This is a genomic window from Polyangium jinanense (genome assembly GCF_028435365.1).
Genome location: NZ_JAGTJJ010000002.1, coordinates 115,344 through 172,045, shown reverse-complemented (window position 1 = coordinate 172,045; position 56,702 = coordinate 115,344). Strand labels below are relative to the sequence as shown.

At 68.5% G+C, this 56,702-nt stretch carries 50 protein-coding genes (2 of these 50 cut by a window edge); 20 read left to right on the top strand and 30 right to left on the bottom strand.

What is annotated here, in order from left to right:
* The 3 genes from KEG57_RS55460 to KEG57_RS05705 all read left to right on the top strand — a co-directional run.
* Positions 1 to 163, top strand: the 3' end of a protein-coding gene (locus KEG57_RS55460) for a 2OG-Fe(II) oxygenase (protein ID WP_308215617.1). 854 nt of this gene lie to the left of the window's left edge; 163 of the gene's 1,017 nt are visible here — the last part of the coding sequence; the start codon falls outside the window, past its left edge; it ends in the stop codon at positions 161 to 163.
* A 127-nt stretch (positions 164 to 290) separates the two neighbouring features.
* On the top strand, positions 291 to 1,355 hold the full coding sequence (locus KEG57_RS05710; protein WP_272458248.1) for a hypothetical protein: 1,065 nt from the start codon (positions 291 to 293) through the stop codon (positions 1,353 to 1,355).
* 8 nt (positions 1,356 to 1,363) lie between these two features.
* Positions 1,364 to 2,482 (top strand): hypothetical protein, encoded by a 1,119-nt coding sequence (locus KEG57_RS05705; protein ID WP_272458247.1) that lies wholly within the window; start codon positions 1,364 to 1,366, stop codon positions 2,480 to 2,482.
* A 31-nt stretch (positions 2,483 to 2,513) separates the two neighbouring features.
* On the opposite strand, the gene KEG57_RS05700 is transcribed toward KEG57_RS05705, so the two are convergent.
* Positions 2,514 to 2,993 carry a hypothetical protein gene (locus KEG57_RS05700; protein ID WP_272417016.1) on the bottom strand — a complete coding sequence of 160 codons (480 nt, stop codon included), beginning with the start codon at positions 2,991 to 2,993 and terminating at the stop codon, positions 2,514 to 2,516.
* 166 nt (positions 2,994 to 3,159) lie between these two features.
* Here KEG57_RS05700 and KEG57_RS05695 point away from each other — a divergent pair, with 166 nt between their 5' ends.
* Positions 3,160 to 3,654 carry a hypothetical protein gene (locus tag KEG57_RS05695; RefSeq protein ID WP_272458246.1) on the top strand — a complete coding sequence of 165 codons (495 nt, stop codon included), beginning with the start codon at positions 3,160 to 3,162 and terminating at the stop codon, positions 3,652 to 3,654.
* Positions 3,655 to 3,672: 18 nt separating this feature from the next.
* Here the strand turns inward: KEG57_RS05695 and KEG57_RS05690 are convergent, their stop codons facing one another.
* Positions 3,673 to 4,149 carry a hypothetical protein gene (locus KEG57_RS05690; RefSeq protein ID WP_272417014.1) on the bottom strand — a complete coding sequence of 159 codons (477 nt, stop codon included), beginning with the start codon at positions 4,147 to 4,149 and terminating at the stop codon, positions 3,673 to 3,675.
* Positions 4,150 to 4,279: 130 nt separating this feature from the next.
* On the opposite strand from KEG57_RS05690, the gene KEG57_RS05685 reads away from it, so the two are divergent.
* On the top strand, positions 4,280 to 5,017 hold the full coding sequence (locus KEG57_RS05685; protein WP_272417013.1) for a hypothetical protein: 738 nt from the start codon (positions 4,280 to 4,282) through the stop codon (positions 5,015 to 5,017).
* Positions 5,018 to 5,253: 236 nt separating this feature from the next.
* Here KEG57_RS05685 and KEG57_RS05680 read toward each other — a convergent pair whose 3' ends face one another.
* Together KEG57_RS05680 and KEG57_RS05675 are read right to left on the bottom strand one after the other, a co-directional pair.
* Positions 5,254 to 5,931: an NYN domain-containing protein gene (locus KEG57_RS05680; RefSeq protein ID WP_272417012.1), complete on the bottom strand. Its 678-nt coding sequence runs from the start codon at positions 5,929 to 5,931 to the stop codon at positions 5,254 to 5,256.
* Between the two features lie 155 nt (positions 5,932 to 6,086).
* Positions 6,087 to 7,898, bottom strand: coding sequence for a hypothetical protein (locus tag KEG57_RS05675; RefSeq protein WP_272458245.1), 1,812 nt, complete (start codon positions 7,896 to 7,898; stop codon positions 6,087 to 6,089).
* Positions 7,899 to 8,038: 140 nt separating this feature from the next.
* On the opposite strand from KEG57_RS05675, the gene KEG57_RS05670 reads away from it, so the two are divergent.
* Positions 8,039 to 10,891 carry a penicillin acylase family protein gene (locus KEG57_RS05670; protein ID WP_272458244.1) on the top strand — a complete coding sequence of 951 codons (2,853 nt, stop codon included), beginning with the start codon at positions 8,039 to 8,041 and terminating at the stop codon, positions 10,889 to 10,891.
* Between the two features lie 45 nt (positions 10,892 to 10,936).
* Positions 10,937 to 12,016 carry an alpha/beta fold hydrolase gene (locus KEG57_RS05665; protein ID WP_272417009.1) on the top strand — a complete coding sequence of 360 codons (1,080 nt, stop codon included), beginning with the start codon at positions 10,937 to 10,939 and terminating at the stop codon, positions 12,014 to 12,016.
* 21 nt (positions 12,017 to 12,037) lie between these two features.
* Here the strand turns inward: KEG57_RS05665 and KEG57_RS05660 are convergent, their stop codons facing one another.
* Both KEG57_RS05660 and KEG57_RS05655 read right to left on the bottom strand, forming a co-directional pair.
* Positions 12,038 to 12,655 (bottom strand): hypothetical protein, encoded by a 618-nt coding sequence (locus tag KEG57_RS05660; RefSeq protein ID WP_272417008.1) that lies wholly within the window; start codon positions 12,653 to 12,655, stop codon positions 12,038 to 12,040.
* 126 nt (positions 12,656 to 12,781) lie between these two features.
* Positions 12,782 to 14,323 (bottom strand): AMP-binding protein, encoded by a 1,542-nt coding sequence (locus tag KEG57_RS05655; protein ID WP_272458243.1) that lies wholly within the window; start codon positions 14,321 to 14,323, stop codon positions 12,782 to 12,784.
* A gap of 122 nt (positions 14,324 to 14,445) precedes the next feature.
* Between KEG57_RS05655 and KEG57_RS05650 the strand changes: the two genes are divergently transcribed.
* Positions 14,446 to 15,222 carry a biopolymer transporter ExbD gene (locus KEG57_RS05650; protein WP_272417006.1) on the top strand — a complete coding sequence of 259 codons (777 nt, stop codon included), beginning with the start codon at positions 14,446 to 14,448 and terminating at the stop codon, positions 15,220 to 15,222.
* Here the strand turns inward: KEG57_RS05650 and KEG57_RS05645 are convergent.
* The 15 genes from KEG57_RS05645 to KEG57_RS05575 form a co-directional block, all read right to left on the bottom strand.
* Entirely contained in the window at positions 15,206 to 15,637 is a 432-nt protein-coding gene (locus KEG57_RS05645; RefSeq protein ID WP_272458242.1) for a DUF2085 domain-containing protein, read from the bottom strand. The genes KEG57_RS05650 and KEG57_RS05645 overlap by 17 nt on opposite strands.
* Before the next feature lie 20 nt (positions 15,638 to 15,657).
* Positions 15,658 to 16,590 carry a uracil-DNA glycosylase gene (locus KEG57_RS05640; protein ID WP_272417004.1) on the bottom strand — a complete coding sequence of 311 codons (933 nt, stop codon included), beginning with the start codon at positions 16,588 to 16,590 and terminating at the stop codon, positions 15,658 to 15,660.
* Positions 16,591 to 16,602: 12 nt separating this feature from the next.
* Complete coding sequence (trxB, locus tag KEG57_RS05635) at positions 16,603 to 17,565, bottom strand: thioredoxin-disulfide reductase (protein WP_272417003.1); 963 nt, start codon at positions 17,563 to 17,565, stop codon at positions 16,603 to 16,605.
* Between the two features lie 98 nt (positions 17,566 to 17,663).
* The gene (locus KEG57_RS05630; RefSeq protein WP_272417002.1) at positions 17,664 to 18,464 is read right to left on the bottom strand and encodes a hypothetical protein; all 801 of its coding nucleotides are present in this window, start codon (positions 18,462 to 18,464) and stop codon (positions 17,664 to 17,666) included.
* A 152-nt stretch (positions 18,465 to 18,616) separates the two neighbouring features.
* Positions 18,617 to 20,164 (bottom strand): OmpP1/FadL family transporter, encoded by a 1,548-nt coding sequence (locus KEG57_RS05625; protein WP_272417001.1) that lies wholly within the window; start codon positions 20,162 to 20,164, stop codon positions 18,617 to 18,619.
* Between the two features lie 35 nt (positions 20,165 to 20,199).
* Complete coding sequence (locus tag KEG57_RS05620) at positions 20,200 to 21,876, bottom strand: MXAN_5187 family protein (RefSeq protein WP_272417000.1); 1,677 nt, start codon at positions 21,874 to 21,876, stop codon at positions 20,200 to 20,202.
* 16 nt (positions 21,877 to 21,892) lie between these two features.
* On the bottom strand, positions 21,893 to 22,660 hold the full coding sequence (locus KEG57_RS05615) for a cupredoxin domain-containing protein (RefSeq protein ID WP_272416999.1): 768 nt from the start codon (positions 22,658 to 22,660) through the stop codon (positions 21,893 to 21,895).
* A 176-nt stretch (positions 22,661 to 22,836) separates the two neighbouring features.
* Complete coding sequence (locus KEG57_RS05610; RefSeq protein WP_272416998.1) at positions 22,837 to 23,289, bottom strand: hypothetical protein; 453 nt, start codon at positions 23,287 to 23,289, stop codon at positions 22,837 to 22,839.
* Between the two features lie 201 nt (positions 23,290 to 23,490).
* Complete coding sequence (locus KEG57_RS05605) at positions 23,491 to 23,943, bottom strand: hypothetical protein (protein ID WP_272416997.1); 453 nt, start codon at positions 23,941 to 23,943, stop codon at positions 23,491 to 23,493.
* A gap of 138 nt (positions 23,944 to 24,081) precedes the next feature.
* Entirely contained in the window at positions 24,082 to 24,705 is a 624-nt protein-coding gene (locus KEG57_RS05600) for a DUF4304 domain-containing protein (protein ID WP_272416996.1), read from the bottom strand.
* 19 nt (positions 24,706 to 24,724) lie between these two features.
* Complete coding sequence (locus tag KEG57_RS05595) at positions 24,725 to 25,996, bottom strand: hypothetical protein (protein WP_272458241.1); 1,272 nt, start codon at positions 25,994 to 25,996, stop codon at positions 24,725 to 24,727.
* A 260-nt stretch (positions 25,997 to 26,256) separates the two neighbouring features.
* Positions 26,257 to 26,850 (bottom strand): DUF4276 family protein, encoded by a 594-nt coding sequence (locus KEG57_RS05590; RefSeq protein WP_272416994.1) that lies wholly within the window; start codon positions 26,848 to 26,850, stop codon positions 26,257 to 26,259.
* Positions 26,843 to 28,075, bottom strand: coding sequence for an AAA family ATPase (locus KEG57_RS05585; protein ID WP_272416993.1), 1,233 nt, complete (start codon positions 28,073 to 28,075; stop codon positions 26,843 to 26,845). Before KEG57_RS05585 ends, KEG57_RS05590 begins: the two co-directional genes overlap by 8 nt.
* A 76-nt stretch (positions 28,076 to 28,151) precedes the next feature.
* Positions 28,152 to 29,174 (bottom strand): hypothetical protein, encoded by a 1,023-nt coding sequence (locus tag KEG57_RS05580; protein WP_272416992.1) that lies wholly within the window; start codon positions 29,172 to 29,174, stop codon positions 28,152 to 28,154.
* A gap of 87 nt (positions 29,175 to 29,261) precedes the next feature.
* Complete coding sequence (locus KEG57_RS05575; protein ID WP_272416991.1) at positions 29,262 to 29,681, bottom strand: hypothetical protein; 420 nt, start codon at positions 29,679 to 29,681, stop codon at positions 29,262 to 29,264.
* Positions 29,682 to 30,506: 825 nt separating this feature from the next.
* Between KEG57_RS05575 and KEG57_RS05570 the strand changes: the two genes are divergently transcribed.
* Positions 30,507 to 31,217, top strand: a complete 711-nt coding sequence (locus KEG57_RS05570) for a hypothetical protein (RefSeq protein ID WP_272416990.1) — start codon at positions 30,507 to 30,509, stop codon at positions 31,215 to 31,217.
* Between the two features lie 450 nt (positions 31,218 to 31,667).
* Positions 31,668 to 34,556: a Kelch repeat-containing protein gene (locus KEG57_RS05565; protein ID WP_272416989.1), complete on the top strand. Its 2,889-nt coding sequence runs from the start codon at positions 31,668 to 31,670 to the stop codon at positions 34,554 to 34,556.
* Positions 34,557 to 34,566: 10 nt separating this feature from the next.
* Here the strand turns inward: KEG57_RS05565 and KEG57_RS05560 are convergent, their stop codons facing one another.
* Positions 34,567 to 35,409 (bottom strand): inositol monophosphatase family protein, encoded by an 843-nt coding sequence (locus KEG57_RS05560; protein ID WP_272416988.1) that lies wholly within the window; start codon positions 35,407 to 35,409, stop codon positions 34,567 to 34,569.
* Entirely contained in the window at positions 35,406 to 36,875 is a 1,470-nt protein-coding gene (locus KEG57_RS05555; protein ID WP_272416987.1) for a UDP-N-acetylmuramate--L-alanine ligase, read from the bottom strand. The genes KEG57_RS05560 and KEG57_RS05555 overlap by 4 nt, the downstream gene beginning before the upstream one ends.
* A 94-nt stretch (positions 36,876 to 36,969) precedes the next feature.
* On the opposite strand from KEG57_RS05555, the gene KEG57_RS05550 reads away from it, so the two are divergent.
* Together KEG57_RS05550 and KEG57_RS05545 are read left to right on the top strand one after the other, a co-directional pair.
* Entirely contained in the window at positions 36,970 to 37,323 is a 354-nt protein-coding gene (locus KEG57_RS05550) for a hypothetical protein (RefSeq protein ID WP_272416986.1), read from the top strand.
* Between the two features lie 206 nt (positions 37,324 to 37,529).
* A complete protein-coding gene (locus KEG57_RS05545; protein WP_272416985.1) occupies positions 37,530 to 38,147 on the top strand; it encodes a hypothetical protein in 618 nt (205 codons plus the stop codon).
* A gap of 2 nt (positions 38,148 to 38,149) precedes the next feature.
* Here KEG57_RS05545 and KEG57_RS05540 read toward each other — a convergent pair whose 3' ends face one another.
* Positions 38,150 to 39,355: a M20 family metallopeptidase gene (locus KEG57_RS05540; RefSeq protein ID WP_272416984.1), complete on the bottom strand. Its 1,206-nt coding sequence runs from the start codon at positions 39,353 to 39,355 to the stop codon at positions 38,150 to 38,152.
* 82 nt (positions 39,356 to 39,437) lie between these two features.
* Between KEG57_RS05540 and KEG57_RS05535 the strand changes: the two genes are divergently transcribed.
* Both KEG57_RS05535 and KEG57_RS05530 read left to right on the top strand, forming a co-directional pair.
* Positions 39,438 to 40,484, top strand: coding sequence for a class I SAM-dependent methyltransferase (locus KEG57_RS05535; protein WP_272416983.1), 1,047 nt, complete (start codon positions 39,438 to 39,440; stop codon positions 40,482 to 40,484).
* Positions 40,481 to 41,581, top strand: coding sequence for an FAD:protein FMN transferase (locus KEG57_RS05530; protein ID WP_272458240.1), 1,101 nt, complete (start codon positions 40,481 to 40,483; stop codon positions 41,579 to 41,581). The genes KEG57_RS05535 and KEG57_RS05530 overlap by 4 nt, the downstream gene beginning before the upstream one ends.
* A gap of 3 nt (positions 41,582 to 41,584) precedes the next feature.
* On the opposite strand, the gene KEG57_RS05525 is transcribed toward KEG57_RS05530, so the two are convergent.
* On the bottom strand, positions 41,585 to 42,376 hold the full coding sequence (locus KEG57_RS05525) for an enoyl-CoA hydratase-related protein (protein WP_272416981.1): 792 nt from the start codon (positions 42,374 to 42,376) through the stop codon (positions 41,585 to 41,587).
* 105 nt (positions 42,377 to 42,481) lie between these two features.
* On the opposite strand from KEG57_RS05525, the gene KEG57_RS05520 reads away from it, so the two are divergent.
* The 3 genes from KEG57_RS05520 to KEG57_RS05510 all read left to right on the top strand — a co-directional run bounded on the left by KEG57_RS05520 (position 42,482) and on the right by KEG57_RS05510 (position 47,413).
* Positions 42,482 to 43,984 (top strand): NHL repeat-containing protein, encoded by a 1,503-nt coding sequence (locus KEG57_RS05520; RefSeq protein ID WP_272458239.1) that lies wholly within the window; start codon positions 42,482 to 42,484, stop codon positions 43,982 to 43,984.
* Between the two features lie 80 nt (positions 43,985 to 44,064).
* Positions 44,065 to 45,708 (top strand): hypothetical protein, encoded by a 1,644-nt coding sequence (locus KEG57_RS05515; RefSeq protein WP_272416979.1) that lies wholly within the window; start codon positions 44,065 to 44,067, stop codon positions 45,706 to 45,708.
* A gap of 25 nt (positions 45,709 to 45,733) precedes the next feature.
* On the top strand, positions 45,734 to 47,413 hold the full coding sequence (locus tag KEG57_RS05510; protein WP_272458238.1) for an NHL repeat-containing protein: 1,680 nt from the start codon (positions 45,734 to 45,736) through the stop codon (positions 47,411 to 47,413).
* Between the two features lie 9 nt (positions 47,414 to 47,422).
* Here the strand turns inward: KEG57_RS05510 and KEG57_RS05505 are convergent, their stop codons facing one another.
* Complete coding sequence (locus tag KEG57_RS05505) at positions 47,423 to 48,229, bottom strand: SDR family NAD(P)-dependent oxidoreductase (protein ID WP_272416977.1); 807 nt, start codon at positions 48,227 to 48,229, stop codon at positions 47,423 to 47,425.
* On the bottom strand, positions 48,210 to 50,918 hold the full coding sequence (locus tag KEG57_RS05500) for a M1 family aminopeptidase (RefSeq protein WP_272458237.1): 2,709 nt from the start codon (positions 50,916 to 50,918) through the stop codon (positions 48,210 to 48,212). Before KEG57_RS05500 ends, KEG57_RS05505 begins: the two co-directional genes overlap by 20 nt.
* Before the next feature lie 81 nt (positions 50,919 to 50,999).
* Between KEG57_RS05500 and recD2 the strand changes: the two genes are divergently transcribed.
* From recD2 to KEG57_RS05485, 3 genes are all read left to right on the top strand, one after another.
* Positions 51,000 to 53,324: an SF1B family DNA helicase RecD2 gene (gene recD2, locus KEG57_RS05495; RefSeq protein ID WP_272458236.1), complete on the top strand. Its 2,325-nt coding sequence runs from the start codon at positions 51,000 to 51,002 to the stop codon at positions 53,322 to 53,324.
* A gap of 188 nt (positions 53,325 to 53,512) precedes the next feature.
* On the top strand, positions 53,513 to 54,643 hold the full coding sequence (locus KEG57_RS05490) for a tetratricopeptide repeat protein (RefSeq protein WP_272458235.1): 1,131 nt from the start codon (positions 53,513 to 53,515) through the stop codon (positions 54,641 to 54,643).
* A gap of 176 nt (positions 54,644 to 54,819) precedes the next feature.
* Positions 54,820 to 55,263: a response regulator gene (locus KEG57_RS05485; RefSeq protein ID WP_272416973.1), complete on the top strand. Its 444-nt coding sequence runs from the start codon at positions 54,820 to 54,822 to the stop codon at positions 55,261 to 55,263.
* Here KEG57_RS05485 and KEG57_RS05480 read toward each other — a convergent pair.
* From KEG57_RS05480 to rplU, 3 genes are all read right to left on the bottom strand, one after another.
* On the bottom strand, positions 55,258 to 56,094 hold the full coding sequence (locus tag KEG57_RS05480; RefSeq protein ID WP_272458234.1) for an HAD hydrolase family protein: 837 nt from the start codon (positions 56,092 to 56,094) through the stop codon (positions 55,258 to 55,260). The genes KEG57_RS05485 and KEG57_RS05480 overlap by 6 nt on opposite strands.
* 122 nt (positions 56,095 to 56,216) lie before the next feature.
* Positions 56,217 to 56,471, bottom strand: coding sequence for a 50S ribosomal protein L27 (gene rpmA / locus KEG57_RS05475; RefSeq protein WP_272416971.1), 255 nt, complete (start codon positions 56,469 to 56,471; stop codon positions 56,217 to 56,219).
* Positions 56,472 to 56,482: 11 nt separating this feature from the next.
* Positions 56,483 to 56,702: the 3' portion of a 50S ribosomal protein L21 gene (rplU, locus tag KEG57_RS05470; protein WP_272416970.1), read on the bottom strand. It continues 89 nt past the right edge of the window; 220 of the gene's 309 nt are visible here — the last part of the coding sequence; its start codon lies beyond the right edge, outside the window — the gene reads right to left on this strand; the stop codon is at positions 56,483 to 56,485.

Genomic DNA, 56,702 nt, shown 5'->3' with positions numbered 1-56,702 from the left:
GGGTCGAGGGCGCAAATTCAACAATCGCGTGCGATTCGCGGTGCGTCCGGCCCCGGGGAGCGTCGTCGTGTTCGACCACCTGCTCCTGCACGAGGGCGCCGAGGTCACGGCCGGCGTGAAGTACGCGGTGCGCTCCGATCTCATCTATGCGCCGTCCCGGTGACGGGAGGTAGGCGAGCGGGCTGCTCCTGAATCTCGTTTTCCTCGGACGAACTCCAGCGTGGACAGCGCATACCGCGGGTGACGGTGCTTGCGCCGCACGCCCGCTCTCCCCTACCCTCGGGTTCGTCATGGCTCACCGCGCTGCTGCCCTCGCCTCTGCTCTCGTCGCGCTCGCGCTCCCGCGGGCGGCGGCCGCCGAGCCTGCGCCAAAGATCGCGTTCCGGCTGGACTTGCAAGCGCTCCCCGGGCGCGGGTGCCCCACGGCGGAGGAGTTTGGCCTCATCCTCGCGGCAGAGTTCGGGTATCTGCTCGTGCGGGACGACGCCCGGGCGACGTTGCGGATCGAGACGCATCCGAACGGGAACAAGCTCGATGCCGTGATCACGGTGCCGGATCCCGAGAGCAACGGGGAGTGGCGGCGCGTGCTCACCCAGGGGGACTGCCGCGAGCTCCTCTATGACGTCGCGGTGCTCGTGTCCATCGCCTTCGGCCCGCGCGCTTGGCGAGGGTCGGAGCCGCCCCCGTGGCTCGTCGCGCCGGTCGATTTCGAGGTCGGGCGCCCGGTGCTGGATTTCGAGCCGTCGTCCGCCATCGTGAAGCTGCTCCACCCGGTCGAGGAGGAGGCGTACGAGCCCGTGGTCGTGGTCTCGAAGGAGCCGTTGCCGCGTCCGATCGAGGACAAGCCACCGTTCAAGGTCGAGGCCGCCCTGGGCCCGGCCGTGATGCTTCACGGGTTGCCCGGGGTCGCTGTGGGCGGAAACGGCTTACTCGGGCTTCGCTGGCGCCGGTTCGCGGTCGCCGCAGAGCTGCGTGGGTTGATCACGCCCGCCTCGGGGATCGGTGATCATGAACTCCCCGGCCGAGCATCCGTGTGGGCTGCATCGGCACTCCCATGTTATGCGTTCGAGCACATCGACGCTTGCGGGGCAGCGACCTTCAGCCATCTGAGTATCGATGTGGAATCTCCGCTTGCGCTCACCCAGGCGGATGGCTTCTCGGTCGGGTTCGGCGCGCGCATCAACGGAAGGGTGCGCCTGTCAGAGCGCCTTGGCTTGCTTGGTTTCTTCGACCTCAACGTACAGTCGCGGACGTTCGTCCTGAAGCTCGACGCTTCGCGGACCGTGGCTGACTGGCGCTCGCCGCTCTTGCGCTTGGCGGTCGGCGCAGCGGTGGTCATTCATCTGAGTGAATAGGTAATGTCATGAAGAATTTCAAACGTTACATCGGTCTCATTTTCGTCTTCCTGCCGATTGCGCTCCTCTCCGTGGCCTCATGCGGGGAGGGCGTGTTTACCTATATCGAACTCGACGGGGGCGCCGGCGGTGCCTCCCCCGACGCGGGGACGGACGGCGACGAGGAGGAGGGCGGCCCAACCAGCAGCGGGGGGCCCATCGATTGCGATTTCACGTGTCGCGACGACTGCGTCCCCCTCCACCCGGGCGACATGTCTTTCCCCGTCCTCGTGTGGATCGGGCCCAACGACGGCGCCGCGCCCCCCTGCCCCGACAACGCGCCCGTCGAGCAATTCGTGTGGCACGCCGATCTCGTGATCCCCCCGAAGAAATGCGGCCCCTGCACGTGTACCCCCTCGACGGGCACGTGCGCGCTCCCCTCCAGCATCACGGCGCACGCCGCGCCATGCACGCTCGCCGAGGAGGCGACCGCGACGCCGGCCGACCCGCCCGCCGGGTGGGACGGCGCCTGCGCCGCAGGAGACGCCCTCCCCGCGGACCTCTCTTGCGGGCCCGAAGGGCCGTGCGTCCAGTCGATCACGGTGGGTCCGCTCGGCATCGCGGCGGAGTCCTGCGAGGCGCTCGACGGGTCCGGCGCGGTGACGGCCCCTGCGCCCGCCCCCTCGTGGGGCCTCGTCGCGCGGGTCTGCGAGGGCAGCGCGTTCGGCGCATGCGCGTCCGACGAGCATTGCGTCCCCACGGCGCCGACCGGGTTTCGCCAGTGCGTCCAGCGGGAGGGGCTCCACGACTGCGCGGCCGAGGGGTACAGCGAACAATTTACATTTTATGAAGGCTTCAGCGACGAACGCGTTTGCACGGCGTGCTCCTGCGGCGCGCCGGAGGGGAGTTATTGTCATTCCGATATCGCATTTTATTCCGACGCCGCTTGTACCCTGACGCCCCTCATCGCGAGCGCCTGGTCGAAGGGCCCCACGTGCCATGACGTCGTGCCTGCCGGGCGCGCGATCGGGTCGAAGACGGCGCTCTCGCCCGTGTATCAGCCGGGGAGCTGCCAGGCTGCGGGAGGGGAGGTCGTCGGGGAGGTCGCGAAGATCGGACCGCGGACGGTTTGTTGTTACGTGGCTTGATGAGCCGGCGCGGAGCGCGGGCCGGGTCGGGTCATTGCCTGCGATCGGGCGGGAGGTACCACTGGGGCTTATCTTTGAGCGCCGGGCACCTGCGCTCCGTCTCCGCGACAAAGCAATCGCTGTAAGCCTTCCACCCGGCAAGATTCCATGTAGACAGATCAGGCGAAGGTTTGCAGCGGTCGCTTACCTCGAGCGTGATGCTCCAATGGAGCGCGCCCTCTTCATCCTCGCACGGCTTGCACCAGATGGGATCCAGCTCCGTACACGCCACGTGATTCGGGCACCGGGCCATCACGCAGCCGGCCTGGCAGGCTTCCTCTTGTCCCTCGGGCGGCTTCTCGCAGATCTCGCCCCCCGCCTCGCACAGCTCGAACACCGCCGCGAGGTCCTTGTCGCAGGCGTCGGCGCCAAGGGGGTCAGACACAGCCCGGCGCACCTTGAGACCCACGCCCACGGCGACGGCGATCGGCAAGGCGATGGCAACGGCGAAGAGCTTCTTCCGGCGGGTCACGAATCCTTCCTCCGTGCTTGTCGCGGCCAGTCTACACGATCAGCGCCGATGACGCGAGTCCTTCGATCGCGGGCCGGGGTCGCACGCGGCCATTCTCGGGGCACCGATCGAAATTTGTGCCTCCCGGACCCGGTCTTGTACGCTGCCTCCGGCGCGGAGGCTGGGCATGAGAATGCTCGTCGTTGGCTTGTTTTTCGTGTGGTTCGTCGTGCTCGCGCCAGCCTGTTGGGAGCCCGCGTGCAAGAACCCGAAAAAAGGAGCCCCGAACGCCGAGGCGGGCGCCAGGGAGGGGGTTCTCGTCCAGTGCAACGTGGTCCTCACTTGCGCTTTGCAAGGCGCGGGTAACCGTCGACAACCCTTGGTGGGAGCGGAGGACGCGCAGATCATCGACCGCAGAAGCGCCTGGGAGAACGAAGACGCATGCATCCAAAGGGCAAAAGAGCGCGGAATCGGCGTGAAATGCAGCGTCCTCGAGGTTGACCCCAAAGTCATCTGCCTCGACCCCCCTGGGTCGAACGGCTGCGGCTCGAATCCCGGGGACGGCCCCGTCATCATCGTCGGGAGCGCGGCCAGCGGCGATTTCAAGAGCGACCCGCAGGGCACGGGCGGAACGAACGACTACGGCGGCGGCAATGACGCGGGCGGCCAGGGCGGGATCTGAACGGCCACGAACGAAACGTCAATCTCTGCGGTCGGGCGGCAAGTGCCACTTCGTACCGATGAGCGCCGGGCACCTCCGCTCCACTTCTCTCGTATGGCAAACGTCGTACTCCTTCCACATGGCAAGATTCCACGTGGCCGGATCAGGTGTCGGAAAGCAGAGTTCGTTCGCCTCGATGACGAGGCGATGAAAGAGCGCCCCCTCTTCATCCTCGCACGGCTTGCACCAGATGGGGTCGAGCTCCGTGCACGCCACCTGATTCGGGCACTTCGCCATCACGCACCCGGCCTGGCAGGCTCCCTCTTGTCCCTCGGGCGGCTTCTCGCAGATCTCCCCGCCTGGCTCGCATAACTCGAACACCGCCGCGAGGTCCTTGTCGCAAGCATCCGCCCCCAGCGTGTCCGACGAGGCACGGCGGACCTTCAGGCCCACGCCCACGGCGACGGCGATCGGCAAGGCGATGGCTGCGGCAAAGAGCTTCTTCCGGCGGGTCATCGGCGGCTCTCTCGTGCTCGTCCCGGCCACTCTACACGATCTGCCCCGCGGACGCGAGCCCACCTTCGTGGCATGGACGGCCCCTTCGCATCCGCTAGCGTCGGCCATCCCCTTTCGAAGGAAGTCCGGAATGGCAGACAGGTCCATCGATCAGGACGAGGTCACAATTTACGGTCCTTATGCCTCGAACAAGATCCGCAAGAAACTCCTCGGTCTGATCCCCGAATACGATCCTGCATTGAACTACGCCGCCGACCAGATCGACGCCCAGACCGCCGCCGTGAAATCGGCCGTGGAGGCCGCGCGCGGCACGGACGCCTCGCGCAGGCAGGGCGTCCGGAGCAAGGCGCCGCTCCTCAAGCAGGCTCGCGCCCTCCTCGGCAAATTCAGCACCCACCTCGGCGCGCACGACAACGGCGTCATCGACCGGAAGGTGTTTTTCACGAAAGACGGCACCGCCGGAAGCGTCGGAAAGGCCGCCGCCGACGTCGTCCTCGCGGTCACCCACATCACGACGAAGCTCGCCGCGCCCGGCTGCCCCGTGCGCGAGGCAGCGCATTGGCACGGTCGATTCGATGCCATGACGAAGTCGCTCGCGCCCGTCGTCGCATTCGCCGACGACGCCCGTATCGACAGGCAATCCCTGACGCCGGAGGTCGAGGCGACGAGGCAGGTCTGGCTCAATGGCTACGTCGCCGCGAAGGCGCTCTGCGAGAGCCTCCTGCGCCACCTCGGCCGCGTCGACCAGCTCCGCCTTTACTTCTACGACCTCCAGGTCCCCGCCGGCACGAAGGTCACCGAGCCCCCGGCCGAGGAGCCGGAAGCGCGTGAGGCCGAGGATACGGACGAGGACACGGGCGACGAGTAACCCGAGCGTCGACAGAGGGGCCGGTCACCACCCCTCCCAAGGCCCCGAGCGTTGCTTGGGCACGTGGGAGGGGCGTCTCCCGACCGATCTGGCGATGCCTGGGGGGCTCGGCCGGCGAGGGACCAGGGCCTCGGGCCAGAGCAGGCCGGCAGGTCGTGTGCCGACCAGGGCCTCGAGCGAGGCTCGGGGGATCGGGCGGGCGGGTGCTCAGTCCCGCGAGCGAGGTCAGGCGCCCGTCACTGCGCGAATTTGCTGGGATTCGGCGAGGTGGATCGAAGCCCGTCGATGTGCTCGTTCAGCGACGGGTGGATGTTATGCCACATGGGATCCAGGACGAAGTCGATGCCCTCGCGACGGGCCAGCTTGGCAGCCGGGACGAAGTCACTATCGCCTGCAACAAGGACGATCTGATCGACGAGCTTTTTGTAGGCCAGCGACGCGATATCGAGGCCGATCTTCATATCGACGCCCTTCTGACGCGCGTCATACGTGAAATCGTCATCCGTGAGCTCCTCGAATCGTATATTCCCTTTGATGAGCTCAGACAGTTTGTCCGACTTGATCCTCCACGACGCCGCGCCGTCGGACAGGTGCCCGAGTCTGAGCGCCACCTTCCGCTGGGTCTTGATCTCCTCGTGTAGAGCGAGGCGAAAGAGAGCCGTCGTCGTCTTCGAGAAATCGATGCCGCGTCGCGAAATCGGAAGGTGCGCCTTCTTCAAAATCGGAGGACAGTCGTAGAAGAAGATCCGGTAGAGGTCGTACGTGGGGCGCCCCTGGCGGTCGTTCAGGTGAAAACACGCCATCTCGTGCATCGTCCGGGCGACAACCTTGGGGTCGGTGGCGTCACGATCCCTGTAGACGTGAGAGAAGCGCTTCAGGAAGAAGCCACCATCGACGAGAATGGCTGTCGGCATGATCGACCCCCAAAAAGAAAAGCCCCCGGGTTCGGCGTCCTCGTTATCGAAGGGAGAACGCGTACCACCGGGGGCGAGATGTTCAGATCCTAGGCCGGTCCGATGAAGGTGTCAACCACCGGTACGGGAGCCTACCCACACCGGCCACCCCGCCCTCAATGCACCCCACCCACGAGCCACGCATACCCGGGGACGAGCACTTCCTCGGGGCTCGCGCCGCCCTGGGTCGCGGGCGCCGTGCCGCGCGCGTCGCACGAGAGGCGGAAGCCGTGGTCGCCGAAGACGAAGAGCAGCGTGCGCGGCGGTGAGCTCTCGACGAAGCGCGAGATCACCTGCGCCGTCTCGTCTGCAATGCTGCCGAGCCGCTCGTCGAAGCCAGGGCCGACGCCACGGAGGCGCGCCTCGACGAGGTCGAGCTTGAAGACTTCCTTGGTGCCGTACCGTTCGCGGCGAATCGTGGAGAGGGCGCGGCCGCGGACGATGTCGGGCTCGGGGCCCGGCTCGGGCAAGGGTTCGCGCAGGCCCTCGGGGCCGCGGCCGAGGAGCGCGACCTGGGCCGGCGTGGTCGTCGGGAGCGCGCTCCAGAGCAAGGTGCGGTCGACGCAGACGGCACGGCCCTGCAACGTGGGCTTGAGGCGCGCCATCACGCGCTCGCCGAGGTCGAAGCGGAGGGCGTCGACGAGGAGCAGGCGCACGGCGCGGGCGTTGTTGAGGCGCGCGATCCGCGCAGCCACGTCGGGCGCGTCGAGGACCATGAGCGGGCGTTTTCCGGTCGCGCGGATGGCCGCAAAGCCCTCGGTGTAGCTGTGCTCGAAGGCGGTGCGGAAGCCGTCGACGACGCGCTGGACGGAGGCGTCGGCGTGGCCACGCGAGAGCGCGCCGATGAGGGGCATGTAGCGGGTCGCGAAGAGCCGATCGATGACGCCCGCAGGCTTGGGACCACGCGCGTTGTCGAGGTCCATCGCGAAGGCGCGCCACTCGGCCGCCGAGAGGACACGCTCGACCGGCGAGGGGTTGACCGGCGGCGAGGGCGGCGCGAGGTCCGCAGGCAAGGGCGGCGGCGGCGGGAGCGTGTCGGCCGCGGGGGCGTTTTTCGCGGCGGGCGCGGCGGCGGCCTCGGGCTCGCGGTCGCGCACGGGCTCGCGGTCACGATCCCGCACGGCATCGAGCGCGGGCGAGGAGGGCGTGCGGGGGCGCGGCGCCGGGGCAGCGGGCTCCGCGGGCGGCGTGGCCTCCATGGGCGGCGGCGGGGTCGACTTGAACGCGCGCGGCGCGCCGTCGGCCGCGGGCGTCGTGGTCGCCGTCGGCCGCGGACCCGACTTCAGCCCACGCAGACGGCCGATCGGCGCGCGCTCGGGCGTGGCATCGGCCTCGGGCGGACCGGATTCGTGGGTCGTGATGGGGCGCACGTCGCTCGGCTCGGCCTCGGGCGGCGGCGCGGGCGGCGTGAGGGGCGGACGGGCGACGACGCGCGAGTGCTCGGGGAGGGCGCGGCGCGTGGGCGCGGCGTCGGCGACGAGCTCGTCGAGGCGGACGGGCGCGAGGATTCGCAAGGCCCGGTCGCCCTCGTCGAGGACGAGCGCCACGGGGCCGGCCTGGGCCGCTTCGTTGAAGACCGCGAGCACGGCGCTGTCGGAGGGCCCGAGCGCGGGCGCGTCGCCCGAGGTGTCGGCGAGCGTGGCGAGCGGGGGCAAGGCGAGCGCGAGGCCGAAGGAGCCGAGGCCGCGGGCCCGGACGACCTGATCCCGCAAGGACGCGGCGCCGTCGACGTCGGCGCTGACGGACGGCGGGGGCGCGCCGCGCATGGCGAGGGCGCTCTCGACGGCCTCCTCGACGGCCTGGCGGAGCCGACCGGGCGCGGGGGGCCGCAGGATGCTGGCCACCACGTAGCCGCGGCTGCGCAGCTCCGAGAGGAGCTCGGTCTTGCGGGAAGCGGCGACGAAGAACGCGCCGAACGACGGTCGCACGGGCGGAGAGGGGGAGCCCGACGGCGCGGGGGCCTGCACCAAGCGCATGAGAGGTCCCTTGCCAGAGAGGACGAGAAACGGACGAATTTTCGGCGAGCCGAAGACCCGGCAGGCTAGTCCGGGAAAAGGAGACCTTATCCATGCACGAGCCTCGACGCTTCCCGATCGCCCGTTTTTTCAGCTTCCTCGCCCTGACCCTCGCCGCCGGCTGCTCGGACCCGGCCGACACGCCGCCGCCGGCAGGGGATCCCTTCGGACCGATCGGCGATCGTGCCGATCTGCCCGTCACCGAGCGCATCAAGATCGACAACCTCGCCGCGCCCGTGGACGTCGTGCGTGACAAGGACGGGCGGCCGCACATCTTCGCGTCGAGCTTCGAGGACGCGGTGCGCGTGCAGGGCTACCTCGTCGCGCAGGACCGGCACCTGCAGATCGAGTTTTACCGCCGCGTGTCCGAGGGCCGGCTCGCCGAGATCCTCGCCGACGCGGACGCGAGCGTGATCGACAACGACATCGTCTTCCGCAGCCTGGGGCTGCACCGCGTGGCGAAGAAGCAATACGAGGTGCTTGGTCCCGAGGAGAAAGCCCTCGTCGACGCGTTCGCCGACGGCGTGTCCCAGCACTTCCGCGCGCTCCGCAACCGCGAGGCCGGTCTGCCCGCGGCGGCCTTCCTCGTCCCGGTCGATGCGTTCACCGATTTCACGGGCGTCGATGCCCTCGCGATCGCGCGTCTCCAGTCGTACCTGCTCTCGCACTCGGCCGACGGCGAGCTCGCGGACACGATCTCGATCCAGACGATCGGCGCGGCGTTCCCGAAGGACGCGGCCGATCCGCTCGTCGCCCTGCGCAGCGGGATCCTTCGCGAGCTCTATCGCTTCGCGCCTTACGAGCCGGCGACGACGACCACGGGGTATCCGATGGGCCAGGGCGGCGCGAAAGCCCCCGCGCCCTCCCCACTCCTGCCCGACCTCGGCGCGCGGACATCGCGCTACCGCGAGGCCCTGCGCAAGGTGAAGGATCTGTTTGCCCCCGAAGGATTCGGCTCGAACAACTGGGCCGTCACGGCAGGCAGGAGCGACACGGGACACGCGCTGCTCGCGAGTGATCCGCACCTGACGCTCGCCGCGCCCGCGATCTTCTGGCCCGTGGCGATGGAGGTGACGCCGAAGGATCCGTCGGCGCGGGTGAAGGTCTCGGGCCTCGCGTTCCCCGGCATTCCCGGGATCATCCTCGGGCACAACGAGAACATCGCCTGGGGCGCGACGGTCGCCGGCTACGACGTGACCGATCTCTACGCCGAGCAGATCACGCCCGACGGCAAGTCGGTCGTGTTCGAAGGGAAAAACGTCGCGATCGAGACGGTCGACGAGGTGATCCAGATCCAGGCCGGCACGCCGTACACCTACAAAGTCCCGGTCGTGCCGCACCACGGGGCGATCCTGCCGGAGATCCTGCCCGATCACACCGTGGCCCCGCTCGACCCCGCGAAGGGCGCCGTGAGCGTGCGCTGGACCGGCGACGAAGCGACGAACGAGCTCGCGGCGATCCTCGCCCTTTTGAGGTCCAAGAATGTCGACGAGGCCAAGCTCGCGCTCGACGGTTTTCAGGTGGGCGCGCAGAACTGGATGATCGCGGATACACAAGGCAACGTGCTCTGGACCTCGCACGCAAAACTGCCGACGCGAAAGCCGGCGGCCGTCGCGTGGAACCCGGCGACGTTCTCGGGCACGCTGCCATGCCTCGTGCTGCCCGGCGATGGTTCGGCCGAGTGGACGGGCGCGCTGCCGGATCACCTCGTTCCCTGGGAGAAAAACCCCGCCGCGGGCTTCCTCGCGACGGCGAACAACGATCCGATCGGAGACTCGCTCGACAACGATCCCTCGAACGGCACGCTGCCCGACGGGACGCCGATGTACCTCGCGTGCTCATGGGACATCGGCTTCCGCGAAGGTCGCATCCAGGAGCGGCTCGCGGCGCTCGACAAGGCGACGCCCGAGGATCTCGCGAAGATCCAGGGCGACGCGAAATCGGCGCTCGGCTCGCGGCTCGTGCCCGCGCTGATCGAGGCGATCGATCGAGCCGAGGCGGAACGAAAGGCGCCCGGGACGCACCCCGATCTCTCGGCCGTGGTGGCCGATCCCGGCTACGACGCGGCGGCGATCCAGAACGTGCACGCGCTGCTCACGGCGTGGGGCACCGAGGCCGGCTACGAGGCGGCGAGCGGCATCGATCCGGACACGAACAAGCCGCTCCCGGCGGAGGGCGACACGGCGCTCGAGGTGCGCGCGTCGCAGGCGACGCTCGTGTTCAACACGTGGCTCCTCCGGCTCGTCGAGCGCGTGCTGGGGGACGAGCTCGAGCACGCCGGCAGGCCCTTCGTCCCGCGTGATCAGAAGGCGAAGGCGATCCTCGCGATCACGCGCGACACACCCGCATCGCTCCCGACGTACGACCCGACGACGAAGGAGAGCGCGCTCTGGGACGACATGGCGACGCCGGAGATCGAGACGAAGCACGAGCGGATCGTGCGCGCGCTCGTCGACGCGCTCGGGACGCTCGCAGCGGATGTCGGGACGGACATCGGCGCCTACCGCTGGGGCGCACGGCACCGCGTTCGTTTCGAGGCGATCCTCCCAATCCTCGGGCAGCTCTCGATCCCGCCGCTCGGCGATCCCGTTTTTCCGGACGGGTTTCCGCGGCACGGGGACAGCTTCTCGGTCGACTCGTCCGACTTCTCCCTCACCGCCCGGCTCGACGTGACGCCTCGCTACGACTACGATTTCGGCCCGACGCAGCGTCTCGTCGTGGACCTCGCTCCGGAAGGTCCGCGGTCGTGGAACGCGCTGCCGGGAGGCGTCGTGTGGGACTCGCAGAGCCCGCACTTCCGCGACCAAGCCGAGCTCTGGCGGAAGAACCAGACGCGGCAGGTCCCCTTTTTGCTTACCGACGTCGTCGCAGCCGCCGCGTCGCGCATCGTCGTGACGGGGAGGTAGGCCAAAGAGCGAACACGTCAAACACGCCAATCCAAGGAGGGCGGGTTGGTCCTGCGCCGCATCCTCACGACCGCTGCTTCCGGGTTCGACAAGACCGTCGGCACGGCGATGCTCGTGCGTGGCGACAAGATCCGCGCCTTCGATCCCTCGGGCCTCGGTCCCGAGGCCCGGATCGAGCTCCTCGACACGATCCGCGGGATCTACGACAAACCCGAGCACTTCGCGGCGCCGAGCTCGTTCTTTGGGGAACCAACGATCCCCAACGTCGAGCTCGCCCGGGTGCGCCTCCTCGGAGGCCTGGATCCCGGCATGGTGCTCGACGCGACGTGGCCGAGCGAGTTCGAGCCGCTCGAAGAGAGCGTGCGCACGGACTACCTCGGCCACACGCTGAACCGCACCGCGATGGCGCGGCTGTTTCTGCACGCTACCCCTCGTCCGGTCGCGATCCTGGTGCACGGCTACCGGTGCGGGGCGTTCACGCTCGAAGAGCGGCTGTGGCCCGTGCCCTGGATCTTCGAGCTCGGCCTCGACGTGGCGATGGCGGTGCTGCCGTTCCACGCATGCCGCGCCCCGAAAGGAACGGCGCTGTTTCCTTCGCCGGACATGCGCTTCACGATCGAGGGGTTTCGCCAGGCCATCATGGACCTCCGCGCGCTCGCGGCGCTCCTCTGCGATCGGGGCGCGCCGTCCGTCGGTGCGATGGGCATGAGCCTCGGCGGCTACACGGCAGGGCTCTGGGCCACGATCGATCCGACCCTCGCGTTCGTGGTGCCGATCGTGCCGTGCGCCTCGATCGCCGATGTGGCGCGCGCGGTGGGGCTGCTCGTCGGCACGCCGGACGAGCAGGCGGCGCAGCACCAGGCGATCGAAGCGACACTACGCGTGGTGAGCCCTCTCGGGCGGCCTTCGGCGCTCCCGCCCGAGCGATTTCTCGTCGTCGGGGCGGCGGGGGATCAGATCACGCCGCTCGATCACGCACGGCGCATGGCCGAGCATTTCCGCGCGCAGCTCGAGACGTTCCACGGCGGACACCTTTTGCAGTTCGGCCGGGCGGATGCGTTCCGCGCGGTGCGGCGCATGCTTGCGCGGATCGGGATCATCGAGACGCGCCACGCCGCGGCGTGACGCGTCCCCCTCAGCCGAGGATCACAGCACGCACGTGTCGACGCCGGCGCCCGTGCAATCGGCGTCCGCCGCGCACTCGCACACGCCCGACGCGGTGTTGCACTTGCCGTAGCCGTTGCAGTCCGCGTCGGCCATACACCCGCCCGTCATCATGGGCTCGGCGCTGCAGTACTTCGCGCCGTTGTCGTCCTCGCCGATGCACTTCGTGTTCATCGGGCAATCGGCGTCCGCCGCGCAGCCCTCAGCGCAGGTCTTGTAGTCGTTGATGGTGAAGCACTTGAAGTCCGGCGCCGCGCCGCCGAACGTACAATCGGCGTCGCCCGTGCATTGCGGAGGGCCGCACACGCCGTCGTCGCAGGTCCAGTTGTTCGGGTAGTTGCCGGGGCAGTTCGGCACGCCCATGGGACAGCAATCCGCAGGCATCGCGCACGACTTGCCGCAGTAACCGCCCATGGCCGCACCGCCACCCGTGCCGCCCATGCCGCCGCCCATGCCGCCGCCCGTGCCGCCCATGCCGCCCATGCCGGCGCTGCCAGCGGATCCGCCGTTGCCGCCCGCGCCATTGCTGGGCTCGTCGCTACACGCGGCAAGACCCATGAAGCCAGCAGAAACCAGGAGAAGAATCGAAAGCATTCGCATGAGAAGTCTCCTTCGAATCCGTGGTCATTCCACGGACGTCAACCATCGACGTAAGTCCCTGACACGAGGGGTCGTCGATAGCAAAATTCTCATGCGTAATGTGATTATGGTTCAGTCCGCGACATATCAAGATTCGGTCCGCGACGTATTTGCGACCGTCCCTTGCAGAATCGCCTTCACCAGATCGGGCTTGACGACTTTTCCGAGCGCATTGCGCGGGAGCGATGTGGTAACAATCACCTCGCGCGGAACCTTGTACGGCGCGATTCGCTCTTTCGCCCAGCCGCGCAGGACCTCCGGCGCGCATTCCGCAGCGCGACCGGGCGCGGCGACGACGACCGCGACGACACGCTCGCCCCACGCCTCGTCGGGCAACCCCACGACCGCGACCTCGGCGACGGCCGCGTTTTCCCGCAGCGCCTCCTCGATCTCGAGCGCCGAGAGCTTGTACCCGCCGCTCTTCAGGATGTCGACGCTGGTTCGTCCGAGCAAACGCAGGTAGCCGTCCTCGGCGCGCTCGGCGACGTCGCCGGTGCGGAACCAGCGGCCCTCGGCAAAAGCATCCTGTGTGGCCTGCTCGCGGCCGAGGTATCCCTTGAACACGCTGGGCCCCCGAATCCAGAGCTCGCCGGGGCCACGTTCGAGCTCGTTTCCCGCCTCGTCGACGATACGCGCCTCGACCGAGCGCGGGGGCAAACCCACGGAGCCAGGCCGCCGGCCCAATGGATCGAGAGGGTTCGTCGCGCCAACCCCGATCTCGGTCATGCCGAATCGCTCGAGGGGGATCACGCCCGTGACGGCGCGCCATCGCTCGGCGAGGGTGGCGGGGAGCGCGGCCGATCCGCTCGTGGCGAGGCGCAGGCCCCGGGCGCCGCTCGCCCACCGTGCTCGCGTCTGCTCGTCCGCTTGGTCGAACGCCTCGAAGAGCTTCTGGTACATCGTCGGCACGGCCATCCAGACCGTGGGCGGATTCGGCCCGCAAAACGCCTCCCACACGCGCCGCGCGTCGAAGCGCGGGAGCAAACGCGCCGAAGCACCCGCGAGCAGCGTGGTGAGGAGCGAGATGCCGAGGCCGTGCAGGTGATGCAAAGGCAACGCGTGGAGCAGCCGATCGCCCTCGCCGAACGCCCACGCCTCGCGCAGGATCGCCGCCTGCACGTCGACGTTCGCGTGCGTGATCATCGCGCCCTTGGGCTTGCCCGTGGTGCCGCTCGTGTAGAGCAGGAGGGCGACGTCGTCGGCTTCGAGCGGGGCCGCATCGCCCTCGGGCCGCGGGCCGTCGGCGAGCGTCTCCGCGAAGAGGACGCGGCGACCTTCGCAGAGCAACGCGCCCCGCTCGCGCTGATCCTCGGACACGATCACCGCCGCCGCGCGCGCATCCTCGCCGAACCAGGCAAGCTCGGCGGGCGGATAGAGCGGCGAGAGCGGCAGGGCCACGCCGCCCGCGAGGATCGTGCCGAGGAAGGCTTCGAGCCAGAGCGCGCCGGGCGAGACGAGGATGGCCACGGCGCGTCCTTCGAGCGAAGGCGCGCCCTCGGTGAGCGCGAGGCGAACGCGCTGGGCGCGGTCCCAGAGCTCGGCGAAGGTGCGGCTCCGCGCGTCATCCTCCACGGCGAGCCAATCAGAGTGCTGGAAGCTTGCGAGGCGCGTGACGAAGGGGGAAGGCATGGTGAAATCCGGCTCGTTTCGAGGCCCGAACGGGCGAGAGCGCGCGGAAGCTACCACGCCCCGACGCCCCGAGGACGCCGCTTCCTTTCTCCCACGCCTTGGGCTTCGGTACACTCCGCGCCATGCACTCCCGCGTCCCTGTCCTCGCCTCGCTCGCGCTGCTCGTCGCGACGACGCTGACCGCCTGCGGCGACGACAAATCCAAGACGGGCGCCGCCCCGACCGCGACCGCCTCCGCTGCGGCCGCGCCGACGGAGCCCGCGCCGCCCCCGAAGCCGAAGACGATGCCCGCGCTGATCGTCGACTCGCTCGGCCCGTACATCGGCCAGATCCGCGTCGACATGAAGCAGGAGAACTGGCCGGAGAAGCTCACGGCGGCGGTGAAGGATCTGCCGATCAACGGGCAGCAGGTCACCGTGATCGCCGAGAAGAAGGCGCGCACGCCGGACGTCGCCGCGGTCGTGGCCGAGCTCGGCCGCGCGGGCGCGCCGACGATCCTGCTCAAGACCGACGGGCGCGACGACGTGCCGAAGGAGCTCTTGGTCACGCCGCCCGACAAGGTGTCGAACCCGCCCGGCTGCTCGGTGACGGTGATGGTGATGAAGGACCTCTCGACCGCGGTGTGGCCGTTCAAGGGCGGGCTCGGCAAGAAGCACCGCAAAGGGTTCGCGGGGCCCGATCTCTCGAACACGGGCGACGCGATCAAGAAGGACCTCGCGCTCTGCGACTCGTCGTTCGCGTTCTTCTCGGCCGACGACACGGTGACCTGGGAGATGGCCTATAACCTCGCGGGCACGCTCAAGGTCGTCGACGAGAAGAGCGACAAGAAGAAGATCGAGACGCTCGTGCTGCTCGGCGAAGCACCCGTCGCCGGCAGGCCCGTCACGCTGAAGAAGTGAGGCGTTCGGGCCTCGTGACGTGCTCGCGCGCGATCGCGAGGATCCCGAGCGCGAACACGTGCCCCCAGAGAACTCCCGTCAGAAGCCGCGCTGGATGGTAGAGCGGGCGTAAGCCGAGGTCCTGCGTGACGACGTCGACGAGCATGATCACGCTCGCGACGAACCCGTAGCCGAGGCACGCGCGCACGCTCCAGCGCGGCCGCGGAAACATCCCAGCCGTCACGAACCCCGCGAAGATGCCGGCGCAACGGCTGCAGAGCGGCATCAGCACGCCGGCGAGGACGAGCGTGCGCTCGGGTTTGAGGTGACAAACCGGCGCGAAGAGCAGGTAGAGAAGCTCGCCCGTCTCGCGGCTCGTCACGCGGCGCGCGAAGGGCGCGAGGAATGGCGCTGCGCCGACGAAGCAGAGCAGCACGCGAAGGATACGCTCGAGCGCTAGCCCCGCGCGGGCGGCTTCTTGCCGAGGCGCGCCATCACTTCCTGCAGGTCGGTCCATACCTCGCGCTTCGCCGACGGCTGCCTGAGGAGGTAGGCCGGATGGAACGTCGGCATGACGGGGATCCCGCGGTACATCTTCCACTTGCCGCGCAGCTTCGTGATGCCCTCGGTCGTGCCGAGCAGGCCCTGGATCGCCGTCGCGCCGAGCGCGACGATGTACTTCGGCCGCACGAGCTCGATCTGCGTGGCGAGGTAGCCCTTGCAGGCATCCATCTCTTCAGGCTGCGGCTTGCGGTTCTCCGGCGGCCGGCACTTGACGATGTTGCAGATGTAGACCTCGTCGCGGCGGTAGCCCATCGCGGCGATCATCTTGTCGAGGAGCTGGCCCGCAGGACCGACGAACGGCTCGCCCTGGAGGTCCTCTTCCGCGCCCGGTCCTTCGCCGACGAAGCAAAGCTCCGAGAGCGGATTGCCGCGGGCGAACACGGTCTGCGTGCGCCGCTCGGCGAGGCCGCAGCGCGTGCAGGAGGCGACCTCGGAGGCGAGGACGCGGAGCTGCTCGATGCGCGCTTCCGGCGTGCGCGCCTCGGGGCGCGCGACGGCGGGGCGCTGCGGGCGCTCGGCCGGTGGCGGAAACGGCGTGAACTGCGGCGCGGGCGCGCGCTCGGGCGGCGGCGTGAACTGCGCAGGCTGCGCGAAGGAGGCGTCGGCAGGAGCGGGACGCCGATCCGCGACGGGCGCGGGCGCGCGAGGGTTTGGCGGCGGCGGCGCGGCGTGAGGTTCCGCTGCGGGATACGAAGGCTCGACCTCACGCGGCGGCGCGAGCGGCAAGCCCCACGCGCCCGTGCTGTCGTACCACTCGACGAGCGCGCGCACCGAGGTCGCGATCTCGAAGAGCTCGTCGCGCGGGTCGGCGTGGGGCTCGTCCATCGAAGGCCTTCGTCAGTGACTCCCACCTTCTTGCTGCAAGAACCGCTCGGCGTCGAGTGCGGCCATGCAGCCCGTGCCCGCCGCCGTGACCGCCTGCCTGTACGTCCAGTCCTGCACGTCGCCCGCGGCGAACACGCCGGGCACGCTCGTGCGCGTGGAGCCGGGCACGGTCTTCAAGTAGCCGTTCGGGTGCGTCTCGAGCTGCCCGATGAAGAGCTCGGTCATGGGCGTGTGACCGATCGCCACGAAAAACGCCGCGACCGGGACGGACGATTTTTCCCCGGTCTTGAGGTTTTTCACGACGATCCCCGTGACCTCGTCCTTGGTGACGTCGAGCACGTCGTCGACCACGTGGCTGTAGAGGATCTTGATCTTCGGGTTCGACACGACGCGGTCGACCATCGCCTTGCTCGCGCGGAAGTCGTCGCGGCGGTGCACGAGCGTGACCGAGTTGCAGAGGCCCGCGAGGTAACTCGCCTCCTCCATCGCGGTGTCGCCGCCGCCGACGACGGCGACGTCGCGGCCGCGGTAGAGCGCGCCGTCGCACACGGCGCAGGCGCTCACGCCCTTGTTCTTGAGAAGCTCCTCGTTCGGCAAGCCGAGGTAGTTCGCGCGCGCGCCCGTCGCGATGATCACGGTGTGGGCGAGGTAGAGCGTCTCCTCGACCCAGACCCTGAACGGCCGCGCGGAGAGGTCGACCTTCGTCACGTCCGCCGTCACGATCTCGGTGCCCTGGTGCTCCGCCTGATCACGGAAGCGCTGCATGAGCTCCTGGCCCGTGACCTTCTGCGGGAAGCCCGGATAGTTCTCGACGTCGGTCGTGAACATGAGCTGACCGCCGGGGATGAGCCCGCCCGCGTTGAAGCCCTCGATGCAGAGCGGCTTGAGGTTCGCGCGCGCGGCGTAGATGGACGCAGTCAGGCCCGCAGGGCCCGAGCCGATGATGATGACGTTGCGGACGGGTGTGTCGGTCATGCTGGCCCGGGTCATAGCGAAGGCGCGCGGCCGCGTCGATACGCGCGCACCACCCGGACGAACGGAGGCGGGAAAGGTCGCGAAATCTGCGCCGCGGCCTACTTCTTCTTCTTCTTTTTCGTGTCCTTCGGCGGCGGCGGGGGCTCGGGGGCGATGCCGCGGTTGTACTCGCGGGCGACGTCGTGGAGGTACGACTCGGTCGTGAGCTTCGGGAAGTCGGAGGGCGAGATCTTGTCGTTCGCCATCGCGGTGGCCTTGTCCGCCTCGCGACGCATGCCGCCGAGCGCAGCGGAGTAGATCCAGGTGCCGATCGCGCCGACGATGACGCCGCCGATGATGATGGCCGTCGAGCCCCCCGTCGGGATGAGGGGATCATCCTTCGTGACCGCCGCGGCGATGGCCCAGCCGCCCGCGATGCCGTACCCCACGCCCGCCACGATCATGCCGGTGGAGCGCTTGCCGGAGTATTCCTTGATGCCCTTCTCGTAGACGGACATCGAGTTCGCGTGGTTCTCGCGGATCTCGACGATGCGCTCCTCGAACGCATCCTCGAACGCCCTGTCGCGCGCGATGTGCAGCGCGCTGAGCACGTCGATCGGCTGCCGGCCCTGGTAGACGCCCCACTGGTAGCCGCGGTGCGCGACCTGCTGGTTGCCGTAAATGCGGCTCGATCCGACGAGGCGACCCTGCGCGTCGCGGATCTGCTCCTCGCCGAGCTCGACGCGCTCCGTCGTGGTGTACGTGAAACTCTCGCCCTCGACGCTCAGGGGCTCGCCGGTCTTTTTGTGCTCAAACTTGTAGTCGTATTCGTCCGGGGCCGTCGGCGGGGGCTTGGGAATGGCGCAGCCGACAACCGCCAAACCCAGACCAACCACCATCAACGAAGCACGCGCGTTCATCCAATCCTCCCGGACTTCTTCGTCCCCAACAAACGATAACCGTGGCATCGAAGCGTGCCGGCGTATCCGGTGTCAACGCCCTCGACGTCAATCTTCACGTGACGCTGGGGAACCGTCGTGCATCGTCGTCCAGCCGCGCTGGAACGAGCTCTTCAGAACCTGTAGGTCGCCCCGAGCGCCACTTCGTTCAGGCTCGACTCGAGCCGTCCGCCATTGACGTTGTGGACGCTTCGATAATTCGTGGTCGCGTCACCGGAGAGGCCCAAAACCTCCCCCTTGCCGCCGTTGTCGAGCGGTTCGAAGAACGTGTGCTGGTAGGCGAGCGAGACGTCGACCGGCCCGATGCGCACGGTGCCGCCGCCGCCCACGCCGACTTTGCTGCCGAGGTGGAAATCGGGATTCAGGTACGCCGCGTCCTGGCCGTTGGTTTCGAAAAATCCGCCGGCCCGCACGGCGAGGAAGCCGGGGATGAGCGTGAAGTCACCGCCGAAGCGCACGCCGAAGACGTTCTTCCACTTGTGCGGGATGTCGGCGTTCTGGGGGACTTCGCCCGGCGTGCCGTTCACGCGGATGCCCCGATCGAAGCGGACCTCGAGGACGTCGACGACGCTGTTGTGCGCGTAGGTGAAGTCGACCTCGATGTCGAAGAGGTCGTCGGCGAGCGGGTCGCGCACCTTTGGGCCGACCTTGGGCACGAGCGAGCCCGCGCGCAGCGGATGGTGGTAGCGGAGGCCGAGGCGCGCTTCGAGCGGGATGCGGAACTTGAGCGTCCCCGCGTCCTCGTCCTCGGTGATGTTGCAGTTCGCGGGGCCCGCCGGACACGGGTTTTCGTTTTTCTGACCGCCCAAACGCCAGTAGAGCGATTCGAGCTTCACGCCCGTGCGCGTGGAGATCGCGTCCTGCCACTTGAACCACGCGCCGAGGTCGAGGCGCTTGTGCGGCGAGGCGAGGACGCCGACGACGACGCCCGGCACGAAGCCGTCGAAGGCCGAGAGCGTGGACTTGACTTCCTGGTTGCCGGCGAAGTCGTCCGTGGGGACCTGCGAGGTGGCCTCGGTGAAGTTGATGAAGTCGATCGAGGCGATGCCCCAGATGAAGCCCGCGCCGACGCTGAGCCAGTCCTTGATGGCGTAGCTCACGCTGAGCGTCGGGTTGATGATGAGCGAGTCGCTCTCGATGAGGAGATGGCGCTGCGGCGCGGGCTGCGTGGTCGAGATGCCGAGCTGGTTCGTGTACGGGATCGACTCGGGCCAGACCATCTTGCCGACGCCGTGCGGGCCCATGACGGAGAGGCCAATCGCGAGCTGCCGCGTGATGCGGAAGTTCGCGGCGATCTGCGGGTTCGGGAAGGGCGTGGTCTCGGCGCAGACAGGATCGGAGGGGCCACCCGCCGCGCCGGGACCAGGAATGCCGCCGCCCGGCGAGACGGGCTGGCCGTTCACGTCGCGCCGCGAGAAGCAGCGATCCATGAACATGAGGTGCGCGCCGACGTGCACGCCCGACTTCTGGAACGCGAGGCCCGCCGGGTTGTAGTACGCGGCCAGCGGGTCGTCGGCGCGCGCGACGTTGGTGTTGCCGCGGCCGACCTGCACGACGCCGTTGTCGGGAGAGTCGATCCCGGAGGAGGCGCGCGCAACGCCCGCGCCCCCGAGCAAGACCGACCCCACGAACGCCCCCACGACGAGATTCCTCGCGCCCATCGCTCTGCCGCTCCTGCCGATTCCGATGCTCTGGTTTACTTGTTGACCGGCGAGGCCTTCAGCGCGGCCTTGCCTTCCTTCGCGTACACCGTGAACTTCACGCGCGTCACGCCGTGCCGCTGCACGAGCGCGTCCTTGTTGCGTTGCAGCGTCGACTTGAACTTCTCGAACGTCATGCCCGCCGTCGGCTCGCCGCACTGCTGCTTCATGGCGACGAACTCTTCGTAGACCTTCTGCCACTCGGTGAGCTCGTCGACCTCGCCCGCGTCCGCGGTAGCCGCAGGCTCGGCCGCCGCAGGCTCGGCCGCGGCCGCGTTCGGCAGCGGCGGCGGCGCAGGCGCGGACACGGCCTCGGGCGCGCCCTCGGGCACGGACTCGACCGGGTCCTGCGTGGTCGAGCCGGGGCGCGGCTTCGGCTTCGGCAGGGCCTTCGGGAGCGGCTTCGCGGGGGCGCTGTTCGGGACCGTGATCGCCTGCGACGAGGTCTCGCCGGGGCCGGGCACGGCGAAGGCGCTCATCGTGGGCGCGGCCGGGATCGGGCCGAGCACCGCATTGAGATCGGCCGCGCGACGCGGCGCACCGCCCTTGGCCGCGATCTTGTCGATGCCGTCGTTGATGTCGGAGGCGATCTTCTTGTACCCGCCGCGGAACTTGCTCGGCGCGAGCACGTCGACCTCGCCCTTCGCGAGGCGGATGGCCTCCTTGCCGAACGTGGCGAGCGGCTGCGTGTGCTCGAGGACCGAGAAGAAGATGCCGAGGCCCGCGAGCACGATGACGCCGAGGACGACGAAGAGCCACGAGACGTTTTTCTTGTCCGTGTCGTCAGCCTTGCCGAGGAAGTCGAGCGGCCCCGAGACGGAGACGGCGAGGCGCCCGACGGCGAACCCCGCGCCGAGATCCCAGGCCTCGCCGGCCATGCGCGCGTAGACGACGCCGAGGTGCGAGGCGATCACGCGCGGCTCGCTGCGGCCCTTCTCCTGGTAGTCCTTGTTCTCGTCGAGCTGCTTCAGATCCTGGGTGATCTGATCCATGTTCGACTTGTCGAAACCCTCGGGGGCCCAGGACGCCACGCGCGCGCCGTCGGCGTAGAACGCGACCGCGGCGCCCGTGCGCTTCGAGACGCCCTGCGCGAACCTGTCGTCGACGATCTTGATGCCGACGACGGCGCCGACGGGCTCGCCGTTGACCTCCGCCTCGACGGGGCGCGTGACGACGCGGTAGATGCGGCCCTTCGAGACCCACGCGTCGTCACGGATCCATCCGTGCAGCGCGTCGGCGACGACGGGGTAGCCGCCGAGATCCGCGTCCTCGATGGGCAGGTCGTTCACGACGCCGACCGCGGCAATGATGCGGCCGTTCGCGTCGACGGCGCGAAGCGCGTCGAACGTGAGGTCTGCCGGCACCTCGGTGGCGAGCTTCTTCAGCGCCTTCTGGCCCTCCGAGATGACCTCGCGCGAGAGCTTCGGCTCGCCCGACGCCTTGGAGAGCTGCGTGCGCAGCTCGGGCGAGAGCGCGATCGGAATGAGCGCGCTCGACCGGTTGCGCGCGTCGTCTTTGAGATACCAACCGACGGCGCTCGAGTCGGCGGCGAGCGAGTCGCTCATCGCGCGCAGGCCGGCGCGGTTGTACATCTGCGCGGCGAGCATGAGGATGAACGCCGCGAAGCCGGCGATGATGGCGAGGGCGAGATACCAGAAACGGGACAGGATCATCTTCTCGTCTCCGCCTTCACTTGCTCGGGGTCTCGCCGACCACGAGCGGCGCCTTGAGGGGCTGCTCGGTCGGGAAGGGCGTGATCGTCACATCGAGTTCCTGGCCCACGGGCTCGCCGTTGAAGTAAGCGCGTAGCTTGTGCGGACCGGGCTCGAGCTCGATCGCGAAGTCGCCTTTGCGATCGGGGTAGGTCGAGGCGATCGCGCGGGGCTCGACGACGACCCAGGCGCGGACGCTGGGCGCGAGCTGATCGCGGAGCTCGTATTTGCCGGCCGCGGGCGGCGTCCAGGAGCGGCTCTTGCCGCCGGCGGTCTCGACGGCGCCGAGGCCCTTGTTCCCGGTGTCGTAGATCTTGTGCGGGAACGGGTCTTTGTTCTCGAAGTTGATCTGCTGGCCCTCGGGCACGACGATCGTGACGGGGCTCATGCGACCGCCGCCGATGCTGACGGTGACGGGCACCTTCGCGGGCGTGCCCTTGTCGCCGAGCGCGACGATCGCGACTTCTTTCGGCAGATGCCCCGTGAGGGTACGCACGTCGGGGCGCACCGTCGGAGACGGCTCGCGGAACGTGTAGCGACGAGCGTTCGGGTCCTTCGCCTCGTTCCACACGGGGTTCAGGAGCTTGTCGGCCCCGCTCAGCTTGCCCTTGGCAGTGACGGCGGCAAACGCAACGCCTGGGACGGTCAAGAGCACGAGCGCGACGGCTCCTCGGCGGAGCAGGCCGCGCAGGCGGCCGGATTGGCTCGCCTTCGCCTTGGAAACGAGCGTGTCGAACGTGTCCATCGGAAGGGGGAAGCTACCGGAATGGCAGGGCAAACGGAAAAGAAAAGCCGCCAGGAAGGACGGCACGCGGAGCCGGTCGCGCGAGCGTCAGAAGCGTCAGAGGGGTGGCGGCGCGAGGCGCGTGTGAGGGCGGCCCGGCGACGGGTTTTGCTTGACAGGGGCGGAGGAGTGAGCGGTCAGGTGGGGCTCGTGCGGAGCTCGTCGAACCAGGCGCGGGCGGAGGCGTGGTCCTCGAAGTAGCGGACGGGGGCCTTGGCGACGTCGAGCTTGAGGAGGCGGGCGGCGCGAACGAGCGTCTCGGAGATCGCGCGCATGCGGTAGCTCGCGACGACGATGGCGCCGGCGCGCATGAAGCTCGTGTCGAACTGGCGGTTGAACTCGATGGCGGCGCTGATGCTCATGTGGCCCAGCGACTTCGAGAGGTCCGAGACCGTGAAGAGGCCGCCGGCCCGCCGCGCGGCGTCCACCGCGAAGCCCGCGATGCGTCCGGCGTCCGCGGTCGTCATCTCGCGGGCAGGGCAGAAGACGAGCACATCGGGAGGCTCGAACCGCGCGAGCTCGGGGACGATGTCGAAGGGGGCGTCAAGGGATGTGTGCCCGGGTACCCACAAGGTAGGAGTATCGGCCATGACACAGATTGTATCACGAGCGCCGGGACGCAGGCGTCACCTTGCGAGCCCCTCATGAACGCAGGTTCGGCTTCCGTGAGTACCCATCCATTGCCTAAGGAAGCCTCCTCGCCGTTCGAGACATGAATGGAGGCGGCGCGAGGCGTCTATGGGGGCGGTCCAACAACGGGTTTTACTTGACAGGGGTGGAGGAGTGATCGGTCAGGCGGGGCCCGTTCGGAGCTCGCCGAACCACGCGCGGGCGGAGGCGTGGTCGTCGAAGTAGCGGACGGGGGACTTTGCGACTTCGAGCTTGAGGAGACGGGCGGCGCGGATGAGCGTCTCGGAGAGCACGCGCATGCGGTAATCCGCGGCGACGACGGCGGCGGCGCGGATGAGACGCGGGTTGAACTGTCGGTTGAACTCGACGGCGGCGGCGATGCTGATGCGCGGGAGGTGCACCGAAGCGTCCGTCATCGAGAAGAGCGCGCCCGTCTGGGGCACCGCTTCCCGGACGAAGGCCATGATCCGCGCGGTCTCCTCGACGTTGATCTCGCGGGCAAGGCGAAAGGAGATGATGTCGGGCGGCTCGAACCGAGCGATGTCGGGGATGATGTCGAAGGGGGTGTCGAGCGTGGTGAGTCCGGGTACCCATAAGCTCGGAGTATCGGCCATGACACTGGATGTATCACAGGCGAAGGGGGCCGCCGCGGACGCTCGGGCCCCGTCTTGGTGTAGCGCTCGAGCATTCGATCCTTTCACGCCCTTGCATGAATCGAACGAATGGGGCTGGAATGCACTCTTCCCGAAACGTCAGTTGTCATCGCAAGAGAAGCGCGCCAGGAACTTCTCGGGCAGGGAGCTATAGCGCTTCTTGGTCTTCGACCTCTCCCGCTCGATGCATTCGCGGCACTTGTCCTTGCAGCCCAGCCGCTTCCAGAGGATCGCGGCGTAGCAGAGCTCGAATGTATCGGCAAAGGGCATGACGTGTCGGTCTTCCTTCCTGCGGGGCTGCGAGAGGAACTCCGCGACCGCGCGTTCGTCCCGGAACCGATCGAAGAACGGCAAGGCCGCGGTCTCCACGAGCTTCCGCAGTTCCTGCCCTACCTCGTCGTCCTTCTCGGGCCCATCGCTGGACGTGAGCTCCCACCACGAGTCGCCCGTCGGTGTCAGCATTCCGGGTCTCACGTTCAGGAGCCCGTACGCTGCGTCAACCGCCTTGGGTTCGACGCAGTTCCCGAAGGTACCTCTGACCCCTGGCACGTGAATCCCACAATTCGTTGTGAAGCTGTACTTGTCGGCCGTGTTGAGGTGGTCACTCTCGTGATTGAAGAGGTGCTGGACGCTCCCCAGATCTCGCACGTACACGATCCCTCGTTTCTTGAAGCCCGCCGCGTGGAGCGCGGGCGTGACCCACGTCTTGAAGATGTGGCTCATTCTGTTCTGTAGGGCTCGCTTATGGGTCATAATAGATCACACGTCCCCTCTGGCCTGTAGCGTCTTCGTACTTCTTGATCTGGCGTTTGCCCGCTGCTTTGCCAGTCGGCGTGTTCGGCTTCAGCTCGATCGGATTCCCTTTGGGCGTGAGCGCGTCGGGCCTCAGCTCCGTCCCATCCTCCAACTTGATACGCGGGTTGGGCCTCCAATCCTTTCCCTCTTTCTGCTTCGCCTCGACCTTCTTCTTGAACTCCTCATGCACCTGCCGTCCCCGCGCCGCCGCCGGCGTCTCGCCTCCCCGCTTCGGTTTGGCCTGCGGTGGAGGGTCCGCCGCGCTCCCGCTGCCCGCCTGCCCCGCCGCCGCGCTGTTCGACTTGGCGCCGTTCGACTTCGCGGGGACCGGCTTCGTCGTCGTCTTGACCGTCGTCGTCTTCGGCGCCGGCTGCGGCGAGCCACTCCCCGTTGACAACGACTGCCCGTTGTTCGTCTCGGCGGGCTTCTTTTTGGACTTCGGAACGAAGTTCGGATGCCGGGCATGGCAAAGCCCCTCGAGGCACTCCCTGGCTCGGTCTTTCGCGAGCGCGGAGGTGTCCGCACGGCTGAGTCCCCAGTCCTCATACGCCTGGGCCGCGCTCTCCGGCAACTCCCTCGGCTCGGGCTCGTGGACGGGGCAAGGCTCGGCCGCGGGCGGCCGTTTGTCCGCGACGGCCTGCTTCGCGCAGCGCCACTTGACGAGCACCCTCGTGCAAACACGTGCGCCCGTCCCGCTCCGTCTCCGCGTCTGGCCCGGCTCCCGATACGCCGCGCACCGCTGCTCCTCCGGCGGCCTCGCGATCGGTCGCGGCAGCGGCTTCGGCCGCTCGGCCTTCTTGCCCTCGTCCTTCTTCTCCTCAGCCTCTTTGGCCTTCTCCGTCGCCGCGGCGACGCGAGGCTTCGGCGGGGTCCTCGCCGGGCATTCGAGCGTGTTGTACGGAATCGGTAAAAGCCTCGCGCTCGCGGCAGGCGCGTCCTGGTCGAAAACATAGATGGGGCTGCCATTGCCTCTCGCGCGGTCCACCTCCCGGACCCCGAAGAAGGGCGTGCCGTCGGCGGTGAGCCCCCAAATTCGCTTGTCTTTCGGTACGTTCGGTGGACGTACACAGACGTGGACGACGTTCGGCGCCTCGAAGATCCGCGCCATCGTGGGATCGCGCGAGGGGGCGCACCCGAACGAGTGCAAAACGAAACACAGGACGGCGACCGCCGTGACGAGGGAATGCCAAAGGCGAGCCCCAAGAGTCGATCGTCGCATGAACCGCTCCCATCTCTCGGAATGGTCCGGCCCTCACCCCCACAGCGGGGCGGCCATCCGGGCGATGGAGCGACGGTGCGGGGACGTCCAGGCGGCGTCAACGACAGGAAAGCAGCGACCCGCCGCGCCCCCGCCACTCTCCTCTTTCCCTTTTCGTACCTTCCGTCGGTCGTCAGGGATGGCGATTGCGGGGGAGGTGGGCGACCGTCTCAGCTCGTCGGATCAGGCGCACGTCGGCGACATGGTAGCGTTGACATCGGTCATTGCCCTCGATGCGCGTCCTTCCAGAGCTTTTGCAGGAAAAGACGCATTTCCCGGAAGGCGGGACATCGTTTGGCGCAGACATCGAGCTGCAGAACCTCGGCGATCCGCGCGCCGTCGTTCGGCGTGTACCTGGGCCGGCCGGGCACGGCTCGGGATGCTTCGATGAGCCGCTCCTTGGGGTCACGAACCAAGTGGGGGAGTTCTTGCGGGAGTTCTCGATCGCCACAGATGAGCTGCAATGCTTTCTCACAAGAGAAAAACCAGGCCTCGATCTCCTCGACAGGGATACACACGTGATACTCGACGCTGGAGGGGACCTGGTAGGCGCTCAGCTTCTTGCGTAGCTCGCGTTCGTCATGCCGGTCTCTGTCGTGCATCAGGATGACGATCCGGCAGCCCCGCGCGGACAACTCGCGAAGCCATCGCTCTGCCTTCTGCCGTAAACCGGCACACCCACTCCCGGCACGATGAATGATGTTGTAATAACGTGAATCGACCTGGGCCTCTGCGAGGATGCGCCGCACGAGTGTGCCCATCACTTTGCAATCATTCTCGCTCTCCGCCAGGATGCCGATGGTCTGCTCAGCCATCGATTGCACCCGAGTAGAGGTAGTCTCCGAGCGTCCCCTCGTCTTCGAGATAACGCTCGACCTGTGCCTGCTCCTCGGCGTCGAGCCCACGAACGTAGGTCGTTCCGCTTCTCCGTTCGACCAGCCGGAGCGCGTCGGGCTTCGCCCAGCTCACCACCTGCGGTGACTGGGTCGAGATGACGATCTGCTTGTCCGCGGAGTACGCCTCGATCTCTTCGAGAAGCCGCCCTAAAAGGCCCGGGTGAACGGCTATTTCTGGTTCCTCCAGGAGTAACAGCGTCCGATCCGGCTGGATGAGCGCCATGAGGATCTGGAGCACACGCTGCGTTCCGTCCGACAGGAGGCCCACGTCAACGTTGTCCACCGAGACGCTTGCCAAGTTTCGGGGTGCCCGTACGTCCGCTGCGTGCTCGGGATTGTCGAAAAGCCTGACCTTGATATCGTTCAAGAGCCCCAGTCGCCGACCCACCTCGCCGAGCTCGTCCAGGCGCCCCCGCTCCGACTCGTACCAAGTCGCAAGCGTATCCACGAGCTGGCGAACTCCGGGTGATATATGCTCGTAACGCCGTTGAAGCCTAGTTCTACCAAACGGCCATGGGTGCGGCACGATAGCGACTTCACGATCTCTGTTTGCACGCGGCACGCCGGCACGTACGGACCACACGCGAAACAACAGTTCGAAGAGCGGCTCGACCATCGCGTTGAAGGAGAACGAGCTCTTGCTCGCAATCCACCAGTTGAGGAGTCCGCGACCGCGCGGGAGGACGTCCGTGGTTCCGTCATTCCTGACGAGACGACCATCTTGAAGTGTCCAGAGCACTTTCTCGCCCAAGGAAGGCTCGACGAAGGAGCACGTTTCCTCGATCTCGGCGTAGCGGTCTGCTTTCTCGGCGTCGAGAGGATTCTCGACGCCCCCCTCGTCATCCATGGTTTTCCAGCGACATTCGTAACGGACGGCGGAGTTCGGCACTCTCTTGTGGTTAATCTCCACGGCGAAGCGACCTGGATCAGGCACCGCATCCTGCACGACTCCAGATGCCCCCCACGATCCCGCCAGAAATTTGTCGAAAATGGCTGACTTACCAGCTCCATTTTTGCCGACCAGGACGGTCGTCCGTGGGTCGAGCTCGAGGCGGACATCGCCGCCCAGCGCGATCGACGCGCCCAGCTCCACCGCGCCGAAGCGCCAAAGGTATTCTCGCGGTGCCTTCCTGTTCGCGCTCATGTCGGTCGACCTGTCGAACCTTACCATGAGACAGACAGCTGAGGAACGCGGCGGGGGAGCCGGCGAGCACTGTACCCTAGAAGGGTGAAGAGTCTCCCGGGGGGCGTCCCGGGGATTCGTCACCGTGTACCGACTTGCAGCAGAACACCGCGGGCTCGATCGCCTTGATCTCCCCGGTCACCGCGCCGCCCGAGGCGATGCACGTCCCGGGCTCGTTCTGGACCCAGGAAGCCGCGACCCCCTGTCCGTTGTAAGCCATGCCCGGATCCGCGCAGGAGCCCAGCTCGTCCACCGGCGCCGCGATCATCGGCGCATCCCCGCAATCCGCCTGCTCGTGCAGGCTCACGACCGACAAGCACACTGCATCCCCCGCCGGCGCGCATTCACACGGCGTGCATTCACGCCCCTCGTCGACATCCGCGTAAAACACGAATGACTCCGGAAAACCCGCGGGGCAAGCTGCCCCCTCCGGGGTCGCGCCTTCGAGCCGCACGCACGAGCGGAACCCGGACGGCAGTTCCTCCTCGCGAATGCCGCAGGGCTCGCCAGGCGGACACATCGCGTCGTCTGCATGGCGACACGCCCGCGCCGTCGTCTCCCACATCGACGACGAGCCGAAATGCGGCGGTGGGGGCAGCGGATCCTCCGCGACGGCGCATCCGGTGACCCCGGTCGGCTCGAAGGAATAGGATCCGACGTTCGAGATGGGGATCGAGGACGTTTGACAAGCGCCGTCCCATGCAGGCGGAGGATCCGCCGCGCCGAGGACCGGACCCGTGCACGCGTCGCCTCCCAGCGCGACGACGGGCCCGAAGGTGCAGACCGGCTCGGTGCACCGGCACTCCGGGCACGCGTACGGCGCCAGGATGCCCGCGCCGCCGTTGAAGTCCGCCTTGGGCATGCTCTTCGGGCACGCAGGCAACGCGCGCTCTTTGCCAAACCAGAGCGCCACCGGGACCGCCTTGACACCCAGGACCACGTCGGCGCACGCCGCCCCGCAGGCCATGGGCTTCTTTTCGTCGTTCTCGTGGCAAGGATCGGGGTTACCGTCCTTGTCCTTGTGGTCCAGGTCCGGGTTCTCGCACGTATAGATGACCACGGGCTCCCTTGGGCCATCACAACCGGACCCTGCGAGCGTCAAAACACAACAAAATAGCGCCTGATACGAGTGCTTCATCATCGATTCTCACTTCAACTGCGGCGTCGCCGCGTACCGCGTCCGAAAGTCAAAGGTCAGCTCCATGGACAGAGTCGCGAAGAGCGGAAACGACCGCCACTCCGCGTCGCTGCGCTTGTTCACGATGATCCGCGTCGGCCAACCATAGGCGTCCAAGGTGAGGATGGGTCGGAGCGAGAGACGGTCGGCCAGCGTGATCAGCAAATCGACACCCGCGTAAAACGACCCGCCCGTTCTCCACCCATGTTCCCACGTCGCGCCGGGCGTTCGAGGGAAGTACGCGCCTCCAGGCATCCGCCACCCACCGCAAAATCCGAATGGCTCGATGCGCCGGATACAGGCGCCGACGGAACCGTTGGCGTAGGCGCCCTCGACCTCCGCACCGTAGAGTGTCGCAGGCGTAACGGTCCGGAGGTAGGTAAAGGTCAAGGTGATACCGCCACCCCACCCATCGTCCCCGAAGCTGCGCAACATGAATGTCGCGGTCCCCCCGACACTGAGCACGTTGGGCAGGTACCCGCCGAGTTGAAGGGCTGGTCCGGCTCCAATGGACAATGCAGAATCGAGACGCGACCGGCGCTCTCCAGAAGAGACAGAACCCCCAGGTGCAGCCCGCGCCAAACCGGGAGCCATGAGGAGCGATGCGCTCACGAGCGCGCCAATCCGCAACATGATCGCCGGCTACACCAGGTTTGCCCGCGGGTCAAGGTGGGTTACCCGCTCGTCCGGTGAGAATACACTCGTCTCGAAATGGCAGAATACCGCCATCGAAGGCCTCGTATCGGTTCCTCTTCGTTTCACGAGGGCGACAGCTCGCAGCTAGCAGGAGGGCAGGTTGTGAGTTTTCGACAGAAGACACCCGACGACAAGCGCCTCTCCACCTTGCTTTCGCCCCGTCCCCCTCATCCCCTCCTTCCCCGCAACGCCGCCGCCGTCTCCGCCACGCCGCCCCCAAGCCCTCGGCAACGTTTCCGCAACATCCGCCACGCCGCAGCCAGGCTCGCAGCAACGTTTCCGCACCCTCCGCCACGCCGCAAACGTGTATCCCCCCACGTTTCCTCTCCCTCCGCCACGCCGTGGACACGCCCCAAGCAACACCTCCACCCCCTTCGCCACCCCACCGCGCCGCCTCAAGTCACGTTCCCGCGCCCTCCCCTTCCCCCGCCTCCCCTCCAAGCCACCCGTATCCGTCCTTGACAACCTCGCTCACATCACTTCTGATGCCCGCCTTACCAACCAACCAGGAGACAAGCCTTGTCGGTACTCCCCAACGCCAAGACGCCCACCACCCGCTGCGAGCTCAAGAGCCTCTACACGCGGACCATGCTCGCGAAATTCTCCGACGTCGCCGCCCTGGCCGGCCTCGCCGTCAAGCTCGAGGACGCCACGAACGCGCTCCTCGCCCGCGAGCAGGCCTACGGCCAGAAGATCAAAGAGCTCATCGTCATCCGGGTCGAGGTGAAATTCGCCGACAGGCTCGCCGACCAGATCGTTCGCCTCGCTCTCAAGCGCGCCGAAATCGAGGATGGTCGCCCGGGCGGTCGTATCGTGTCGACCCTGTTCCCCGGCGGCTCCACGCCGATCATCAAGCCCGTCGGCGGCACGCAGATCAAGGAAATGCGCGCCCTCGAAGGTCGATATACCGAAATCGCCGCCATCTACCCCGCCGGCTCGGCCGAGCTCGACAAGATCACCTCCCTCCGGCACCGCTACGAACAGGCGCTCGAAGCGCGCAGGCTCGGCATGGAGGCCGCGGCGCAAGCGCGGGCCGCGCGGAACCTCGCAAAGGAAGAGTTTCTCGACGTGTTCGCCGAGGTCGCCAATCGCATCAAGGCCGCCTTCCCGCGCGACAAGCAGACGCAAGATCTCTTCTTCCTCAAGGACAAGACCGACGACGGGCTCGATGTCGGCGACGACGAGGAATCCGAGGACGGGGCCGCAGGCCCGGCCGGTGGCGAGGGGTAAAGCAGAACCCCCGAGCCCGGCATCCCCCGACGTTCGAGACAAAAAAGAAGAGCCCGGCTCTCGCCGGGCTCGAAGAAGAGTTCCTTACCGCCGTAATCGTGGGTTGATGGCTTGAACCCCTAGCTTGCGGCTAGGTGGGTGCCCGATGTGCCGCTTTAGGCTTCCCGATGACTTCTCGGGCCTAGCTCACCACGACAGCGTAGTGGGCCCCTGGTTCAGGCTTACTCGGGATTCAATTGCCAATCACCTCACGGAGAACAGCAGAGGGAACGAGCCCACCCTACCACTTCCAGGACCAACACTCCAGTCCGAACACGGGCCGGAACGGAAGCTGCACGGTGGGAGGAATCACGCAAACGCGGGCAGAAGTGCCGGATCCCACGGACACACAAGCGGTCGGCTCCATGCTTTCCGTTCCGCTCGAAGCCAGGACTCCGGTATCTCGATCCCATGCGAACCACTTTGATCCGTCGCCTCGTTTCGCTCCTTTGTCTATTGCCGCTCGGAGGGTCGCTCGGTTGCAACCGCGCCGATCCGCCGATGGCACAACCCCTCGGGACGTCCGCCGCGGCGCTCACCGCCCCGCGCTTGGACGTCCTGCCGCCGATGAACGTGGCGCGCAATCGGCACACGGCCACGCTGCTCCCGAACGGGAAGGTCCTCGCGGCCGGCGGCGGGAGCGAGACCGCCGAGGTGTACGATCCCGCCACGAATGCATGGACGCTCGTCGCGTCCATGAGCACGACGCGCACGCACCATAGCGCGACGCTTTTGCCCAGCGGAAACGTCCTCGTGGCCGGCGGAAACACGAGCGCCGTCGAGCTCTACGATCCGGTCGCCGATACGTGGACCAGCGTCGCGCCCATGCTCGAGCCCCGCGCAGGGCATTCCGCGACGCTCTTGCCCAATGGAAACGTCCTCGTGGCTGGCGGAGAGTACGACTGGGTTACGCTCTCCACCGCCGAGCTCTACGATCCTGCCACGGACACGTGGACCAGCGCCGCCCCCATGGAGTTCATCCGCAGCTACCATCCCGCGACGTTGCTCCCGAATGGCAAGGTCCTCGTGGTGGCCGGCGCCGAAGATGGGGTCTCCACCAGCACGACGGAGCTCTACGATCCAGCCACGGATACGTGGACCTTCGCGGGCGTCATCGAGAACCGCGAGGGCCATACCGCGACGCTGCTCGACAACGGCAAGGTGCTCGTCACCGGCGGCTACACCGATTACGGCGGCGAGGGTTTTACCGCGGAGAACCGCGGCACGGCGCTCTACGATCCGGCGAGCAATGCCTGGACGGAGACGACGCCGATGAACGTGACCCACTACACGCACACGGCCACGCGCCTCGCCGATGGTCGGGTGCTGGTCACGGGCGGCGCGGTCACGGAGCTTTATGATCCGGCCACCGGAACCTGGTCGCTCGGCAGGTTCCTCAATACGAACCGCGGCGGGCACAGCGCCACGGAGCTCGCCGACGGGCGGGTGCTCGTCACCGGCGGCGGCACGGCGAGCGTCGAGTCGCTCCGCCTCGCGACGAATGGCGCCGCCTGCCTCTTCGACGGCGAATGCGCGAGCGGCTTCTGCGTCGACGGCGTCTGCTGCAATGCCGCGTGCGACGCGGGCGCGTGTGACGCCTGCTCCGTGAGCAAGGGCGCGTCCGCGGACGGGACGTGCACCCCGCTGAGCGGGGCAACCTGCGGCAGCGCCGACGGTTGCACGGCGAATGGAGTATGCCAGGCGGGCGCCTGCGTCGGGGATGCGCCGGTCGGCTGCCAATCCGGATGGACGCCGGCCGGGAGCATGTCCATGGCGCATCAGGAGGGCACGTGGGCCGAGCTCGCCGATGGTCGCGTGCTCATCGCCGGAGGAATCAACAACGACTGGGACAATAACCCCACGGTGCAGATTTACGATCCGGCGACGAATGCATGGAGCGACGCCGCGCAGCTCCTGCATTTGCGCCGGCATGCGAAATCGGTCCGGGTCTCGACCGGCGAGATCCTGGTGGTGGGCGGCGATGCCCCGTCCTCGGCGGAGCTTTACGATCCGGCGAGCAATACGTGGGCGATGACCGGCGCCATGGCGGCGCACCACGATAGCGGCCTCGTGCTGGCTCGGCTGCCCGACGAGCGAATCCTCCTGGTGGGCGGCGGGACGGCGGCCGCGGAGCTCTACGACCCGGCGACGAAAACGTGGAGCGTGACGGGCTCGCTCGGCGTGGCGCGCTCGGGGCATTCGGCGGTCGTCCTTTCGGGAGGAAAGGTGCTGGTGACCGGCGGCAATGGGAACCCGGCGACGGCGGAGATCTATGATCCGGCGACGGGGATGTTTTCCCCGGCGGGGACGCTCATGTTCGCGCATGCGAAACACCAGGCGACGGGGCTCGACGACGGCCGGGTGCTCGTGGTGAGCGGAGACGGCGCCGAGCGGTTCGATCCGGCGACGAATGCATGGACGTCGACGCAGGCATTGCTCATGCCGCCCGCCGATTTCACGACGACGCTGCTCGCCGATGGCCGGGTGCTGGTCGCAGGCGCGCGGAACGTGCCGCACGCGCAGGTGTACGATCCGGCGACGAACGATTGGACGGTGACGGGTCCGCTCGACGTCGCGCGTCGGCGTCACACGGCGATGCGGCTCGGAAATGGAATGGTGCTGCTCGTGGGCGGCAGAGAATGGACCGGCGGCAACGATTGCCCTCTCGACACCGCCGCCGTGTACAACCCGGAGACGAATGACTGGAGGCCGGCGCCGAGCATGAGCACATCGCGCACCTATGCCGGCGCCGTGAGGCTCGAAGGCAATCGTGTGCTGGTCTTCGGAGGAATGCAGGAGGGCTGCTCCTCCGGAGACGGCGACCCGGCCGCCCACGCGAGCGCGGAGATTTTCGAGGGCGGCGTGACGCCGGATGGCGGCGGTGGCGCGGGTGGTATGGGCGGCGCGGGTGGTATGGGCGGCGCGGGCGGCGAGGGCGGTATCGGTGGCTCCGGTGGCTCCGGCGGTATCGGCGGCTCAGGCGGTGATGCCGGAATGGGTGGCTCGGGCGGTATGGGCGGCTCGGGCGGTGATGCCGGAATGGGTGGCTCGGGCGGTATGGGCGGCGCGGGCGGCTCCGGCGGTATTGGCGGCTCGGGCGGCGCTGGCGGCTCGGGCGGTATTGGCGGCTCGGGCGGCGCTGGCGGTATCGGCGGCGCTGGCGGCTCCGCGGGAACGGGCGGCTCGGAGCCCGGGGACAGCGGTTGCACCACCACGGGCGGCCCCTCGAAACACCCCGGGCGTGCACTCGCGGCCCTCGCGGCCCTCGGCGCCCTCGTCGCGCGACGCCGCAAGCGCTGAGACGCAGCCTCTACGCGTTGATCGCCTCGACCAACGCGTCGTGCAGGTGCCCATTCGAAACGGCGATGTGCCCCTCGTGATAGTTCGGCACCCCGCCCTCCAGCGACGTGATCCTTCCCCGCGCCGCCAGCACCATCGCGCAGCCCGCCGCGACGTCCCAGATGTTGAGCTTCCGCTCCCAGTAACCGTCGTACGTCCCGTCCGCGACCATGCACAGGTCGATCGCCGCGCTGCCGCAACGGCGCACGCCCTGCACCACGTGCTTCACGCTCATGAACGAGTGAAAGTTGTTCGCAGGCGCGACGTTGCGGATCGGCGGAAAGCCCGTCGCGACGAGCGCGTCCTCGAGCCGCATCGTCGGGCTCACGCCACATCGCTGACCGTTGCGCCGCGCCTCGCCATGCCGGCCCGGCCGGCCCGAGACGCTCACGGGCTCGCCCACCCACCCACTCCAGCGAAGGCCGAGCGCAGGCGCCACGACCGCGCCCGCGATCGGCTCGTCGCCGTCGAAGAGGCCGACGGAGATGCTCCAGAACGGGTGTCCGTGCACGAAGTTCGTCGTGCCGTCGAGCGGGTCGACGTACCAGACGAGGCCGCTGCGCAGGGCCATCGGCGCGAAGCCGTCGCCGCGCTCCTCGCCCACGACGGGGATGCCGGGGGCGAGCGAGCCGAGGCGCATCGCGATCATGTCCTCGCTCGCGCGGTCGTACTCGGTGACGAGGTCGGAAGGACCCTTCGACTCGACGGGCGGGCGCGAACGGAAGCCGGCGCTCACGAGCGCGCCCGCCTCCTCGGCCACGAGCTGCGCGATGGCGGCAAACTGCGCGCGCTCGCCCGTCGTCGTGCTCTTCATGGCGCGAGCGCTCCCCGTAGCTTGTCGTAAATGCCGCCGAACGCGCCGTTCGAGAGCAGCGCGATGGTGTCGCCCGCCCGCGCATCCCGCGCGAGGAGCGTGACGATCTCGTCGACGGACGCAGGCGTGAGAGCGCGCTTGCCCCGCGCTTCGAGCGCCGTCGCGAGCGCGCGAAGATCGAGCCGCTCGGCCTCGGGGATCTCGGGACGGCCGAGCGGAGCGAGGACGATGACGTCAGCCGCGTCGAACGAGCTCGCATACTGCTCCTGGTGGAGAGCACGGCAGGCTGTCGCGCTGCGCGGCTCGAACACGGCGTAAAGCGCGCCCCTCGTGTGGCGGGCGCGGAGCGCGCGCAGGGTCTCGTCGACGGCGGTCGGGTGGTGCGCGAAGTCGTCGTAGACGCGGACGCCGCGCACTTCGTAGAGGAGATCCTGCCGGCGGCGAACGCCCTGGAAGGTCGCGAGCGCCGAGAGGACCGTGGAGAGCGGTACGCCGAAGCCCTGGGCAACGGCGGCGGCGGCGGCGAGCGCGTTGCGGATGTTGTGGCGGCCGGGGATCGTGAGCGCGGCGCGGCCCGCGTAAACACCACCGGCGTAGAGGTCGAACGACTGGCCGTTCTCGTCGACCTCGGCAGGCGCGGCGAGCCAGTGCGGCGGCTGTCCATGGGTGTCGTCGCCTTCGAGGGCGAACCACGCGACCTCGGCGCGGGCCGAGGCGCGGACGACGTCGACGACGCGCGGATCGGCCGCGGCCGCGACGATGAGGCCGCTCTCGGGGACACGCTCGACGAAGCCGCGGAAGGCCGCGAGGTAGGAAGCTTCGTCCGGGTAGATGTCGATGTGGTCGTGCTCGATCGACGTGAGGATCGCGACCTCGGGCCGGTAGTGCCAGAACTTGGGGGTCTTCTCGAAGAAGGCCGTGTCGTACTCGTCGCCCTCGACGACGAACGGCGTCTTCCTGCGCGACATGCCTTCGCCCGTGACGAGTGGCAAACGGCCGCCGCGGGCCACGTCGCCGGGGACGCGGAAGCTCGCGTCGAAGTTCTTGGGCAAGCCGCCGATGAGGAAGCCCGGGTCGCGTCCGGCTTCGTGAAGGAGCCACGCGCAGAGGGCGCTCGTCGTGGTCTTGCCGTGAGTGCCGCCGACGACGAGCGGGGAGCGATGCGCGAGCAGGAGCTCGGCGAGCGCATGGGGCATGCTCTTCGTCGGAACGCCACTGTCGAGGGCGGCGCGCGCCTCGGGGTTCGTTGGACGGCAAACGTTTCCGATGACGACGAGATCGGGGCGGGGTTCGAGGTGCTTCGGGTCGAAGCCCTCCATGAGCCGGATGCCCCAGCGTTCGAGGGCGGGGCCCATGGGAGGATAGAAGGCGACGTCGGAGCCGGAGACGTCGTGCCCGCTGGCCTTGAACAGCCCGGCGAGCGCGCCCATCCCCGTCCCTGCGACGCCCACGAGGTGCACGTGCATGGCGGCGAGTTTGCTATAGGAGGGCGCCACGCTCAAAGCGCCGCGACGAACACCACGTTTGATTCCCGGTCAGGCTTCCGATAAAGCCGGATCCATGAAGAAGGTTTCGAGCGCGCTCGTCGGCTTGTTCTTCGCGGGATCCCTGCTCATCGCGGCGTGTAGCCAGCCCAAGCAGGCAGAGGTGCCGGACGTCGACAAGGACACGGGCGGCCAGGACATGGCCGGCGAGGAGACGGCGGCGAAACCCGAAGAGGGCGAGGGCGCGAAGCCCGCGGGCGAAGCCGACCTGAAGCAGAAGTGCTGCGCCTCCTGCAAAGAAGCGTTGGCGACGGATCGCTCGGGCACGGCGCCGGACCAGATCCCGTGCGCGGACTTCACCGCGGCGCTGAGCCCGTGGTGCCTCGAATATTTCCGCGCGAATCCGACGAAGGCCTCGGAGTGCCAGTGAGTCGCTAGGACATCGATCGGTTTGCAACCGCTCGATGTCCTAGCTCTTTTGTCCCGAGGGGGACGCCTCGCGTCCCCCTCTCGTCCGGGCAAAGCCCGGACGATTCACCCCCCGAGGGAAGATCGCTTCGCGATCTTCCAAGCATCGAACCGGTCGATGCTCTAGCCGGATCCAAGGTTCGCGCCGGGCTCGTGTAGACTGCGGGCATGGCGCGACCTTCTCGTCCTCCCGGCTTCGACATGACGTATCGCCCGGACAGCACCGTGTCGTTCGGGCCGCCGCTGAAGGAACGCCTTCCCTGGCTCGCCTACCTCGCGTTCGCGCTGATCATCTCGGGCGCGATCGTCTACGGGCAGCACGCCCCGACGAATAGCTGGCTCTTCAAGTACGTCGTCGAGGACGATCGCCATCGCATCATGCCCGCGAGCGTGTGCGCGATCATCCTGTTCTGCAGCGCCATCGCCGGGGTTTTGCGTGACCAAATGCGCGGCGTGGTGGTGAACCCGGAGGGCATCGTGCTGCGCGAGCTGCTCTCGTTCGGGGTGCCGCGGGTGCGGCGCTGGAGCTGGTCGCAGATCGACAAGGTGCGCATCCCGAAGACCGACCAGAAGGGGCAGGAGCTACCGGTTCTGCGCGGCAGCATCGGGCTCGATCTCTGGGACGGGACGAGCGCGCTTCTGCCGCCCGTGAGCAACATGCTGGAGCTCGCGATGATGCTCGAGCGCGTGGCCCTCGCCCGCGCCATCCCGCTCGAAGGCACGACGGGCATGCTCGACGATCTGCAAGCCGCCGGGGTCGACAGCAAACGCGCGCCCGCGGCCTGACGTTACTGCCCGTTCTTCCCCTCGAACTTCCCCTCGAAATAAGACGTCATCGCCGCCCGCAAGGGTGCGTCCGCGAGGATGTCGAGCGCCGTGAGCGCCATCGCCTGCGCCGCCGCCATCATCGCATCCGCGCCTCGATCGCTGTCCGCGTATCGCGCGAACGGGTGCTCGTGGCACATCGTCTCGCCCTCGTCGCAGATCGCGAGCAGCGGGTGAATCGATGGGATCACGTGCGAGACGTCGCCCATGTCCGTCGAGCCCATGCTGCGTACGGGGTCGACCAAGCGCGCAGGCCTGCCGAGCGCGGCGAGGTGCTCGCCGAAGCGGCGCGCGAGCGGGATGTTCGGGCGCAGGTCCTTGTAGCCGCCCCGCACCTCGATCTCGACCTCCACACCACACGCGATCGCCGCGCCGCGCGCACATCGCTCGACGAGCGCGCGCACCATCGAGAGCTCGGCGAACGACGACGCGCGCACCGCGAAGTCCACCACGGCGCGCTCCGGGATGATGTTGACCGCCTGGCCGCCCTCGACGACGACGCCGTGCACGCGCGTGCCGTCCCGCAGTTGCACGCGTTGCGCGTCGACGAGGTGCATCGTTCCGAGCGCCGCCGCGAGCGCGCTCTTGCCTTCCCACGGAGCCATCGCCGCGTGCGAAGGCACCCCCTTGAAGCGAAGCGAGAGCCAGTAGCTCGCGAGGGACGTCGGCGCGAGCAGGTCGCAATCGTACGGGTGAAACATGAGCGCGGCCGTGACGCCCTCGAACACGCCGGCCTGGAGCAGGCGGATCTTGCCGCCGCCGCCCTCTTCCGCAGGCGTACCGATGATCTCGATCGTGCCCGCGAAGGACGGCCGCGCCCGCGCAATCGCGAGGAACGCGCCGAGCGCGCCACCGGCGATCAGGTTGTGGCCACACGCATGGCCCATCTCGGGGAGCGCGTCGTACTCGGCGAGGATCGCGACACGCGGGCCCGCGCCGTCGCCGAGGCGCGCGCGGAAGGCCGTGGCGAGGCCTCCCGTGCCACGTTCGACGGCGACACCCTCGGCCTCGATGGCGTCGCAGATCCAGCCCGCGGCGCGCGTCTCTTCGAACCGTAGCTCTGGGTGCGCGAAGATCCGCGACGCGACGTCGCGGACGATCGGCGCGACGGCACGAGCGGCCGCGAGGATGGCTTCCCTGTGAGGTCGATCGACGGACGTCGTCTGCATGGGTCGATCGTGCAGCATACAGCCCTCTCGCGCGGGGCGCCCGTGACGCGACGTCGCGCCGGGATACGTTAAGCTCGCCTCCATGCCCCGCGCCTCGATGCTGTCCGAGGTCCTCCGCCGCCACGTCGATCCAGCCCTCGAAGCGGTGATGCGCAAGCTGAGTCGCCACGACGTGCGTGGGCCGCTTCGCGGCGCGCTCGCGCTGCACCGCAACAAAGCCATGCGCCGCACGATCGAGCGATTCGCGCCCGCGATCGCCCCGCTCGAAAGCGCCGTGCTCCAAGGCGACGGCGCGGCGATCGAGCGCTTCGATACGCTCGTCGCCGAGGCCGTGACGACGATGCGCGCAGAGCGGCCGATGGATCTCGACGGAGACGGAGGCTCGCGGCTCACGGAGCTGCTCCATGCGGTGGACGCGCGTCTCTATCGCGATCGACCGGAGCTCATGGATGATCCGAGCTTCCCGGAGGACGAGCGGACCCACGCGCTCGACGTGCTCGATCGGTTCAACCACTGCACCGGGATCTACGCGACGGTGATGGCCGCGATCGATCCGCTCGTGGAGGCGGCGAGCGCGGAGGGAAAGCGGCCGATCGTGCACGACGTGGCGGCGGGGCACGGCGGGCTCTCGCTGTACCTCGCCGAGCGGTTCGGGGATCGGGTCGCGATCGAGGCGAGTGATCTGCGGGAGGAGTACCTCGCGCTCGGGCGCGCGCAGGCGGCCGCGCGGGGGCTCTCGGTGCGGTTTTCGGTCGAGGATGCGCTCGCGCTCGGTGGGCTCGAGGAGCGGGGTGTGGATGTGATCACTTGCACCCAGGCGATCCACCATTTCCCGCCGGGAATGATCGCGCGGATGATGAGCGAGGCGGCGCGGCGCGCGCGTGTGGGCGCGTGTTTCATCGACGGGGAGCGGAGCTTCACCACGCTCGGGCTCGTGGCGCTCGTCGGAGCCCTGTACGGTCGGACGTACACGTTCTACTACGACGCCGTGACCTCGATCCGACGCATGTTCTACGAGGAGGAGCTCGCGCTCGTCGCGGCGCTCGCGCCGGGGATGCCCAAGGTGCGCGTGGAGACGGGCATCGCCCCGCCGTCGCACGTCTACGTGCGGATCACGCGGGAGCCATGATGCGAACGAGCCACGTTTTCCTCCTCGGCGCGCTCGCCCTCGCGGCGTGCAACACGTCCTCGCCGCCCGAGCCCACGCCCGAGGCGCGATCCTCGTCGGCTCCGCCGCGCCCGCCGCCGTTCGATCCAAAGAAGGTGACGCTCGACGACAAGGCGATGGGCACACACGTCGTGATCACGACGTACACCACGCGCGAGCTCGACGAGGCGGCGATCCGGTCGAAGCTCGACAAGGCGCTCGCCGAGATCCGCAGGCTCGAGCGGCTCATGACGACGTGGCGCGACGACAGCGAGATCTCGCGCATCAACCAGGCCGCGGGCAAGCAGGCCGTCGCCGTCGGGCCCGAGACGTTCGACGTGATCAAGAAGAGCATCTCCGTCGCCGAGCGATCGGAGGGCGTCTTCGACATCTCGTTCGAGGCGATGCGTGATCTCTGGCGCTTCGACGAGAACAAGGTCGAGGAGGTGCCCTCGAAGGCCGACATCGACAAGGCCCGCGCGCTCATCGATTACCGCAAGATCAAGCTCGACCACGACGCACACCGCGTGATGCTGAGCAAGCCCGGCATGCGCGTGAGCCTCGGCGGCATCGCCAAAGGCTACGCCGTCGACGCCGCGGCGAAGGTGCTCGCCGCCGAAGGACTCGCGTCGTTCTACGTGCAGGCCGGCGGCGATCTGTACGTGCGCGGCAAGAAGCCCGACGGCTCGCCGTACCGCGTCGGCGTGCGCGATCCACGCGGGCAGGGGCCGAACGACTACTTCGCGATGATCGACGTCACCGACCACGCCTTCTCGACGGCCGGCGACTACGAGCGCGCCTTCGTGAAGGACGGCAAGCGCTGGCACCACATCATCGATCCACGCACGGGCTACCCCGCGATGAAGAGCCGAAGCGTGACCGTGTGGGCCAAGGACGCCTTCACCGCCGACGGGATCGACGACGCGATCTTCATCCTCGGCCCGGACAAGGGTCTGTCGATCTGCGAGGAGCTCGACGACTGCGGCGCGGTCGTCGTGGACGAGCACAACAAGGTGTGGGTCTCGAAGCGGCTGGAGAGCAAGATCCAGATGCTTCGAGATCCAACGGATGGGGTGTAGCCGCTACACGCCGCGGAAGGCGGGCTTGCGCTTCTCGGCGAACGCACGCAGTGCTTCGAGCCGATCCTCGCTGCGCAACGTCTCGTCGTAGTAGACACGTTCGAGCTCGAGGCCGAGCTCGAGCGGTACCTCGTAGGACGTGTCGATCGCCCGGAGCGCGGCGCTCTGCGCGATCGGAGCGCCGTTCGCGATGGGCTCGATCCAGGCGATCGTGTCGTCGAGGACGTTCGTGCCCTCGGGCGAGACGCGGTTCACGAGCCCCCACGCGAGCGCCTCGGCCGCCCCGAGCTTCCGGCCGAGCAAGATCATCTCCTTGGCGCGCGCGTCCCCCACGACACGCGGCAGCCTCTGCGTGCCGCCCGCGCCGGGGATGATGCCGAGCGTGGTCTCGGGGAGCGCGAGCTCGGCGTGCGGCGCCGCGACGCGCAGGTCGCAGATCAGCGCGAGCTCGAGCCCGCCGCCGAAGGCGACGCCGTTGATCGCCGCGATCACCGGCTTCTCGCTTCGATCGAGCACCCCGAGCTCGCTGCGGTAGAGGCCGACCTGCTTGCGCACGTCGTCGGGGCTCATGCCCTGACGCTCCTTCAGATCGGCACCCGCGCAGAAGGCCTTGTCGCCCGCGCCGGTGAGCACGATGGCGCGGACCGACGGATCGCTCACGAGCTCCCTGCCGAGGCGGCCGAGGGCGTAGAGGGTGTCGCGCGAGAGCGCGTTGCGACGATCGGCGCGGTCGATCACGAGGACGCCGACGGCGCCGCGACGCTCGACTTTCACGGGGGAGGATTGATCGGACATGCGCCCGTGCGTAGCGAAGGCGGAGGCGCGCGCAAAGAGGCTCGTCGTTGTGCGATGCTCATGCCTTGCGACATGAAACGGCAAACGGGTACGAGGCGGCTTGAAATGCGAAACGGCGCGTGGATCGGGCTGCTCGGCCTGGTGATGGCGTGTGCGGCAGCGTGCTCGCCCGACGTAGGGCCCGGCGTGACGAGCGGGACGGGCGGATCGGGCGGCGCTGGCGGATCGGGCGGATCCGGTGGCGTGGGCGGCGCGGGGGGTACGGGCGGCGAAGGCGGCGGACCGATCCCTGTGCCTGCGTTCAAGCACGTGTGGAGCAAGAGCTTCGGCGAGACGGACATGCAGTCGATCGAGAGCGTCGCGATCGATCCGGCGACGGGCGACGTCGTGGCCGTCGGATCGTTCCGCGGCGTCGTCGACTTCGGCGGCGGACCGCTCGTGAGCGCAGGGGAAAAGGACCTCTTCGTCGCGCGCTTCGGCCCGCTCGGCGAACCCCAATGGAGCAAGCGCTTCGGCGACGCCGCGATCCAGGAGGCCACCGCGGTCGCCATCGATCCCGCCGGATCGATCTACGTCGGCGGCGCGATCCGAGGCACCACGGACTTCGGCGACGGACAGGTCCTGACGAGCGCGGGTAGCGACGACGCGTTCGTCGCGAAGCTCGACGCGCAGGGCAACCTCGCCTGGGCCAAACGCTTCGGTGACGCGAACGCCCAGCGCATCAAGCGGATCGTTATCACCCCGTCCGGGCGCATCGTCCTTGGCGGCACCTCCTCCGGCACGATCAATTTCGGTGGATCGGACCTCGTCTCCGCGGGGTCGAGCGACATCTACGTGGCCGAGCTCGACGCCGAGGGCACGCACCTCTTCTCGCGGCGCTTCGGCGGCACGGGCTTCGACGAGCTCGGCGGGCTCGCCGTCGACCCCACGGGATCGCTGTTCATCACGGGCACGTTCGACACCACGATGGACTTCGGCCCCGTCGCCGGCGACATGCTCACGAGCATCGGCGGCCACGATGTCTTCCTCGCCAAGCTCTCCGCGAACGGCACCGGCCTCTGGGCGCGTCGCGCGGGCGACACCGGGTCACAACGCGGGCTCGCGATCGCGGCGTTGCCGAACGGCGATGTGATCGTCGCGGGTGAAGCCGCGGGCACGTTGTACCTCGACGGCCCCGTGCTCTACGCGAAGGGCGACCGCGGCCTCTTCCTCGCGCGCTACTCGTCGACCGGCAAGATCGTCTGGGGCCAGATGTTCGGCGGCAAGGGCTCCGGCACCTTCGGCGTCTCGCTCCGCGTGGATCCGACCTCGGAGAGCATCTTCGCCGCGGGTCTCTTCGACGACAGCATCGACTTCGGCGGCGGGCCTCTCTCCGCGGTGGAGAACGTCGACGTGTTCCTCGCGCGCTTCACGCTGGACGGCGCGCACCTCGGCTCGCGCAGTTTCGGCGGTCCGGGCCCCGACGGCGCGCTCACCCTCGACCTCGGCCCGCAGGGAGATGTCGTGATCGGCGGCGCGTACGCGGGCTCGATCGACTTCGGCGGCGGCGCGTTCACGACCACGAGCACGGTCGATGCGAGCGGGTTTCTGGCACGCCTCTCCCCCTGAAAACGGGCCCCACGCAGCTGATCCGAGGCGCGTCGATCCATGGCATGCTCGGATCGATGATAGGCAGGATCCATAGGGGTTTGGCTTGGTCTTTGCGGCACCTCGGCGCCTTGATCGGCGCGGCCTCGATCATCGCCGTCGGAGCGGCCGCGTGTACACCGGAAGCGCGCGACTTCGGCGACACGACGAGCTCGAGCGGAACGGGCGGCGGCATGGGCTGCGCGGAGAACGAAGAGCGGGCCTGCTACACCGGACCTCCCGGCACCGAGGACATCGGCGCCTGCAAGAAGGGCGTCCAGATTTGCCTGCCGAACGGCACGGGCTTCGGCGAGTGCTCCGGTGAGATCCTGCCGCAAGCCGAGAACTGCCTCACGCCCGAGGACGAGGCGTGCAACGGCGAGGATCCGGCCGAATGCCCGCCGCTCGATCTCGCGTGGAGCAAGGGTTTTTCCACGGCCGAAGAGATCTTCATCCGCGCCATCGCGGTCGACCCGAAGACGCACGACATCGTCATCACGGGCGAGCTTCGTGGCACGCTCGATCTCGGCGGCGGACCGCTCGCGACCACGGGCGGCGCCGACATCCTGCTCGCGAAGTTCAGCGCCGATGGCACGCACCAGTGGAGCAAGCGCTTCGGCGACGCCTCGTCGCAGACGAGCGCCGGCGTGGCGATCGACGCCACGGGCATGATCTACCTCGCGGGCTCGGTCTCCGGCGCGATCGATCTCGGCAATGGGACGCTCACGAGCGAGGGCAGCAGCGACGCGCTCGTCGCGAAGTTCAAGCCGAGCGGCGAGGTCGAGTGGGCCAAGCTCTTCGGCGACACGAGCTCGCAAAGCGCGACGGCTCTCGCGCTCACGCCGGCCGGGCAGGTCGTCGTCGGCGGTGAGTTCCAGGGCACGATCAACCTCGGCGGCTCCGCGCTCACGGCCCCGGTGGACACGGACCTGTTCGTCGCGCGGCTCGATGGCTCGGGCTTTCACTCGATGTCGCGCCGTTACGGAGGCGCGGGCTTCGAGGAGATCGTGAACCTCGCGGTCGACACGATGGGCAACATCATCCTCGCCGGCCACTTCAGCGGATCGGTCGATTTCGGCGTCGCGGGCATGTTCACGAGCGCCGGCAACGACGACGTGTTCACGCTCAAGCTCCAGCCGAACGGCAACCCCATCTGGGGGAAGCACTGGGGCGACGCCGCCGATCAAGAGGCCCTCGGCATCGCGGTCACGCCGAACGACGAGCTCGTCCTCTCGGGGCGCATGGGGGGCGTCATCAGCTTCGACGACGGCTCGAAGCTCGAAGCCGCGCCCATGGCGACGAACGCGTACCTCGTGAAGCTCGCGTCGGACGGCGCGCTCGCGTGGAGCAAGATCGTGGGCGGACCGAACTCCATCTCCGACTGGGGCATGTGGCTCGGCGTGGCGAACGGCCGCATCGTGACCGCGGGTTGGTTCAGCGATACGGTCGACTTCGGCGGCGGACCGCTGACCTCGAACACGCAGGTGAGCCCCTTCGTCGCGCAGCTCGAGTTCGACGGAACCCACCGGCGCTCGCGCACCTACACGACCGACATGGCGGCCGGCGTGCTCGCGCTCGGGGTCATGCCGACCGGCGATCCGATCCTCGCGGGCCTGAGCTACGGGTCGATCGATTTCGGCGGAGGCCCGCTCTCGCCGGACAACGCCCAGCAAGGGCTCCTGTTCCTCGCGCGTCTCTTGCCCTGAAGGAAATCCTTTCATGTTCGAAGCAATGAAACGCTTTTCGTTCACCCTCGCCGGCGTCACCTCGCTCGGCGTGATGGCGCTCGTGGCGTGCTCGCCGGAGGAGCGCGCGTTCGACACCTCGACCTCGGGCACGGGCGGCGCGGCCGGCGGGGGCGGCAGCGGCGGCGGCATCGTGTGCACGCCCGACGAGCAACGCTCCTGTTACAGCGGCCCGCCCGGCACCGAGGACGTCGGCACGTGCAAGCCGGGCATCCAGGTTTGCCTGCCGAACGGCACGGGCTTCGGCGAGTGCGGCGGCGAAGTGCTGCCGCAGCCCGAGGACTGCCTGACGACCGAGGATGAAGCGTGCAACGGCGCCGATGCGCTCGAATGCCCGCCACTCGGAAACGGCTGGCTGAAGACGTACGGTGAGTCGCTCTCCATGCAGCTGATCTCGGACGTCGCGATCGCCCCCGACGGCAACATCGTCATCGTGGGCGGGTTCGGCGGGACGATCGATCTCGGCGGCGGCCCTCTCGCGAGCACGGGCAGCCTCGACATCCTCCTCGCGAAGCTCACGCCGAAGGGCGAGGTCGTCTGGGCCAAACGCTTCGGCGACTCCGCCCTGCAACAAGCGAACGCCATCGCCATCGACAAGAGCGGCGCGATCTACGTCGGCGGACGCGTGCTCGGCGCGGTGGACTTCGGCGGCGGCGTGCTGACGAGCAAGGGCTCGGACGACGCGTTCGTCGCGAAGTTCGACGCGAACGGCGACCATGTGTGGAGCAAGCTCTTCGGTGACACAGCCTCGCAAGAGGTGACGTCGATCGCGGTGACCAACGCGAACCAGGTGGTCGTGGCGGGCAACTTCGCCAGCACCATCAACTTCGGGGGAACCGAGTTCACGTCCGTCGGCGTCGACGACATGTTCCTCGCGAAGTTCGACGAGACCGGCTTCCACGCGGGATCACGACGCATGGGTGGACAGGGAGCCGACGATCTCCGCGCGATCGCCGTCACCGACACGGATCACATCGTGATCACCGGCAACTTCGCCAGTGGTCTCGAGTTGATCGCCGGCACCCCGTTCACGAGCAAGGGTGGTTTCGACGTCTTCGCCGCGCAGTTCAATCCGAGCCTCAACGCGATCTGGGCCCGTGGATGGGGCGACCCGATGGCACAGCAAGCGTTCGACGTGGCGATTGCGTCGAACGGCGACGTCTTCCTCACGGGCACGTTCGAGGGCGCCCTCGACGTCTTCGGACAGCAACTGCAAACAGCCGCGGATGGGGCGCGCGCGCTCTACGTGACGCGCATCGCGAGCACCGGAGACAGCGTCGTCTGGGCGAAGGCGATCGGCGACGCGACGTCGTTCGTGGAGCAGGCAAACATCGCCGTGGGCACGGCCGATCAGCTCGCGCTCGCCGGCACGTTCCGGGGCGGCATGGACTTCGGCGGCGGGCCCCTCATGGCCATGGATGCCGGCGACGTGTTTTTCGCGAAGCTCGGTGGCGCCGACGGCGCGCACGTCTCGTCGCGTGTCCTCTTGAGTGGTGGAAGCAAGGACAACGACGCGCCGAACTCGGTGCTTGCGCTCGCGCTCTTGCCGACGGGCGATCTGATCGTCGGTGGTCAGCACCACGCCCCGTTCTTGATCGAAAAGGCGCTTGTCGGTGCGTTCGACGGCAAGTCCGGCGACGCGTTCCTCGGTCGCTTCTTGCCCTGAGCGACGCGGCTACCGGCCTCCGCGCGCCTTCTTCCCCATCTTCGACAGAAACGGCCTCACGAGCGCCTTCGGCAGCGCGTCCACCGTCATCGCCATCGCCCGCGGCACGACGCCCGGGATGACGCGCGCTTGCCCGCGCTTGAGCCCCAGGACCGCCTCCTCCGCGCACGTCACCGCGTCCACGTACACCGCTTTCGGCAGCTCCGGCCGCACGTCGCTCCCCGCGACCTCCTGGAACTCCGTCGGCACCGGACCCGGACAAACCACCGTCACCGACACGCCCGTCCCCGAAAGCTCCGCGCGCAGGCCCTCGCTCAGGTGGTTCACGTACGCCTTGCTCGCCGCGTACGTGCTCATCGCGGGCGACGGCAGGATCCCCGCGATCGATCCGACGTTCAGGATCGCGCCGGACCCACGCGCCACCATCGGCGGCACGAGCCGCGCGAGCAGCATCGTCGTGCTCACGACGTTGAGCTCGAGCATCCGCTCGATCTTCTCCCAGTCGCGCTTCTCGAGCAGACCGTAGTCGCCGAAGCCCGCGTTGTTCACGAGCACGTCGATCACCTCGCCCGCCTGCGCGAGGTCGTCGAGCATCGCGCCGAGCGCCTTCCTGTCGAGCAGATCGACCGCGCGCACGAGCACACGCAGGCCCGGCCGCGCGGCCGTGAGCTCACGCGCGAGCTCGTCGAGCCGCTCACGCCTGCGCGCGACCAGCACCAAGGCCGCGACCTCACGTCCGAGCACACGCGCGAGCTCGCGGCCGATCCCCGCGGACGCGCCGGTGACGAGCGCCGTCTTACCGCGAAGCTCGTTCATCCTTCTTCCTCTTCTTGCCCTTGTCGCCCGACTCCTTCTCGGCCTCGGGTTTCTCCGTGTCGCGCACGTGGAGGATGCCGTTCGGCTTGCTCGTGGCCTCCTTCGGCGCGAGCAGCGCTTCGAGCTTGCCGAGGCGCGCCTTCAGGTCGGCGTGCTCGCTCCGCAGCGTCTCCAGGTCCTCGCGCAGCCGCTCGGCTTCGCGTTTGCCCGCGCCGCCGAGGTCCCGCAACGCCTCGCGGATTCGCCGCCGCACGCGACCGTCGAGCTCGCGATCGATCTGGCGCGAGAGCGGCCCGCGCGACTTCGCGTCGCCGATGTCGACGAGCGCGCGCACCACGTCCACCTTGAGGTACGGATCCGACTGATCGAGCAGATCCTCCAGCGCCTCGCGCACCTTTCGATCCGTCGAGAGCTTCGGCAGCGCCATGATCGCCGCGCGCCGGCCGCGCGTGGGGATCCCGTATCGGGTCCGCGTGAGCACGTGCGCCTGCGCGCGCTCGTCACGCAGGGCCGCGAGCCCATCGAGCGCGCCCGCGCGGACGATGTCCGACCACGAGGGACGATCGAGCACCTCGATCAGCGTGTCGAACGCGACGCCCTGCCGGGTCGCGCCGAGCGCGCGCGCGGCCTCCGCCTCCACGAGGTAACTCGCGTCCCGGAGCGCGAGGCTCTTCAGCGCCTCTGCGGCCTGCGCCTTGCGGAACTTGCCGAGCGCCGCCGCGACCGCGCGCCGCACCTTCGCGTGCCCCGTCCGCGCGTGGGCGACGAGGTGCGTGAGCGCGTCGTCGCTGCGCACCTCGCCGAGCGCCGAGGCCGCCTCCGCACGCACGCCCCAGAACTCGTCCTCCTTCGCGAGCGACGCGCCGAGCGCGCGTGTCGTCGCCGGATCGTCGAGCTTGCCCATCAGGCTCGCGGCGAGCAGCCGGCCGCGCGCCGTCTTTGCCCCCGCGAGTTGCGCGCGCAGCATGTCGGCCGGGCACTCGACCCGCACGTCGCCCACGATCCGGAGCTCCGGATCCACCACGACGAACGCCGGCCGCTTCGGCACGCGAATCGTGAACGTCGCGGTCGCCGACTCCACGCGCCGCACCTCGCGCCGCACCTCGCCGTCGATGGAGATGTCGAGCTCGAGGTCGAGCGCGAAGACGTGCGTCCCGGCGTCGTCCTTGTCCTTCTCCTTGCTCTCTTTCGCGGCCTGGGCCTGCTTGACCGACACGGTCAGGGCCTCGCCGTCGTGATCGAGCTTCACCTCGAGCTCCGGGTGCCCTGCGCGGAACACCCACTGCTCGAAGAAGCGCTCCAGGCTCTTGCCGCTCGCCTCTTCGAGCGCGCGCATGAGGTCACGCGTCTCCACGATCCCGCGCGCGTGACGCTCCAGGTACGTCTTGATGCCGCGCCAGAACGCCTCGTCGCCGAGCTCGAGCCGCAGCATGTGCAAAACGCACGCGCCCTTCTCGTAGAGGTGACGATCGAAGATGTCGATCGGCGCCTCGTAGTCCTGGCACACGATCGGACGCCGATAGCGCCCACCGGCCTCGCCCAGGTACGCCGCCACGTCGCCGCGCACGCCGTGCTCGTACTCTTCGCGGCCGAGGTAGCCCTCGCGATCGACGTGCTCCATGTACGTGGCAAACCCCTCGTTCAGCCACGCGTGGGACCAGTCGCGGCACGTCACGAGGTCGCCGAACCAGTGGTGCGCGAGCTCGTGCGCGATGAGGTCGTCGGCCGTCACGTCGATCGCGGCGCGCTCGTCGAGCAGGATGTGCTCGTACATCGTCGTCGCGGTCGTGTTCTCCATCCCGCCGAAGATGAAGTCGCTCACCACGATCTGCGAGTACGTCTTCCACGGGTACGCGACGCCCGTGAGCTTGCCGAAGCGACGCACCATGTCCGGCGTCCGCCGGAACGTGCGCTTGCCCTCGTCGGTTTTTCCTTTGGGCACGAAGTAATGCAGACGAACGCCGTCGGCCTCGTCGTCGATCCGCTCGAACTCGCCCGCGACGAGCGTGAACAAGTAGCTCGGGTGCGGGTCGTCCATCCGGTAGCGGTAGACGCCGCGTTGCTCCTCGTCCTCGTCGCTCTCGCGCGTGCCGTTCGACAGCGCGAACCAGCCCTCGGGCACCGTCACGCGCAGCGAGGTCGACTGCTTGTTGTGCGGCTTGTCGATGCACGGAAAGAAGTGCCGCGCGTCCTCGTCCTGGCACTGCGACCAGACCTGCGCGGGCCGATCACGCACGTGCTCGTCCGGCGCGAGGAAGTAGAGCCCGCGCCGCGGCGTCGCCGAATACCGCACCCGCACCGTCACGCGCGAGGCCGCTTCGGGGACCGACACGCGGAGCGTCTGCCCGTCGTACACGTGTTCCACCGCGGCGAACTTGCCCTCGTCGCCCACGCGCAGCTCGACCGCTTGGAGGTCGAAGCCGACGGCGTCGAGCGCGAGTTCTTTCGCGCGCGCGTCGATGCGTGAGACATCGAGCGTCGCCTCGCCCGCGACGGATTTCTTCGGCACGTCGAGGCGAAGGTCGAGCGCGATGTGCGTGACCTGAAACGGCCGAGCCCGTTCGTACACGCGCTGCACGCCGGCGAGCGCGAACGGGCGCCCGGAAGCAGCGGAAGCGGACGAGTGGGCGTAGGACGAAAGCGCTGATCCGCACGCGCAGCGGTCGTGGAGGCGGTGCTCGAGGCTCATCGGGCGGCGAGTCTTACCCAACAAACTCGCCGAGCAAAGCCCCTCCCCGCGGGAAAACCGCGCTAGCCTCGCCCCGCGCCCATGAACCGCCGCGGACGCACGCCTCTGCTCGCCGGGGGGACGGGCCCGAAAAGCCCGGCCGGGGCCGCGTCACGCCCGCGATCCGGGCCCCAAGGCCCCGCGCAGCACACGCTCTTCGCCGCGCAAAAGGCCGCTCCCTCGAAGGACGGCACCGTGACCCTCGAAGGCGAGGTCGTGCGTGTCACGTACGAAAACGACCAGACGGGCTTCCGGGTCGTGAAGGTCGCGATCGACGGCCACGAGGCCCCTCTCCCCTGGGTCGGCCGCTTCCAGTCCGTCGCCCCCGGCACGCGCGTCCGGGCCACCGGCCGCTACGAACGTGATGGTCGCCACGGCGACCAGCTCCGCGTCGAAACGCTGCTCGAGATTGCGCCCTCGACTTTGCAGGGCCTCGAAAAGTACCTCGGCTCGGGCATGGTCCAAGGGGTCGGGCCCGTGTTCGCCAAGCGGATCGTCGAGACGTTCGGCGAGGATGCGCTGCGTGTGCTCGACGAGGAGCCCGAGCGCCTCGGCGAGGTGCCGGGGCTCGGCGCACGACGCGCCGAGGCCGTGGCCAAGGCCTGGGCGTCGCAGCGCGTCATCCGCGACATCATGATCTTCCTCCAGCAGCACGGCGCCTCTGTCGCGCTGGCGACGCGCATCTACAAGCGGTTCGGCGCCTCCGCGATCGAGATCGTCAAGCGCGCGCCCTACCGACTCGCGCTCGACGTGTGGGGCGTCGGGTTCAAGACGGCCGACCAGATCGCGCGTGCCATCGGAGTTTCCCTGGACGCACCCGAGCGCGCGCAGGCCGGCGTGATGCAGATGCTGAGCGACCTCGCGGGCAAGGGGCACGTGTATGCCGAGCGAAACGCGCTCGTCTCGGCCACCACGCTCATCCTCGAACGCGAGGAGGAAGGCGTCGATCGCGCCATCGACGTGCTCGCGCTCTCGGGTCGCGTGCGTGTCGAAACGCTCCCCTCGGGCGAGGTCGCCGTCTACGAATCCTCGCTCTACGAAGCCGAAGCGCGCCTCGCCGCGCGCCTCCTCGCGCTCCTCCGCGCGCCCGGCCGTCCTCTCTCGGGCCGCCGCGGCGAATCGCCGGAGGCCGTGGCCCAAGCCGCGATCGAGAGCTTCGAGGCCCGCACGCGTGTCGCCCTCGCGCCCGCGCAGCGCGACGCGATCGAGCAAGCCGCCCGCAACAAGATCCTCGTCATCACGGGTGGTCCCGGCGTCGGAAAAACCACGATCGTCCGGGCGATCCTCTCGCTCTTCGACCTCGCGGGCCACACGGTGCGCCTCGCCGCGCCCACGGGTCGCGCGGCCAAACGCATGAGCGAGGCCACGGGGCGCGAGGCCGTCACGCTCCACCGCATGCTCGAGTTCGACCCGAAGGAGCGCGGCTTCCTCCGCAAGAAAGGCCGCGAGATCGAGGCCGACGTGCTCATCGTGGACGAGGCCTCGATGATCGACCTGCCGCTCTGCGACGCGCTCACGCAGGCCGTCTCCGATGGAGCCCGGCTCGTGCTCGTCGGCGACGTCGATCAGCTTCCGTCCGTCGGCCCTGGCGCGGTCCTGCGCGACGTCATCGCCTCGGGCGCGATCCCGACAGTGCGCCTCTCGCAGATCTTCCGCCAGGCCGAGGGCAGCCTCATCGTGCAGAACGCGCACCGCATCCACGACGGCGAAAAACCCGAGGGCGCGACCGACAAGCGCGGCGAATTCTTTGTCTTCCAACGAAATAACCCCGAGGAAGCCGCCGCCACGATCCACGAGCTCGTCACCGAGCGCATCCCGCGTGGCTTCGGCCTGCATCCCGTGCGCGACGTGCAGGTCCTCTCGCCGATGAACAAGGGCCCCGTCGGCACGATCACGCTGAACGAGACGCTGCAGCGGACGCTCAACCCGGACGGTCCTTCGGTCACGCGAGGCGGCAAGCTCTTCCGCCTCGGCGACAAGGTCATGCAGCTCAAGAACGACTACGACCGCGAGGTCTACAACGGCGACGTCGGCATCGTCCGCGCGATCGACGCCGAGGCCGGAACGCTCACGGTCACGTTCGACGGCCGGGACGTCGCCTACGAAGAGAGCGACCTCGACGAGCTCGTGCTCGCCTACGCGACGAGCATCCACAAGAGCCAGGGCAGCGAGTATCCGGCCGTGGTGATCACGCTGCTCTCGCAGCATTTCGTGATGCTCTCGCGGAACCTGCTCTACACGGCCGTCACGCGCGGAAAGCGGCTCGTCGTGCTCGTCACGGACGGGCGAGCGCTCAGCCTCGCGCTCTCCGAGACGCGGCGCGAGGAGCGGCAGACAGGCCTTTCGTATCGACTCCGCCGCGGCTGACTTGTCGGTATCGAGGTGAGCGAAACGCCTCGGATCCTTGGCGGCCGTTGCTCTGATGGGGGCATCCTGCTAGCCTGCCCGCCCCTCGTAACAACGGCATTTTCCTTCCCGTTCGATGCGCGCCACAGCGCCGTCGAGCGGCGACCGCGGGCGCAAGGCGCGCTCCGCGTTTCCCGGGTGGAGCGACCATGGCGCAGAACGGACAGCAGGGTGGAGTGGCGGCGGGACTTCAGATCACGGGCGGCGCGGCCATCATGGCGCCCGTCAGCGCATTCCCCAACGGAGTGCCTGGCAACGCTCTCATCGTGATTCCCCTGTCGAAGGTCGACGACGAGACCAAGGCCATGCTCGACAAGGGCCCGTCGCTCGTGACGCCCGACCAGATGTGGAAGCTGCTCGGCTTCAACGGCCCCGCGGTGCAGGTGCAGGACGACCAGGGTCGCCCGATCGCGATCGGCCTCGAAGACCTGCTCTCCGGCCTGGAGAAGCACTGGCAGGAGCAGCCCGACGACCTCAACCGCGCGCGCATCTACGCGCAGGAGCTCCTCAAGTACAACCGCCTGCAGCGCGCCGAGCAGGTGCTCTCGAAGGTCGTGGCGAAGGGCGGCACGGGCGACGACTGGCTCGCGCTCGGCATCGCGCAGCTCCAGCAGGAGAAGTTCGACAAGGCCGAGGGCACGCTGAAGGGCGCCCAGAACCTCCTCAAGGACAACCCCTACCCCTCGCTGCACCTCGCGAAGGTCTACCAGCAGAAGAAGGAAGTCGAGAAGGAGCGCGAGTTCGTCGACAAGGCGATCGGCATCAGCATCGGCTGCATCGACGCGTGGGCCTACCTCTACCAGTTCCTCAAGCAGCACGAGGGCGAGGACAAGGCGATCGCCGAGATCGAGAAGATGGCCGCCGACAAGAAGAGCGCCGCGCCGTACATCGCGCTCCAGGGCTTCTTCGCGAACGACGATGCGACGCGTGATCGCGCCGTCACCTACGCCAAGAAGGGCGTCGAGATCGCGCCCGACGATCCGCTCGCGCTCCTCTGTCTCTCGGCGCTCTACGGCCAGAAGGGCGACCTCGAGGCCGTCATCCGGCTCCTCCAGCCGCACGAGGCGAAGATGAGCCGCGACGTGCGCATCGCGAACAACTACTTCGAGGCCCTCTTCCAGTCGCGCCAGATCGAGAAGGTCACGAAGCTGCTCAACGCCCTCGCGGGTTCGCCCAACAAGGAAGTCAAGCAGTTCGCCATCGAGCGCTCGCGCCTCGTCGCGCAGTTCCTGCAGCAGCAGCAGCAGCAGCTCGCCGCCGCCTCCCAGCCGCGCAAGTAACAGCGTCGCGCTCCCCGCGTTCGGGGGCTCCGCAACACGCGTCGAGCCCCCGGACAAACCCCCCGAACATCTCGCATCCACAGCCGCGAACGGAGCACGATCCGTCCGCTCGGCATTTTCGTGCCGCACGTCTTTCACATTTGGAAGCAGGCAGAAACCCGGGTAATCTCCGGATCGTGCGCACGTGGCGACCGCGTCCCCCCGTCGTGCTCGTGGTCGATGACGACCCCGACATCTTGAGGCTCCTGGGGATGTGCCTGGAAGCCGAGGGGTGTGAGGTGCGCGAGACGATGTCCCCGGCGGCGGCCCTCGAGCGGCTCGACCGCGTCGACGTCGTCGTCGTCGACCAGCGCATGCCCGAGATGAGCGGCACGGACTTCATCGAGGCCGCGCGCGCACGCGGCTACGACTGTCGCTTCCTCGTGATCTCGGGCAAACGCGGCGCGCGCGCCGAGGCCGCGCAGGCCGGCGCCGAAGGGTTTCTCGCCAAGCCCATCGGCATGCGCGACCTCATCGGCGAGGTCGAACGGCTCTTCTACCGCGGCTTCGCGCCCCCCTCGCACAGGGGCGTGCCGAGCGCGCCTATCTCCGGCGTGCCCTCGTCGAAGAGCTCGTCATAACGTCCCCCAGGCCCGCTCGATCGCCTCGGCGACGCCCGCCTCTTCCGCGCTCCACGCGGAGAGCTCTTCGGTCGCGCTCTCCTTGACGAGCTGCGGCGCGCTGCCCATCGCGAACGATCGCCCCGCGACCTCGAACATCGGCACATCGTTGAGCCAGTCGCCCACCGCGACGACCTCGTCCACCGTGCAGCCGTGATAGTCCGCGAGCCACGCGATCGCCGTGCCCTTCGTGGGCCCGGCCGCGCGCACCACCATCGCGTGTGTGTCGGCCCCGCGCGTCACCGCGAACCGAATGACGAACGCCGCGCCTCCGAGCTCGCCTTCGAGCTCCTCCGCGGCCGCGTGCACGCTCTCCTTCGAGCCGATCGCCACCACCGCGAGCAGCCCTCGCTCATGCTCCCAGTACGGATGCGACGTGACGCGCTCGACGACCGTCACCCGCGGCGACCACGTGCGCACGTAGCTGCTCCACGGCGCGCCCGCCGCGTCGTGCACGATGCTGTCGTGCGCGAACACGAAGCTCGCCGTGCCATGCCGCTCGAGCACGCGCCGGAGCTGCACGGCGTGATTGCCTGCGAGCGAGGCGTGGTAGTGCTCGCGATCGTCACGCGCGTCGACGATGTGGCTCCCGTCGACGCAGGCGATCGGCCCCTGGATGCGCGCCGCCACGGCGGCCTCGCGCGAGCCCGAGTAGAGCCGGCCCGTGCAGATCGTCACGGCCACGCCGCCGCTCTGCAAGCGCTCGATCGCCCAGCGATCGCGCTCGTTCAAGGAGCCGTCGTGACGGAGCAGGGTGCCGTCGAGGTCGAGGGCCAGGAGCTTGTACGTCATCGCCGCGGTTTGTCCTCGCCGCTCAGCACGCGTGATCGTTGGATCCCAAATGGACGACGGGCGATCGACGGGGTTTTTCCCGTCGTATCGCCCGGCTCGTCTCGATCACGAACGACGCAGATTCAGGCCGGATAGACCGAGACCTGCTTCTTCGTGTTCGACTTCCACTCGTACTTCACGACGCCCTCCACGAGGGCGAAGAGCGTGAAGTCCTTGCCCGTGCCGACGTTCTTGCCGGCGTGGATCGACGAACCCACCTGCCGCACGAGGATGCTGCCCGCCGGGACCGCGGTCCCCGCGTACACCTTCACGCCGCGCTTTTGCGCGCTCGAATCGCGACCGTTCCGAGACGAGCCGCCGCCTTTTTTATGAGCCATGCCGGTTTCTCCTAGGCGCTGATGCCGGTGATCTTGAGCTCGGTGTACGGCTGCCGGTGCCCGGTCTTGCGGCGGTAGTTCTTCCGACGCCGGAACTTGAAGATCACGACCTTCTTGCCGCGATCCTGCGCCTTGATCTGCGCCTCGACCTTTGCACCCGCAACGAGCGGCTGGCCGATCTTGGTGGCCTCGCCGCCGACGAGCAGGACTTCGTTGAACGTAACCGTGTCG

Bases quoted from the DNA above. Each gene is read 5' to 3' on its own strand.
- KEG57_RS05550 (WP_272416986.1), top strand. From the start codon at position 36,970: ATGAAGAAGGTTTCGAGCGCGCTCGTCGGCTTGTTCTTCGCGGGATCC.
- KEG57_RS05650 (WP_272417006.1), top strand. From the start codon at position 14,446: ATGCACTCCCGCGTCCCTGTCCTCGCCTCGCTCGCGCTGCTCGTCGCG.
- KEG57_RS05610 (WP_272416998.1), bottom strand. From the start codon at position 23,289: ATGGCCGATACTCCTACCTTGTGGGTACCCGGGCACACATCCCTTGAC.
- KEG57_RS05615 (WP_272416999.1), bottom strand. From the start codon at position 22,660: ATGGACACGTTCGACACGCTCGTTTCCAAGGCGAAGGCGAGCCAATCC.
- rpmA (WP_272416971.1), bottom strand. From the start codon at position 56,471: ATGGCTCATAAAAAAGGCGGCGGCTCGTCTCGGAACGGTCGCGATTCG.
- trxB (WP_272417003.1), bottom strand. From the start codon at position 17,565: ATGACCGACACACCCGTCCGCAACGTCATCATCATCGGCTCGGGCCCT.
- KEG57_RS05600 (WP_272416996.1), bottom strand. From the start codon at position 24,705: ATGAGCCACATCTTCAAGACGTGGGTCACGCCCGCGCTCCACGCGGCG.
- KEG57_RS05595 (WP_272458241.1), bottom strand. From the start codon at position 25,996: ATGCGACGATCGACTCTTGGGGCTCGCCTTTGGCATTCCCTCGTCACG.
- KEG57_RS05535 (WP_272416983.1), top strand. From the start codon at position 39,438: ATGCCCCGCGCCTCGATGCTGTCCGAGGTCCTCCGCCGCCACGTCGAT.
- KEG57_RS05625 (WP_272417001.1), bottom strand. From the start codon at position 20,164: ATGGGCGCGAGGAATCTCGTCGTGGGGGCGTTCGTGGGGTCGGTCTTG.
- KEG57_RS05480 (WP_272458234.1), bottom strand. From the start codon at position 56,094: ATGACGTACAAGCTCCTGGCCCTCGACCTCGACGGCACCCTGCTCCGT.
- KEG57_RS05670 (WP_272458244.1), top strand. From the start codon at position 8,039: ATGCACGAGCCTCGACGCTTCCCGATCGCCCGTTTTTTCAGCTTCCTC.
- KEG57_RS05530 (WP_272458240.1), top strand. From the start codon at position 40,481: ATGATGCGAACGAGCCACGTTTTCCTCCTCGGCGCGCTCGCCCTCGCG.
- KEG57_RS05620 (WP_272417000.1), bottom strand. From the start codon at position 21,876: ATGATCCTGTCCCGTTTCTGGTATCTCGCCCTCGCCATCATCGCCGGC.
- KEG57_RS05585 (WP_272416993.1), bottom strand. From the start codon at position 28,075: ATGAGCGCGAACAGGAAGGCACCGCGAGAATACCTTTGGCGCTTCGGC.
- KEG57_RS05510 (WP_272458238.1), top strand. From the start codon at position 45,734: ATGAAACGCTTTTCGTTCACCCTCGCCGGCGTCACCTCGCTCGGCGTG.
- KEG57_RS05680 (WP_272417012.1), bottom strand. From the start codon at position 5,931: ATGCCGACAGCCATTCTCGTCGATGGTGGCTTCTTCCTGAAGCGCTTC.
- KEG57_RS05505 (WP_272416977.1), bottom strand. From the start codon at position 48,229: ATGAACGAGCTTCGCGGTAAGACGGCGCTCGTCACCGGCGCGTCCGCG.
- KEG57_RS05710 (WP_272458248.1), top strand. From the start codon at position 291: ATGGCTCACCGCGCTGCTGCCCTCGCCTCTGCTCTCGTCGCGCTCGCG.
- KEG57_RS05685 (WP_272417013.1), top strand. From the start codon at position 4,280: ATGGCAGACAGGTCCATCGATCAGGACGAGGTCACAATTTACGGTCCT.
- KEG57_RS05555 (WP_272416987.1), bottom strand. From the start codon at position 36,875: ATGCACGTGCACCTCGTGGGCGTCGCAGGGACGGGGATGGGCGCGCTC.
- KEG57_RS05540 (WP_272416984.1), bottom strand. From the start codon at position 39,355: ATGCAGACGACGTCCGTCGATCGACCTCACAGGGAAGCCATCCTCGCG.
- KEG57_RS05695 (WP_272458246.1), top strand. From the start codon at position 3,160: ATGAGAATGCTCGTCGTTGGCTTGTTTTTCGTGTGGTTCGTCGTGCTC.
- KEG57_RS05590 (WP_272416994.1), bottom strand. From the start codon at position 26,850: ATGGCTGAGCAGACCATCGGCATCCTGGCGGAGAGCGAGAATGATTGC.
- KEG57_RS05705 (WP_272458247.1), top strand. From the start codon at position 1,364: ATGAAGAATTTCAAACGTTACATCGGTCTCATTTTCGTCTTCCTGCCG.
- recD2 (WP_272458236.1), top strand. From the start codon at position 51,000: ATGAACCGCCGCGGACGCACGCCTCTGCTCGCCGGGGGGACGGGCCCG.
- KEG57_RS05500 (WP_272458237.1), bottom strand. From the start codon at position 50,918: ATGAGCCTCGAGCACCGCCTCCACGACCGCTGCGCGTGCGGATCAGCG.
- KEG57_RS05655 (WP_272458243.1), bottom strand. From the start codon at position 14,323: ATGCCTTCCCCCTTCGTCACGCGCCTCGCAAGCTTCCAGCACTCTGAT.
- KEG57_RS05520 (WP_272458239.1), top strand. From the start codon at position 42,482: ATGCGAAACGGCGCGTGGATCGGGCTGCTCGGCCTGGTGATGGCGTGT.
- KEG57_RS05660 (WP_272417008.1), bottom strand. From the start codon at position 12,655: ATGCGAATGCTTTCGATTCTTCTCCTGGTTTCTGCTGGCTTCATGGGT.
- KEG57_RS05630 (WP_272417002.1), bottom strand. From the start codon at position 18,464: ATGAACGCGCGTGCTTCGTTGATGGTGGTTGGTCTGGGTTTGGCGGTT.
- KEG57_RS05525 (WP_272416981.1), bottom strand. From the start codon at position 42,376: ATGTCCGATCAATCCTCCCCCGTGAAAGTCGAGCGTCGCGGCGCCGTC.
- KEG57_RS05605 (WP_272416997.1), bottom strand. From the start codon at position 23,943: ATGGCCGATACTCCGAGCTTATGGGTACCCGGACTCACCACGCTCGAC.
- KEG57_RS05690 (WP_272417014.1), bottom strand. From the start codon at position 4,149: ATGACCCGCCGGAAGAAGCTCTTTGCCGCAGCCATCGCCTTGCCGATC.
- KEG57_RS05545 (WP_272416985.1), top strand. From the start codon at position 37,530: ATGGCGCGACCTTCTCGTCCTCCCGGCTTCGACATGACGTATCGCCCG.
- KEG57_RS05560 (WP_272416988.1), bottom strand. From the start codon at position 35,409: ATGAAGAGCACGACGACGGGCGAGCGCGCGCAGTTTGCCGCCATCGCG.
- KEG57_RS05640 (WP_272417004.1), bottom strand. From the start codon at position 16,590: ATGGACGAGCCCCACGCCGACCCGCGCGACGAGCTCTTCGAGATCGCG.
- KEG57_RS05565 (WP_272416989.1), top strand. From the start codon at position 31,668: ATGCGAACCACTTTGATCCGTCGCCTCGTTTCGCTCCTTTGTCTATTG.
- KEG57_RS05490 (WP_272458235.1), top strand. From the start codon at position 53,513: ATGGCGCAGAACGGACAGCAGGGTGGAGTGGCGGCGGGACTTCAGATC.